Here is a 56,597-nt window from a genome sequence, read left to right as displayed (position 1 = left end):
CGGGCGGCGCGCGCCGGACCGTGTGCGCCGGACGGCGCGCGTCAGGCCGGGCGCGTCAGACGGCGAGCGCCTGGGCGCGGCGCTTCACCTCCGTGCCGCGGTTCTCGCCGAGCGCCTGCGCGGGCGTGCCCGGCAGGCTCTCGTCCGGAGTGAAGAGCCACTCCAGCATCTCCTCGTCGGTGAAGCCGTCGTCCCGCAGCAGGGTCAGGGTCCCGGAGAGGCCCTTGACGACCTTGTCGCCCTGGATGAAGGCGGCCGGCACCTGCAGCGCGTTGTTCTCTCCGCGGCGCACGGCGATGAGCTGGCCGTCCTTGACCAGCTGCCGCACGCGCGTCACCTCGACATCGAGCATCTCCGCGATGTCGGGCAGGTAGAGCCAGGCGGGGACGAGAGCATCGATCTTTGCGTCAATCTCGGTCACGGGACAAGCCTGCCATCCCGGACCGACAGCCGGTAGTCGGGCCTACTCCACCGCCGCCTTCAGGGGTACCGAGGGATCCGCCGCGCGGGTCGGGTCGAGCCGGGTCGCCGTCTCGATCAGTTTGCGGCCCTGGGCCAGGTCGCGGGGGCGGCCGACGGTGAGGAGGGCCACCGGCGCGCCGGAGCGCAGCCAGAGGACCGACCAGGTCTCGTCCGCCGGGGTGCCGCGCCACAGCAGCTCGTCCGCGCCCGCGTGGTGCCCCGCGTACTGGACGAAGTGCCCGAACTGCTCGGACCAGAAGTACGGCACGGGGTCGTACGGCCCGGGGTCGGCGCCGACGATCGCGGCGGCGACCGTGCGCGGGCCCTGGAGGGCGTTGTCCCAGTGGTGGACGAGGAGGCGCTCGCCGTAGCGGGCGGAGGGGAAGGAGGCGCAGTCCCCGACCGCGTACACGTCGGGCAGGGAGGTGCGCAGCCGGTCGTCGGCGGTGACGGCGCCGCTCGGGTCGAGGGCGATGCCGGAGCCGGCGAGCCAGGCGGTGGCGGGGCGGGCGCCGATGCCGACGACGACGGCCTCGGCGGGCAGTGCGCGGCCGTCGGCGAGGAGGACCCGGCCGGGTTCGACCGCGTCCACGCGCGCGCGGGTGAGGAGTTCGGCGCCGTTCGCCCCGTACCACTCGGCCAGGGGGGCGGCGACCTCGACGGGCAGGACCCCGGCGAGCGGGAGGTCCGCGGCCTCGACGACGGTGACGGCGCAGCCCGCGCCGAGCGCGGCGGTGGCGAACTCGGCACCGATCCAGCCGGCGCCGACGACCACGACGGTGTGGCGGCGCTCCAGGACGGGCCCGAGGCGCACGGCGTCGTCGAGGGTGCGCAGCAGGTGGACGCCGGGGACGCCGTCGGAGCCGGGCAGGGTGAGCGGGTGGGCGCCGGTGGCGATCACCAGGGTGTCGTACGCGACGGGCCCGGCCTCGGTGTCGACCTCGTGGTCGGCGGCGCGCAGTCCGGTGACGTCCACGCCGAGCCGGAGTTCGATGCCGAGGTCCTCGAAGTCGACGTCGAAGGCGGAGTCCTCGGCCTTTCCGAGGAGGACCGCCTTGGAGAGCGGGGGCCGGTCGTAGGGCTGGTGGGGTTCGGCCCCGATGAGGGTGACGGGGCCGGTGAAGCCCTGCTCGCGCAGGGCGACGGCGGTCTGGACGCCCGCCATCCCGGCGCCGACGACCACGACGCGCCGCTGGGTCTGCTTCTGCTCGCTCACACGGTCACCTTACGTACCTGACTTCCCGTCAGGAAGGGCGGGGGGCCGGGCCCCCTCGTGGCACGCGCCCGGCGGAAGCTAGTCTGGCGGGCGTAAAGCACTCGCGGGAGCCCGGACGCACCGGGCTGAGAGGGAGGCTGGACGGCCTCCGACCGTACGAACCTGATCCGGGTCATGCCGGCGAAGGGAGGGGCTGGACGCCCATGCGTTCTTCCGAAGCGCGAAGGGCTCCCGACGTCCGGGGGACCGACGTCCTCGTGGTCGGGGGCGGGATCATCGGCCTGGTCACGGCCTGGCGGGCCGCGCGGCGCGGGCTGGAAGTCGCCGTCGTCGACCCGGAGCCGGGCGGCGGGGCCGCGCGGGTCGCGGCCGGGATGCTCGCCGCCGTCACCGAACTGCACTACGGCGAGGAGACCCTGCTCGGGCTCAACCTCGCCTCCGCCGCCCGCTATCCGGCCTTCGTCGCCGAACTGGAGGAGGCCACGGGCCTCGACGTCGGCCACCGCGCCTGCGGCACCCTCGCCGTCGCCCTGGACGCCGACGACCGGGCGCACCTGCGCGAGCTGCACGCCCTCCAGACCCGCTGCGGGCTCTCCTCGGAGTGGCTGAGCGGCCGCGAGTGCCGCCGCCTGGAGCCGATGCTGGCGCCGGGGGTGCGCGGCGGCCTGCGGGTCGACGGCGACCACCAGGTGGATCCGCGCCGGCTCGCCGCCGCGCTCCTGGTCGCCTGCGAGCGGGCCGGGGTGGTCTTCCACCGGGTCCTCGCGGAGCGGCTGAGCGTGGTGCGGGACCGGGCGCGCGGCGTGGTCCTGGCCGGGGGCGGGGAGCTGGAGGCCGGACAGACCGTCCTCGCGGCGGGCAGCCTGAGCGGGCGGCTGGCGGGGGTGCCGGACGAGGTGCTCCCGCCGGTGCGCCCGGTGAAGGGCCAGGTCCTGCGGCTCCGGGTGCCGGCCGCGTACGCCCCCTTCCTCTCGCGGACCGTGCGGGCCGTCGTCCGGGGCAGCCACGTCTATCTGGTGCCCCGCGAGAACGGCGAGCTGGTCGTCGGCGCCACCAGCGAGGAACTGGGCTGGGACACGACGGTGACGGCGGGCGGGGTGTACGAGCTGCTGCGCGACGCCCACGAGCTGGTGCCCGGGATCACCGAGCTGCCGCTCACCGAGACCCTGGCCGGGCTGCGCCCCGCGTCCCCGGACAACGCGCCGCTGCTCGGCCCGACCGCCCTGCCCGGTCTGCTGCTCGCCACCGGCCACTACCGCAACGGGGTGCTGCTCACCCCGGTCACCGGCGACGTCATGGCCGAGGTGCTGGCCACGGGCGTCCTGCCCGACGAGGCGCGCCCCTTCACCCCCCGCCGTTTCTCCCCCGTCCCTCCCGTACGTCAGGAGCAGCCCGCATGAGCGCGAACCCGCCCACCAGCGACGCGTCCGTGAACGCGTCCGCGCCCGTGACCGTGTTCGTGAACGGGGAGGCGCGTGAGCTCTCCGGCCCCGTCTCCCTCGACGCCCTCGTCGCGGCCCTGACCACGGCCCGCTCCGGGGTGGCCGCCGCCCTGAACGAGACGGTGGTGCCGCGCGGCGAGTGGGCGTCGACGCCGCTCGGCGACGGGGACCGGGTGGAGGTCCTCACCGCGGTGCAGGGGGGCTGAGCGCGATGTCCGACGACGTGTTCGTCCTCGGCGGTACGGAGTTCTCCTCCCGCCTGATCATGGGCACCGGCGGGGCGCCCAGCCTCGACGTCCTGGAGCGGTCCCTGGTCGCCAGCGGCACGGAGCTGACCACGGTCGCCATGCGGCGCCTGGACCCGACCGTCCAGGGCTCGGTCCTCTCCGTCCTGGACCGGCTCGGCATCCGGGTCCTGCCCAACACGGCGGGCTGCTTCACGGCCGGCGAGGCGGTCCTGACCGCCCGGCTCGCCCGGGAGGCGCTCGGCACCGACTGGATCAAGCTGGAGGTCGTGGCCGACGAGCGGACCCTGCTGCCGGACGGGGAGGAGCTCCTGAGCGCGGCGGAGACCCTGGTCGACGACGGCTTCACCGTCCTGCCGTACACCAACGACGACCCGGTCCTCGCCCGGAAGCTGGAGGACGCCGGGTGCGCGGCGATCATGCCGCTGGGCTCCCCCATCGGCTCCGGGCTCGGCATCCGCAACCCGCACAACTTCCGGCTGATCACGGAGCGGGCCGGGGTGCCGGTGATCCTGGACGCGGGGGCCGGCACGGCGTCGGACGCGGCGCTCGCGATGGAGCTGGGGTGCGCGGCGGTGATGCTGGCGTCGGCCGTCACCCGGGCGCAGGAACCGGTCCTGATGGCCTCGGCGATGCGGCACGCGGTCGCGGCGGGGCGGCTCGCGCACCGGGCCGGCCGCATCCCGCGCCGCCACTTCGCGGAGGCGTCGTCGCCGGTGGAGGGCCTGGCGCGGCTGGACCCGGAGCGCCCGGCGTTCTGAGGCCGGGGCGCTCGTCACAGGTCTGCTGCGGTGCGGGGCGGGCGCACCGGACGCGTGTGCGCGGCTCGTAGACTCGTCGCCGTGGACACGACCCTTCAGGACCCCCTCGTCGGGCGGCTGCTCGACGGCCGCTACCGCGTCGACGCGCGCATCGCCGTCGGCGGGATGGCCACGGTCTACCGGGCCGTCGACACCCGGCTCGACCGCGTCCTCGCGCTCAAGGTGATGCACCCGCAGCTGGCGACCGACGCCGCCTTCGTCGAGCGGTTCATCCGCGAGGCGAAGTCCGTCGCCCGGCTGGCGCACCCCAACGTCGTGGGCGTCTTCGACCAGGGCGCCGAGGGCGCGTACGTCTACCTGGCGATGGAGTACGTCCCCGGCTGCACCCTCCGCGACGTGCTGCGCGAGCGGGGCGCCCTGGCGCCCCGGGCCGCGCTCGACATCCTGGAGCCGGTGCTCGCCGCGCTCGGCGCCGCGCACCGGGCCGGGTTCGTGCACCGGGACATGAAGCCGGAGAACGTCCTGATAGGGGACGACGGCCGGGTGAAGGTCGCGGACTTCGGTCTCGTCCGGGCCGTGGGCTCGGCGACCGCCACCACCGGCTCGGTCCTCGGCACGGTCTCGTACCTGGCGCCGGAGCAGATCGAGCACGGCACCGCCGACACCCGCGCCGACGTGTACGCCTGCGGCGTCGTCCTGTACGAGATGCTGACCGGCGGCAAGCCGCACGCGGGCGACACGCCCGCCCAGGTGCTCTACCAGCACCTGAACACGGACGTGCCCGCGCCCTCGGCCGCCGTGCCGGGGCTGGCCCCGGGGCTCGACGGCCTCGTCGCGGCCGCCGCGGCCCGCTCCCCCGAGGCCCGTCCGCACGACGCCGTCGCCCTGCTCGGCCTGGTCCTGGAGACCCGGGCCGCGCTCACCGACGGGCAGCTGGACGCGGTGCCGCCGCAGGCGCGGTCCGGTGCCCGGGACACCGCCGACGACCGGACGAGCGTGATCGCCCGCGCCGTGCCGGCCGAGGAGCGCACCAGCGTGATCGACCTCCCGCTGCCGGCGGAGGCCGACGTCCTGGAGGTGCGGCACACCGGCCGGATGCCGGCGCCCGAGCCGCCCCCGGCCCCCGGCGCCCGCCGGCTGCCGCCGCGCGGCCCGCTGCTGGTGATCGCCGCCGTCCTGCTCGTCCTCGGTCTGGGCGGCGGGGTCTGGTACATCAACTCCGGCCAGTTCACCCGCGTCCCGGCCGTCCTCGGCCAGACCGAGGCCGCCGCGACGGAGCGGATCACCGGCGCCGGCCTGGAGGTCGGCACCACGAAGCGCGCCTTCAGCGACGTGTACGAGCGCGGCACCGTCATGGCCGTCGACCCGGCCCCCGGCGAGCGCCTGCGGGGCAACGGCACGGTCGTCCTCACCCTCTCCCGGGGCCCGGAGATCGTGAAGGTGCCCCACCTCAGGAACAAGCCGCTCGCGGAGGCCAGGAAGGCCCTGGAGAAGGAGGGCCTGGTCGCGGGGGTGGTCACCCGCGAGTTCAGCGACTCCGTCGCCCGGGGGGCCGTGATCGGCTCCGACCCCGAGCCCGGCACCGAGCGCGCCCCCGACTCGGCGATCGCCCTGGTCGTCAGCAAGGGCTCCCCGATCGACGTGCCCGACGTGACCGGCGAGGCCGTCGCCGACGCCACGGCCGCGCTCCAGGAGGCCGGGCTCACCGTCCGGGTCGCCCCCGAGCGGATCAGCTCCCCCGAGGACGCCGGCTCGGTCGCCGCCCAGTCCCTCGCGGAGGGCAGCCGCGCCGCCGAGGGCGACACCATCACCCTCACCGTCTCCAAGGGCCCCGAGCTGATCGAGGTCCCCGACGTCACCGGCGAGCCGACCGAGGACGCCCGCGCGGCCCTGGAGGACGCGGGCTTCGAGGTGAAGGTCAAGAAGACCTTCCCGTACCTCGGCGACACGGTGGCGGGCCAGTCCGTGGAGGGCGGCTCCACCGCCCCCGAGGGCTCCGTGATCACCCTCACGATCAAGGGACTGTAGAAACCCATGCGCAACCCCGTCGGCGGCCACGTCCCCGTGGCCGGCGGTCTCGCCACGGTCGGCCTCGGCTACGCCCGCGAGCTGGGCGCCGAGACCGTGCAGGTCTTCGTCGCCAATCCGCGCGGCTGGGCCACCCCGGTCGGCAATCCGGCCCAGGACGAGCGGTTCCGCGCCGAGTGCGCGGAGCTGTCCCTGTCGGCCTGGGTGCACGCCCCGTACCTGATCAACTTCGGCTCGCACACCGAGGCCACCGCGGAGAGGTCGGTGGAGTCGCTGCGGCACTCGCTGCGCCGGGGCCGGGAGATCGGCGCGAAGGGCGTGGTGGTGCACACCGGCTCGGCGACCGGCGGCCGGCCGCGCGAGGTGGCGCTCGCCCAGGTGCGGGAGCGGCTGCTGCCGCTGCTCGACGAGCTGACGCACCCGGACGACCCGGACCTGCTCCTGGAGTCGACGGCCGGTCAGGGCTCCTCGCTCTGCTCGCGGACCTGGGACTTCGGCCCGTACTTCGACGTCCTCGACCGCCACCCCAAGCTGGGCGTCTGCCTGGACACCTGTCACGTGTTCGCCGCCGGGCACGACCTGACGGGCCCCTTCGGGGCGGCGCAGACCCTCGACCTGCTGGTGGAGACCGTCGGCGCGGGACGGCTGAAACTGATCCACGCCAACGACTCCAAGGACGTCGTGGGCGCCCACAAGGACCGGCACGCGAACATCGGCGCCGGTCACATCGGCGAGGACGCCTTCCGGGAACTGCTGCGCCACCCGGCGACGGAGGGGGTGCCGCTGGTCATCGAGACGCCGGGCGGCAAGGAGGGGCACAAGGCGGACGTGGAGCTCCTGAAGAAGCTGCGCCCGTAGGAGGGCGACGAGGTCAGAGCTCGGGCCCGTCCCCGGGCTCCTCCTGGTACGAGTAGCGCTGTTCCCGCCACGGGTCGCCGAGGTTGTGGTAGCCGCGCTCCTCCCAGAAGCCCCGCCGGTCGGCGGCCATGTACTCCACGCCCCGGACCCACTTCGGGCCCTTCCAGGCGTACAGGTGGGGGACGACGAGCCGCAGCGGGAAGCCGTGCTCGGCGGTGAGCAGCTCCCCGTCCTTGTGGGTGGCGAAGATCGTGCGGTCCGAGGCGAAGTCGGCGAGCCGCATGTTGGCGCTGTAGCCGTACTCGGCCCAGACCATCACGTGGGTGACCTGGGGGGCGGGCGGGGCGAGCTCCAGGACAGTCCGGGCGGGCACGCCGCCCCATTCGGCCCCGATCATGCTGAACTTCGTGACGCAGTGCAGATCGGCCGTGACCGTGGAGAACGGGAGGGCCGAGAACTCCTCGTGGTTCCAGCACCGCTTGTCGCCGTCGGCCGTCGCCCCGAAGACGCGGAACTCCCAGCGGTCCGGCTTGAACTTGGGTACGGGCCCGTAGTGGGTGACCGGCCAGCCGCGCTGGAGCCGCTGCCCCGGCGGGAGATCCGCCGGAAGGTCCGGCGAACGATCCGACCGATCCGCTTCCCGGTGTGCTCCGCTCTCCGGCTGACCCATGGCATCCATGGTGACAGACCGCAAGGGGTGGTCATGACCAGGCGACCACCCCGGCACCCCCCATCGGGGCAACTCCCACTAAGCCTGTACTTACTGGACGCCCCCCATTCGGGGTGCGAGGATGCGGCCATCCTGCCCAGTTACGGCACAGACACACAACGTGGAAGTGGAAGGAGTCTCTGCGATGCAGGGCGACCCCGAGGTCCTCGAGTTCCTGAACGAGCAGCTGACCGGCGAACTCACCGCCATCAACCAGTACTGGCTGCACTACCGCATCCAGGACAACAAGGGGTGGACGAAGCTCGCCAAGTACACCCGTGAAGAGTCCATCGACGAGATGAAGCACGCGGACAAGCTGACCGAGCGCATCCTGATGCTCGACGGCCTGCCCAACTACCAGCGGCTCTTCCACGTGCGGGTGGGTCAGACCATCACCGAGATGTTCCAGGCGGACCGGCAGGTCGAGGTGGAGGCGATCGACCGCCTCAAGCGCGGGATCGAGGTCATGCGCGCCAAGGGGGACATCACGTCCGCCAACCTCTTCGAGGAGATCCTCGCGGACGAGGAGCACCACATCGACTACCTGGACACGCAGCTGGAGCTGATCGAGTCCCTGGGCGAGGCGCTCTACATCTCGACGCTCATCGAGCAGCCGAGCTGACCCCGTCCCGGGGCCGGGTCCACGGGGTCAGGCGGCTTCGCCGAGGACGGTGACGGGAGCGACGGCGGTCTCGGCCGCCAGGGCGGGAACGCCCCGGTCGACCAGCTCGCGCCGGGGGCAGTTGCCGCGCCCGAGAATGGCCTGAATACGACGGACGCAGGAACCGCAGTCCGTTCCGGCCTTGCAGGCGGAGGCGATCTGGCGCGGCGTGTGGGCGCCCGCGTCCGCGTGCTCCTTCACCTGCTTCTCCGTGACACCGAAGCATGAGCAGACGTACACGCGGTTCACCTCCCGCCGAGATCGTTTAGGTTAACCTAACCTTACCCGGCGGGACGGGGCCGTAAAAGACCTGAAAACGAGGATGGGGCGCGGATCACAAGGATCCGCGCCCCGTCGTCGTAGGAAGCCACTTACTGATCGCGGTACATCTCCGCCACCAGGAACGCCAGGTCGAGCGACTGGCTGCGGTTCAGGCGCGGGTCGCAGGCCGTCTCGTAGCGCTGGTGCAGGTCGTCGACGAAGATCTCGTCGCCGCCGCCCACGCACTCGGTGACGTCGTCGCCGGTGAGCTCGACGTGGATGCCACCGGGGTGGGTGCCCAGCTCCTTGTGGACCTCGAAGAAGCCCTTGACCTCGTCGAGGACGTCGTCGAAGCGGCGCGTCTTGTGGCCGGAGGCGGCCTCGAAGGTGTTGCCGTGCATCGGGTCGGTGACCCAGGCGACGACCGCGCCGGAGGCGGTGACCTTCTCGACCAGCTCGGGGAGCTTGTCGCGGACCTTGTCGGCGCCCATGCGGACGATGAAGGTCAGCCGGCCCGCCTCGCGGTCCGGGTCGAGGCGGTCGATGTAGGTGAGCGCCTCGTCCACCGAGGTGGTCGGGCCCAGCTTGATGCCGATCGGGTTCGCGATCCGCGAGGCGAACTCGATGTGGGCGTGGTCGAGCTGGCGGGTGCGCTCGCCGATCCAGACCATGTGGCCGGAGGTGTCGTACAGCTTGCCGGTGCGCGAGTCCGTACGGGTCAGGGCGCCCTCGTAGTCGAGCAGCAGCGCCTCGTGGGAGGCGTAGAACTCGACGGCCTTGAACTCGGCCGGGTCGGTGCCGCAGGCCTTCATGAAGTTCAGGGCGTTGTCGATCTCGCGGGCGAGCGCCTCGTAGCGCTGGCCCGACGGGGACGACTTCACGAAGTCCTGGTTCCAGGCGTGCACCTGGCGCAGGTCGGCGTAGCCGCCGGTGGTGAAGGCGCGCACCAGGTTGAGCGTGGAGGCGGAGGCGTTGTACATCCGCTTCAGGCGCTCGGGGTCCGGGATGCGGGCGGCCTCGTTGAAGTCGAAGCCGTTGACCGAGTCGCCGCGGTACGTCGGCAGGGTCACGCCGTCGCGGGTCTCGGTCCCCTTGGAGCGGGGCTTGGAGTACTGCCCGGCGATGCGGCCGACCTTCACCACGGGCACGGAGGCCGCGTAGGTGAGGACGGCGCTCATCTGGAGCAGCGTCTTGAGCTTGGCCCTGATGTGGTCGGCGGACACGGCGTCGAAGGCCTCGGCGCAGTCGCCGCCCTGGAGCAGGAACGCCTCGCCACGGGCGACGGCTCCCATCCGGGCGCGCAGCTGGTCGCACTCGCCGGCGAAGACGAGCGGAGGATACGACTCGAGGTCCGCGATCACATCGCGCAGAGCCTCGGCATCGGGGTACTCGGGCTGCTGCGCCGCGGGCAGGTCTCGCCAGGTCGCCTTGGCGACGGCGTGGGAATCAGCGTTCACGGTCACACGGACAACATTACGGGGTTCTTCGTCCGGTCCTGTCCCACCGACCAGTGGCTGAGACGAGTGCCCGGAATGTCGGCCGCTGATCTTGATGACGGCGAGGAGTGTTACCCTCGGGCCCGTTTCTCGACAACCTCGACAACATTGTCGAACACAGCTGAACACAGGGGTGGGCGTGGCACAGGGACATCGCAGGGACCGCAAGAGGAAACGCCTCCTGTACGGAACCGTGGCCGCGGTCGCCGCCACGGCCGCGATCGGCACCCTCGCGGTCGCCTCCCCGAACCTCCTGGGCTCGGCGGGCGACGACAAGCCGGGCCGGGACGCCTCCCTCCAGGAGCAGTTCGCGAGCGCCGCGCGGGAGTTCGGCGTGCCGCAGAGCGTGCTGATGGCGGTGTCGTACCAGCAGACCCGCTGGGAGTCCCACGACGGCGAGCCGAGCACGACCGGCGCGTACAACGTGATGGGTCTCACGAAGGTCGAGCCCGGGGACGTGGCGCAGAAGGTCACCGACGAGCAGATCGACCACTTCAACGGCTCCGGCCGGCCGGAGATCGAGAAGAAGTTCGACCGCGCGGAGGTCCGGCGGATCCTGGAGAAGGCGCTCGTCGACACCGACGACCCCCGGCTCCACACCCTGGACGAGGCCGCCGGGCTGATCGGCAGCTCCACCGAGACCGTCCAGAACGACACGGGCGCCTCCGTCCGGGCCGGTGCGGCGCTGCTCGCCGAGTACCAGAAGCGGGCGGGTGCCGAGCTGTCCGACGAGCCGGGCGACTGGTACCCGGCCGTGGCGCGCTACAGCCAGTCCCCGAAGAAGAAGGGCGCCGACCTCTTCGCGAAGCGCGTCTTCGAGTCGATCAGGAAGGGCGAGCGGGCCCTCACCCTCGACGGCGAGTCCGTCGCCCTGCCGGCCGACCCGTCGGCCGAGCCGGTCAAGCCGTCGAACGTGCCGCTGGCGGCCAGCTTCGCGAGCACGGCGGCGGTCCCGACCCCCGAGTGCCCCTCGGGTCTGAACTGCGACTTCGTGCCGGTCCGCACGGACCCCGGCGGCGCGCGCAATTACACCCTCGGCGACCGCCCGAACCAGGGCCTGGACATCCGCCAGATCGTCATCCACGACACCGAGGGCCCCTACCAGGGCTCGCTCGACGCGCTCACCAACCCCAAGGGGGCGGGCAGCGCCCACTACCTGATCCGGGCCCAGGACGGCCAGGTCACCCAGATGCTGGAGAACAAGCAGCTGGCGTGGCACGCGGGCAACTGGACGCACAACATGCACTCCATCGGCGTGGAGCACGAGGGCTACGCCATCAAGGAGGGGAGCTGGTACACCGAGCCGCAGTACCGTTCCTCCGCGGAGCTGGTGAAGTTCCTGGCGCAGAAGTACGGCGTGCCGATCGACCGCGAGCACATCATCGGGCACGACGAGGTGGCGCTCCAGACGGACAACCGCCTCAGCAGCCTGCACTGGGACGCGGGCCCGTACTGGGACTGGAACTACTACATGTCCCTCCTGGGCGCCCCGCAGGGCGACAAGGGCGCGGGCGCTCCGCTCCGGGCCGGCCAGGTGGTCCGTGTGGTGCCGCCGTTCACCACGGCGAACCAGCCGAAGCTGTCCACGGGCGGCAAGGCCGTCCCGGACCGCCCGTCCAACTTCGGCTACCTGTACGCGTCGCCCTCGACGAGCGCGGCGACGCTGACCGACCCGTACTTCAGCTCCCTGTGGACCGAGGGCTCGAACTACGGCAACAAGGTCCGCGCCGGCGGCCTCTACGTCGTGGCCGAGGCCCAGGCCGACTGGACGGCGATCTGGTACGCGGGCAAGAAGGCCTGGTTCCAGAACCCCGGCGGCCAGTACACCGTGCCGGTGGCGGGTGCCACGACCGTGAAGGTCAAGGCGGGCCTGTCCTCGGTCAAGGTCTTCGGCCGCTCCTTCCCGGAGACCGCCGCCTACACCGCGGCGAACCTGAAGCCGCCGGGCGACGAGAACGACCCGCTGACGAAGTTCTCGTTCGCCGCCGGCCAGGCCTACGTCAAGGCCGGTCCCGCCGTCGTGGGCGACGACTGGTTCGGCACCGAGCAGAAGAACGTCGTCGGCTCCGTCGCGTACGTGCCGATCCGCTTCCACCACAAGATCGTCTGGGTGAAGCAGAGCGAGGTCGCCGAGGCCCCCGGCACGGCCCCCGTCGCCTCCGACAACCGCTACAACCTGCTCACCCGCGACGCCTCCGGCGTCCTCTGGCAGCACCAGGGCACCGGTGACGCCACCACCCCGTTCCTGACCCGGTACCGGGTCGGCGGCGGCTGGCAGGCCTACGACGCGATCACCCCGCTGACGGCCCTGCGGGCCGACGGCACCGGGGACGCCGTGGCCCGGGAGCCGGGCGGCGTGCTCTGGTACTACCAGGGCAGCGGCAACCCGTCGGCGCCGTTCAAGGCCCGGCTGCGGGTCGGCGGCGGCTGGCACGTCTACGACACCGTCGTCGGCATCCGCGACCTGACCGGGGACGGCAAGCCGGACCTGCTCGCCCGCGAGAAGTCCGGCGTCCTGTGGCTGTACAGGGGCACCGGCACCCCGGCGACGCCGTTCGCCCCCCGGGAGCGGATCGGCACGGGCTGGCAGATCTACAACGGCATCATCAGCACCGGCGACCTCAGCGGGGACGGCAAGCCCGACTTCATCGGCCGCGACACCGCAGGCGTGCTGTGGCTGTACCGGGGCACCGGCGACGCCGCCGCCCCGTACGCCGCGCGCCTCAAGGTCGGCACCGGCTGGCAGATCTACAACAGCGTCGTCGGGCCGAGCGACCTCACCGGGGACGGCAAGGTCGACTTCGTCGGCCGCGACGCCGCCGGCGACCTGTGGCTGTACCGGGGCACGGGCAACGCCACCTCGCCGTACACCGCGCGCGTCAGGATCAGCGGCGGCTGGCAGGCCTACAACACGGTCTTCTGACCGGACCGCGGGACCGCTCGGGGGCCCGGTCCGCACCGTCCGCGGTGTGGACCGGGCCCCTTTCCCGTTCCGGCTGGGCTACAGTGCTCGCATGTACGCGCCCCTGAACCAGGACTGGTGGTGGACCGCTCATCCGGCGGCCCACTGACTGCGCGTACACCGACACACGCGAAGGCCGCCCGAGGGGCGGCCTTTCCCGTATCCGGGGCCGTTCCTCTCCGCACCCCCACGGAAGGAACGACCGACCCCATGGACCTCTCCCGTCTGCTCGACGACTCCTGCCCTCCCTTCGCCCTGCTGCGCAGGCGCACCCCGGGCCGCGACCACGACACCGTCGAGGTGCTGATCGGCCGGGTCCACGAGGCCGGGCGCCTCGCGGAGCTGCCGGTGGGCCCGCTGCCGACGCTCGCGCTCGTGCCCTTCCGGCAGATCCGGGAGCGCGGCTTCGACGTGCGCGACGACGGCACCCCGCTCTCCGTGCTCGTCGCCGACGAGGCCCACGAACTGCCGCTCGCCGAGGTCCTGGAGCGGCTCCCCGCGCACGAGGTGCGGGTCGAGGGCGGCGGGTTCGACGTCTCCGACGAGGAGTACGCGGAGACCGTGCGGCGGGTGATCGACGAGGAGATCGGCTCCGGCGAGGGCGCGAACTTCGTGATCCGGCGCACCTACACCGGGGAGGTCCCGGGCTTCGGGCGCGCCGACGCGCTCGCCCTGTTCCGGCGGCTGCTGGCGGGCGAGCGGGGCGCGTACTGGACGTTCGTGGTGCACACCGGGGAGCGGACCCTGGTCGGGGCGAGCCCCGAGGCGCACGTCCGGATGGCGGGCGGGACGGTCGTGATGAACCCGATCAGCGGCACGTACCGCTACCCGGCCGGTGCCGCCCCCACCCCGGAGGACCTGCTCGCCTTCCTCGGCGACCGCAAGGAGACCGAGGAGCTGTCCATGGTGGTGGACGAGGAGCTGAAGATGATGTGCACGGTGGGCGACCGGGGCGGGGTGGTGATCGGCCCGCGTCTGAAGGAGATGGCGCACCTCGCGCACACCGAGTACGAGCTGCGCGGCCGGTCGTCCCTGGACGTGCGGGAGGTGCTGCGGGAGACGATGTTCGCGGCGACCGTCACCGGGTCGCCGGTGCAGAACGCCTGCCGGGTGATCGAGCGCCACGAGAGCGGCGGGCGCGGCTACTACGCGGGCGCCCTCGCCCTGCTCGGCACGGACGGGTCCGGCGCGCAGACGCTCGACTCCCCCATCCTGATCCGTACGGCCGACATCGCCGCCGACGGGCGGCTGCGGGTGCCGGTGGGCGCGACCCTGGTGCGGCACTCGGACCCGGCGGGCGAGGTGGCCGAGACCCACGCCAAGGCGGCCGGGATCCTGACCGCGCTCGGCGTGCGGGAGGGCCGGCCGGCGGCGGAGGGGCCCGTCGCTCCCCGGCTGGCCGACGATCCCCGCGTACGGGCCGCGCTCGACGCCCGCCGGGCGGACCTGGCGCCGTTCTGGCTGAAGATGCAGGTGCGGTCCGCCGAGCTGTCCGGGCACGCGCTCGTGGTCGACGCCGAGGACACCTTCACGGCGATGCTGGCGCACGTGCTGCGCTCCTCCGGCCTGGAGGTGTCGGTGCTGCGGTACGACGAGCCGGGGCTGCGGGAGCTGGCGCTCGCGCACGAGGGGCCGGTCGTACTCGGTCCCGGGCCCGGCGACCCCTCCGACGCGGCCGACGCGAAGATGCGGTTCCTGCGCGGTCTGACCGCCGAGCTGGTCCGGGACCACCGGCACGGCCTGCTCGGGGTGTGCCTGGGGCACGAGCTGATCGCCGCCGAGCTGGGCCTGGAGATCGTCCGCAAGCGGGTGCCGTTCCAGGGCGCCCAGGTGCGGATCGACCTCTTCGGGCAGGAGCGGACGGTCGGCTTCTACAACAGCTTCACCGCCCGCTGCGACGACCGGGCGGCCGAGGAGCTGGCGCTGCACCGGATCGAGGTGAGCCGCGACCCGGGGACGGGCGAGGTGCACGCCCTGCGCGGGCCCGGCTTCACCGGGGTGCAGTTCCACCCCGAGTCGGTCCTGACGACGGAGGGCGCGGCCCTGACGGCCTCGCTCCTCGCGGGCGTGCTGGTCTGAGGCCCTGGTCCCCGGGACCCGGCCGCCGGGTCATCCGGTCCTGGGGACCAGGACGTTCTCGCTGCGGCGGCCCGCGATGTGGTCCAGGACGTTGCGGAGGGTGGTGTCCACGATCTGGCCGACGGCGTCCTCGGTGTAGTACGCCTGGTGGGAGGTGACCACCACGTTCGGGAAGGTGACCAGGCGGGCCAGGGTGTCGTCCTCGACCACCTCCAGGGACTTGTCGAGGAAGAACAGCCCGGCCTCCGCCTCGTACACGTCCAGGCCGACGCCGGTGAAGCGGCCCGCGCGGAGCTCGGTGACCAGGGCGTCGGTGTCGACGAGGCCGCCGCGGCTGGAGTTCACCAGGATGGCGTCGTCCTTCATCGCCTTCAGGGCGGTGGCGTCGACGACGTGCCGGGTGGCGGGGAGCAGCGGCACGTGGAGGCTGATCAGGTCCGACTCCGCGAAGAGCCGCTCCTTCTCCACGTACCTCATGCCGAGGTCGACGCAGGCCGGGTTCTCGGCGACGTCCCAGCCGAGGAGCTTCATCCCGAAGCCGTGGGCGATCCGGGTGAAGGCCTCCCCGATCTTGCCGGTGCCGAGGACGCCGACGGTCCGTCCCCGCAGGTCGCGGCCCATCAGCCCGTCGAGCCGGAAGTCGAAGTCCCGGGTCCGGTTGGACGCGCGGACGATCCGGCGGTTGACGGCCATGGCGAGGGTCCAGGCGAACTCCGCGACCGAGTACGGCGAGTAGTACGACACCCGGGCGACGGTGAGGCCGAGGCGCTCGGCGACCTCCAGGTCGATGTTGTTGAAGCCGGTGGAGCGCTGGGCGATCATCTGCGTCCCGCCGGCGGCGAGGATCTGCAGGACGCGGTGGTCCAGGACGGCGTTGACGCTGGTGGAGACGATCTCGTAGCCGGCCGCGATGCGGGCGGTGTCCTCGGTGAGGAAGACGTCCAGGCAGTGGACGTCGTGGTACCCCTCGAAGGCCCGCTCGATGAGGGGCTTCTCGTCCGCCTGCACGCCGAATGCCAGGATTTCCACGCATACCCCTCGGTGCGGTGACGGGCCGGATGCCGGTGCCTGTGTCCTGTCAGCGCGAATATACGGCTTCGCCCCGGCCCCGGCCCGTCGGACGACGGGGGCTAGGCCTCGTCGAGGCCGCGCTCGATGGCGTACCGGACGAGTTCCACCCGGTTGTGCAGCTGGAGCTTGCCGAGGGTGTTCTGGACGTGGTTCTGCACCGTGCGGTGCGAGATGACCAGGCGCTCGGCGATCTGCTTGTAGCTGAGGCCCTTGGCGACGAGCCGCAGGACCTCGGTCTCGCGCTCGGTCAGCTGGGGGGCCTTCGGCTCGTCGGTGCCGCTGACCGGGGCGGGCTCGGAGGCCAGCCGGCGGTACTCGCCGAGGACCAGACCGGCAAGGCCGGGGGTGAAGACGGGGTCGCCGACGGCCGTGCGCCGGACCGCGTCGATCAGCTCCTCCGTACTGGCGGACTTGAGGAGGTAGCCGGTGGCGCCGGACTTGACCGCCTCCAGGACGTCGGCGTGCTCGCCGCTCGCCGAGAGGACGAGGACCCTCAGCTCGGGGCGGGCGCCGACGAGCTCCTTGCAGACCTGGACGCCGGGCTTGACCGGCAGGTTCAGGTCCAGGACGAGGACGTCGGGGGCGGCGGCCGCCGCGCGCCGGACGGCCTGCTCGCCGTCGCCCGCGGTGGCGACCACGTCGAAGCCCGCCTCGGCGAGGTCGCGGGCGACCGCGTCCCGCCACATCGGGTGGTCGTCGACGACCATGACTCTGATCGGCTGCTCGCTCACTGCTTCTCCGCCTTACCCCGTGGGACCTTCAACTCGACTTCCGTGCCCTGCCCGGGGACCGAGACGACCTCGGCGCTGCCGCCCAGGTCCCGCAGCCTCCCCCGGATGGAGAGCGCGACGCCCATCCTGCCCTCGCCCTCCGCCTGCGCGAGACGGCCCTCCGGGATGCCGGGTCCGTCGTCCCGGACGGTGACGATCACCTCGTCGGGCCAGTCCTCGATCAGGATCCAGGCGTGGGCGTCCTCGCCCGCGTGCACCCTCACATTGTCCAGGGCGGCGCCGACGGCCGCGGCCAGCTCGCGGGCGGCGGGCGGCGGGAGCAGGACGGGGGCGCCGGGCTCGGAGAGGGTGACCCGGGACCCGGCGCGCGGGGCGATCAGGACGCGCAGGTCGACGGGGGTGGAGGCGTCGGCCTCGTCGTCCACCTCCACGACCCGGACCACGGCCCCCTCGGACTCGTCCTCGGAGACCAGGCTGGGCCGGTTGAGCCCGCCCGCCACCAGGGTGCGCAGGGCCACCTCCTGCTCGCCCGCCATCCTGCCGAGGTCGGCGGCCTCGCCGCCGAGCGCGGTGCCGCGCCGCTGGACCATCGCGAGGACCTGGAGGACGCCGTCGTGGATGTCGCGGGCGAGCCGCTCCCGCTCCCGGGTGGCGGCCTCGATCTCCAGGGCGCGGGCGAGGGTGCGCTCGGAGGCGCGGGCGACCTCGACGACGTATCCGATGGCGATGGAGGCGACCCAGACGAGGATCACGTTGTGGATGGTGTCCCGGCTGGGGTGGCCGCGCTCGACGATGTTGGCGACGGCGACGAGGGAGGAGGCGATGCCGGCCCAGCGCCAGCCGCCCTTGATGGCGAACGCGAGGACGGAGCCGGCGGTCCATATGGACGGCAGGGTGGGGCCGTCGACCGACTGGGCGTGGGCGTCGGCGAGCGGGGTGAGGAGGATGCCGGTGAGGGCGACGGTGAGGTCGGCGACGAGGAAGCGCTTGGTGCAGCCGGCCGCGTTCGCCACCTTGGGGAGGGTGGCGAGGGTCCAGACGCACATCACCGCCAGGTAGACGACGCCGACCCAGGGCCGCTCGTACCGGTCCCGGCCGAAGACGAAGATCAGGACGGCGTAGACCATGGTCAAGACGCGGTAGCCGGTCAGCGCGCGCCACAGCGGCTGCTCGACCGACATCCGCACGACGCGTTCGCGCTTGGCCATCTCTCCCCCACCCCCACCGACACGGTTCCCTCCGCCCCGGCTGCTTCCCGGGACGATTCTCCCGCCCCGAATCCTGCACGAACGGTCCCCGCCCCCGCCTTCACGGCGGAACGATTCTCCCGCTCCGGCCCCCCGGCAAGGCGGCTCTCCCCGCCTCCGGACCTTCAGCGGGACGATTCTCCCCCGCTCCGGCCCCCCGGCGAGGCGGCTCTCCCCGCCTCCGGGCCTCCAGCGGGACGATTCTCCCCCGCCCCGAGCCCCTCACGGGTCGGCTTTCCCTGCCTCCGGCTCCTTCGCGGGGTGTACTCCCCGCTGGGGGCGGGCCCCCGCTCCGGCCCCTCGCGGAGCGACTTTTCCGCCGGGGCCCTTGGCGGGCGGCTTTCCCCTGTCTCCGGCTCCCCGGCGGGACGATTCTCCCCCGCCCCGGGCCCTCGCGGGCGGCTTTCCCCCGCCCTCGACCCTTCGTGGGGCGTACTCCCCACTCCCCCGCCCTCTCGGGGCGGCTCCCGCTCCGGCCCGAGTCTCCCGGCAAGCGGCTTCTCACGGCCCGGGCCCGGGACCTCGCGGGGCGGCCTCCGCTCCGGCCCGGCTCTCTCGGCGGGGGCTTCTCGCGGTCCTCGTCGGGGCGGGGCTTCGGCTTCGGGGCGGGGCCCGTCGTCGCCGTGGGGCCAGGGGGCTACGCCCCCGATTCCTCGCGGGCGGCGATCTCCGCCTTCACCGCCTCCTTGGCCGCCTTCTCCGCCTCCGCGATCTGCCGCTTGGCGGCGGTCGCGTAGATGTCGACGTACTCCTGGCCGGAGAGCTTCATGATCTCGTACATGACCTCGTCCGTCACCGAGCGGAGGATGAAGCGGTCCCCCTCCATGCCACGGTAGCGGGTGAAGTCCAGCGGCTTGCCGATCCGGATCCCCGGGCGCATCAGCTTGGGGACCAGCTTGCCGGGCGGCTGGATCTTCTCGGTGTCGATCATCGCGACCGGGATCACGGGCGCGCCGGTGGCCAGGGCGACCCGCGCCAGGCCGCCGGGCTTGCCCCGGTACAGGCGTCCGTCCGGCGAGCGCGTGCCCTCGGGGTAGATGCCGAAGAGGCCGCCGCCCTCGATGACCTCGATGCCCGCCTTGATGGCCGCCTCGCCGGCGCCCCGGGCACCCGAACGGTCCACCGGGAGCTGGCCGACGCCCTTGAAGAAGGCGGCGGTCAGCTTGCCCTTCACCCCCGGCGAGGTGAAGTACTCCGCCTTGGCGATGAAGGTGACCTTGCGGTCGAGCACGGCCGGCAGGAAGAAGGAGTCCGAGAAGGACAGGTGGTTGCTCGCCAGGATGGCGGGCCCGTCGGCGGGAACGTTCTCCAGACCCTCCACCCAGGGCCGGAAGGCGATCTTCAAAGAGCCGCCGAGGGAGAACTTCATTGCGCCGTAGATCAACTCGCCATGCCTTCCGTGTGCCGTCGGCCACGACTTTATCCCGTACCGGCGTACGCCCCCCCGCTACGGCCCTGGTCGGTGTCGGTCCGGTCGCGTACGGTGAAGGTCCTTCCCCATTTTCCGTCGCTTCGGCGCACCGGAGGCGCACGCGAGGGCGCCCCCGGGGACGCGTCCGGGGGCGAACGCGAAGCCGAGCGAACAGGAGACCCCGGTGCCGGTCCTTCCCGGAGCCGAGCCGTACCGCCATGAGGGCGGAGAGGTCGGCGTCCTTCTCTGTCACGGATTCACCGGTTCCCCGCAGTCGATGCGCCCGTGGGCCGAGTACCTGGCCGAGCGCGGTCTGTCGGTGTCGGTGCCGCTCCTGCCGGGGCACGGCACCCGCTGGCAGGACATGCGGCTCACCACCTGGCACGACTGGTACGCCGAGGTCGACCGGGCGCTGCGCGAGCTGCGGGAGCGGTGCTCGACCGTCTTCGTCTTCGGCCTCTCCATGGGCGGGGCCCTCGCGCTGCGGCTCGCCGCCCGGCACGGGGACGCGGTGCGGGGGCTCGTCCTGGTCAATCCGGGGAACAAGGTGCACGGCGTGGCCGCGCACGCGCTGCCGGTCGTCCGGCACCTGGTCCCCACCACGAAGGGCGTCGCCAACGACATCGCCAAGGAGGGCGTGACCGAGGTCGGCTACGACCGGGTGCCGCTGCACTCGGCGCACTCCCTGCGCCAGTTCTTCCGTACGGTCGACGGGGAGCTGCCGCAGGTCACGCAGCCGCTCGTACTGCTGCACAGCCCCCAGGACCACGTGGTGCCGCCGGCCGACTCGGCCAGGATCCTGAGCCGGGTCTCCTCGACGGACGTCCGTGAGGTCCTGCTGGAACAGAGCTACCACGTGGCGACGTTGGACCATGACGCGGAGCGCATCTTCGACGAGAGCCGGGCCTTCGTCGAGCGCCTCGCGCCGGAACCGGTCGGCGGGAAGGGGAGCAGGAGCGGTGGCTGATCAGCAGGACGGCGGAGACCGGGAGCCGCAGCCCATCGACGAGGAGGCGGCCTGGGCCGCGATCGTCGCCGGGTACGGCGAGGAGCCCGCGGACCCCCCGGGGACGAGGCCGTTCCGGCCGATCGAGAACCTGTCGCTGCCGGAGCCCGAGGACCCCGACGACGGGGACGGGACCGGGGGCCCGGCCGCCCCGAAGGCGAGCGGGAAGCCGGACGCGGTCTGGAAGCCGAGGACGACCGGGAGGCCGGGGCCGGACGACGGGCCCGGGACGGACGGGAAGCCGGAGGCGGGCGACGGGCCCGAGGCGGACGGGGACGGTCCGGAGAAGCCGGCGCTCGGCGGCTCGATCGTGTTCGCGCCCGGAGTGCGGCCCGCCGGCCCCCGGGACTTCTCCCCCGCCGAGCCCGAGGACGGCCCGGAGGGCTCCGAGGAGGGCCACTTCGTGCCGCCGGAGCCGCCCCCGCTGCCGGAGGCGGACGCGGCGGCCAAGTTCGCCTGGCTCGGCGTGATCGGCGGTCCGGTCCTGCTGCTCCTGGCCGTCCTGCTCCAGTGGGACATGACCTGGTGGCTGACGACGCTCTGCGTGGGCGGCTTCCTGGGCGGCTTCGCGACCCTGGTCGCGCGCATGAAGCACGACGACGACGAGGACGGCTTCGACGACCCGGGGCGCGGGGCGGTCGTGTAGTCGTGTAGGGGTCCCCTCCATGCGGGGGTCCCCTCCGTGCAGGGGGTCCCCTAGGGGACGGGTACGCGGACCGCCGCGAGGACCGGCAGGTGGTCCGTGGCGGCCCTCAGGTCGGCGGGGTCCAGGCCGGTCGGGACCCCGCAGCCGAGGAACTCGACGCCCGGGGTGGCCAGGACCGCGTCGATGCGCTGGTGGGGGTCCTCGGGGATCGAGGTGTACTCGCCGCCCCACGGGGCCGCGGCCCAGCCGTCCCTGAGCTCCCCGGTGAGCCGGGTGAAGGCGGGGCCGCCGGGCCGTTCGTTGAGGTCGCCGCCGACGAGGACGTGCGGGGTGCCGAGGGCGGCGACCCGGTCGAGGACCAGACCGGCCTGGGCGTACCGCTCGTCCTTCCGCAGGCTCAGGTGGCAGCTGATCAGCCCGACCCGGGCCCCGGCGAAGCGGACGACCGCCGTCGCCAGGCCCCGGCGGTGCAGCCCGGGGGTGAGCGGGAGCAGCACGCCCTCGGTGCGTTCCACGGTGGCCCGCAGGGAGCAGAGCAGCAGCGGTCCCGCAGCGGTGGCGCCGCCGCTCAGGACGACGAGGTCGCTCTTGGCGGCGAGCCGGGCGGCGTGCTTGCGCCAGCGGAAGAAGCGCGGGGCCTCCTGGACGAAGACGACGTCCGGTTCGCAGGCCCGGATGACCCGGGCGAGGGCGTCCTCGTCGTCGCGCATCGAGCGGACGTTGTAGCTCAGGACCCGGAGGACGGCCGAACCGTCGTCCTCGGTGCGGGAGTTGGGCAGTTCGGTGATCGCCATGGGGGTCAACATACGACGACCGCCCGCCGGGTCCGGGGGGACGCGGCGGGCGGTCGTCGTACGGCCTGCACAAGCCTTCGTACGGGCGAGTACGGGCGGGTGCAGGCGCTTCGTGCGGGTGTCAGCCCTGGCGGGCCAGGTCCGCCGCGCCGACCAGGCCGGCCTTGTTGCCGAGCTGGGCGGCGAGGACCTGGGCGTGCGGGCGCCACTGGCCGCCGATCAGCCAGCGCCGGAAGGACTTGCGGATCGGGTCGAGGACGAGGTCGCCCTCGTCCGAGACGCCGCCGCCGACGATGAACGCCGAGGGGTCGAAGAGCGAGGCCAGGTCGGCGAGGCCGGCGCCGGCCCAGCGGGCCAGCTCCCGGAAGGAGTCGACGGCGACCGGGTCGCCGGCGCGGGCGGCCTGGCTGACGTGACGGCCCTCGATGCCCTCGGGGGTGCCGTCGCCGAGGCTCAGCAGGACCTCGGCGTTCTCCGGGGTGGCGTTGGCGCGCTGCCGGGCGTACCGGACGAGGGCGCGCCCGGAGGCGTACTGCTCCCAGCAGCCCTGGCTGCCGCAGCCGCAGAGCAGGCCGTCGGGGACGACCCGGATGTGGCCGAATTCGGCGGCCACGCCGAAGCGGCCGCGGCGCAGCTTGTTGCCGATGATGATGCCGCCGCCGAGGCCGGTGCCGAGGGTGATGCAGATGACGTCCTCGTGGCCCTGGCCGGCGCCGAAGCGGTACTCGCCCCAGGCGGCGGCGTTGGCGTCGTTCTCGACGACGACGGGGAGGCCGACGCGCTGCTCGACCTTGTCCTTGAGCGGCTCGTGCCGCCAGTCGATGTTCGGCGCGAAGAGGACGGTGGCGCGCTTGTCGTCGACGTAGCCGGCGGCGCCGATGCCCACGGCCTCGATCGCGTGGCCCTTGCCGGCCTGGGAGACCGCCGTGCTGATCGCGTCGACGATGCCCTCGGGGGTCGGCGGGGTGGGCACCTTGTGCGTGTCGAGGATGTTGCCCTCCTCGTCGACCACGCCGGCCGCGATCTTCGTGCCGCCGATGTCGACGCCGATGGTGAGTCCCATGTGTCCCTCAGTTTTCGGTCGAGCCCCGCTAGGGCCCACCGTACCCGAGGGGGAGGCGCGTCCTGATCAATCCAGGTCGATGTGCTGGCCGGTTCCGGGCCCTTCGCCGTCCTCGCGGGGCGGCTTCGGGGGCTCTTGCGCGGGGGGCTCTCCCCGGGTCCAGCGGGTCTCGTGGCCCTCGACGGCGGAGCGGTAGGCGGCGAGGAGTTCACCGCCGGCGGCGGCGAGGTGGTCGAAGACCTGCGGATTGCGCTCGACGACGGGCTCGACGGCGGCCTTCGCCTGGTCGACGAGCTGCTGGACGGTCCGCGCGGCCTGGCCCGCGAGGAGCGGGTTCCCGAAGCCCTCGGAGACCTTGCCCGCGACGGCGTCGAAGAGCTTGCGGAACTCCTCGGCGGCCGATCCGGGCCCGGCCCCGCGCTCGGCCCTGCGACGGGCCTTCTCCGCCTCCAGGTCCTCGGCGCACGCCTTGGCCCAGGCGTCCGAATCGCTCATGGCGCACTCCTCAGTCGGCTGGTACTTCGACGGTACACGGGCACTAGGGAGTGCGGGGCCAGAGTCCCGGGTCGGGGGTGAAGCGGACGCGGAGGTCGCCGTCGACGAGGCCGGCGCCGGTGACGGTGCAGCGGCGCAGGGCGCCGGGGAGGGGGAGGTTGCGGCGGAAGGGTCCGGCGGTCAGGAGCAGCTCGTCGCCGCGCCGGACGAGGGAGAGCTCCTCCTTGACGGCGCCGGGCAGGGGGAGGTGCCAGACGAGGACGCCGTCCTCCTCTCGCCGGTCCTCGACGGTCCACCCGGGGACGGGCGCGGGCTCGCCCTCGGCGGGGGCGAGGAGGGCGAGGTCGTCGGCCCCGCGCGGGGCGCGGCCGAGGTGCGGGAGCTCGTGGAGCACGCCGGTGCCGGTACGGAGCTCCGCCAGGTGCCGGTGCTGTTCGGCGGTCAGTCCGGCGAGCCAGGGGTCCTCGGAGCCGACGGGGAGGAGCCGGTTGGCGACGACGGCGTCGAGGGCCAGGCGGTGGAGGGCGAGGCCGAGGCGGGCGGTGCGCAGGGCGCGGGTGGCGGCGGGTCCGGGTTCGAGGACGAGCCGGACGGTGGTGGCGGGGGCCTCCACGACGGCCTGGACGGCGGCGAGTTCGGCCTCCCAGCGGGCGGTGGTCTCGTACAGCCACTGCGCGGGCATGGGGACCCCGGCGAGCTGGGCGAGCATCGGGCGCAGGGCGCGGGCGGCCTGGCGCTCCTGGGGCAGGAGCCGGCTCAGGTAGCGGCGGAGCTGCTCGGGCAGCGCGAGGACGGCGAGGGCCTCGGGGAGTGGGGGCAGGTCGACGACGGCGAGCTCGTGGTCGCCGGAGGCGGCCTCGCGCAGGGCCCGCAGCAGGGCGAAGGAGCGGCTGCCGGGCAGCTCGGTCAGCTCGGCGTCCTCGAAGGGCGCGGCGCCGAGCAGGTCGAGGGCGACGCCGGAGCGGGCCTGGAGGGCGAGGAACTCGCGCCGGAAGTCGGCGGCGGGCTCGGGCCGCAGGACCCGCAGGTTCCCGTCCTCCGGCAGCCGCCCGGCGTCCTCGGAGACGAGCAGCACCCGCCGCCCGGCCCGCGCCCCGGCGAGAGCGGTCGCGGCGGCGACGGTGGTGCGCCCGGCGCCGCCGAGGCCGGTGACAAGGATGATCCGCATGTGGAGGACGCTACCCGCCTCCGGCGAAGCGGTTTCCGGTGGCCCGGGGCGGGACCCCTCCTACCGGCCTGGGGCCGGACCCGCCGGTCGCCGAAGGGGTGGCCCGGCATCGGGGACGGACTGCGCCCACTCCCGGACCCGGCGGGACGAAGGGAACGCCCGCCGCCGCGCCCCGGAAGGAGTTCGGGTCCGCCCGGAACCGGGAAGTCGTGCCCCCCGCCCGGGTCGCCCGGCGTCGAGAGCAGCGCCCACCGGTCGTCGTGGGCGACACACGGGTCCGGGCCCGTCCGGGGTGGAAGAAACACCCGTCGCCGCAGGCGCACGGGCCCCGGCCCGCCGGAGGCGGCACACGTCCCGGGGCAGGCCCCGCCCCAGGACACGCCCATCGCCGCAGACGGACGGACCCGAGGCCCGCCGGAGGCGGCACGCCTTCCGGACCCGCCCACCGCCACAGGCGGCACAGGCCCGAGGCCCGCCGCAGGCGGTACACCTCCGGGCCCGCCCGGCGTCAGGGACCGCACGTGGCCGGGGGACGTACTCCCAGCGCCGTACCCCGCCCCGCCGCGCAGCGACTACGCTCCGGATTCCACGCGCTTCTTCAGGCCCGCCAGGGCGCGGTCGATGATGACCTTCTCGGCCTTGCGCTTGATCATGCCGAGCATGGGGATCTTGACATCGACGGTGAGCTGGTAGGTGACCTCGGTGCGGCGGCCGCCGTCGAGCGGGGTCAGGCGGTAGGAGCCGTCGAGGGAGCGGAGCATCTGGGACTTGACCAGGGTCCAGCTGACCTCGTCGGCGCCGGTCCAGGTGTACGCGAGGGTGTGGTCGTCCTTGATCGCGCCCGCGTCGAGGAGCAGCCGGACCTTCTCCGCGCGGCCGGCGGCGTCCTCCTCCAGGACCTCGGCCTCCTTCACCTCGCCCGTCCACTCGGGGTAGCGGGCGAAGTCGGCGATCACGCCCATGACGTCGGCCGGCGCCGCCTCGACGGTGATGCTCGAGCTGGTGTGTTCGGCCATCGCGGTGGCTCCTCCACTGTGCGGTCCGGCGGAAGTCGGGGGGCACGGGCGTGCCGGTGGCAGGCTATCGCGCCCGGGGTCCCGGCCCCGCCACGGGAAGGCGCGGGATCACCACTCCAGGGCGAAGGGCCTGCCGGTCGAGGCGAAGTGGCCGACGTTGACGCACTCGGTCGCGCCCACCCGCATCCGCCGGGCCAGCGGCTGGTGGACGTGGCCGAAGAGCGCGTAGCGCGGCCGGGTGCGCCGGATCGCGTCGAGCAGGGCCCGGCTGCCGCGCTCGAAGCGGCGGGCCACCGTGTCGTAGGTGAGGTCCGGGACCTCCGGCGGGATGTGGGAGCAGAGGACGTCGACCTCGCCGAGCGCCTCGACCTTCGCCGCGTACTCCTCGTCGGAGATCTCGTACGGCGTGCGCATCGGGGTGCGCAGGCCGCCGCCGACGAAGCCGAAGACGAGTCCGCCGAGCTCGATCCGCTCGCCGTCGAGGACGGTGGTCCCGGGCCGGGCGAACTCGGGCCAGAAGCGGGGGATGTCCACGTTCCCGTAGGTGGCGTACGTCGGGGTGGGGAAGGCGGCGAAGAGTTCGGCGTACTGGCGGCGCACGGCGGCCTCGATGGCGGCGGTGCGGTCGATGCCGAGCTCGGCCCAGAGGCGTCGGCCCAGGTCGCGGGCCTCGTCGAAGCGGCGGGCGGTGCGCAGCTCGACGAGCCGGTCGGCGTTCTCGACGCCGAAGAGGTCGGGGAAGATGCCCCGGCTGTGGTCGGCGTAGTCGAGGAAGAGGACCAGGTCCCCGAGGCATATCAGGGCGTCGGCGCCCTCCCCGGCCCGGGCGAGGTCCCCGGCGTTGCCGTGCACGTCACTGACCACATGGACTCGCATGGAGCCACCTTAGGGGGCGCCCCGACGGCCGGTCCGGGAAACCGGTCGTGGACTGCCTCCCGGCCGCCCTACCTGCGGTTACTTCCGAGTCGGGAAACGGGTGGACTACTGTTCACGGAGCACCGTCATGCGTGTGTGACGCACGGAACATCTGGCCGGGACCCCCTATCGGGAACCATGTACTGATGGGTAACGTCCGGGCAGTCCAGTCGTGCTCACCCCCACTGAGCACCTGACCGAATATGGACTACACCGGTGCATCACACAGAGCCGTGGCGCCGGCGCCCGATGAGGAGCAGCAGTCTTGCGCGAGTTCAGCCTTCCGGCCCTGTACGAGGTCCCCACGGACGGCAACCTGACGGATCTCATCCGCCGCAACGCCTCCCAGCACCCAGACGTCGCCGTGATGGGGCGCAAGGTCGACGGCGTCTGGACGGACGTCACCGCCACCGCGTTCCTCGCCGAGGTCCGGGGGGTCGCCAAGGGTCTGATCGCGGCGGGGGTGGAGCCGGGCGACCGGGTCGCGCTGCTCTCCCGCACGCGGTACGAGTGGGTGCTCCTCGACTTCGCGATCTGGAGCGCGGGCGGCGTGACCGTGCCGGTGTACGAGACCAGCTCGCCGGAGCAGATCCAGTGGATCCTGGGCGACTCGGGCGCGAGCGCCGTCCTGGTGGAGAGCGCGGCGCACGAGGAGTCGGTGGCCTCGGTCCGGGCGGACCTGCCGGAGCTGAGGAACGTGTGGCGGATCGAGGACGACGCCGTCGCGCGCCTCACCGCCGAGGGGGCCGGGGTCTCCGACGAGCTGCTCGACGAGCGGATGTCGGCGGCGAACGCGGACGACCCGGCGACGATCGTCTACACCTCGGGCACCACGGGCCGCCCCAAGGGCTGCGTCCTGACCCACCGGGCGTTCTTCGCCGAGTGCGGCAACGTGGTCGAGCGGCTGAAGCCCCTCTTCCGCACGGGCGAGTGCTCGGTGCTGCTGTTCCTGCCGGCCGCGCACGTCTTCGGGCGGCTCGTCGAGGTGGCGTCCGTGATGGCGCCGATCCGGCTGGGCTGCGTCCCGGACATCAAGAACCTCACGGACGAGCTGGCCTCGTTCCGGCCGACGCTGATCCTGGGCGTGCCCCGGGTCTTCGAGAAGGTCTACAACTCGGCGCGGGCGAAGGCGCAGGCCGACGGCAAGGGCAAGATCTTCGACAGGGCCGCGCAGACGGCCATCGCGTACAGCCGGGCGCTCGGCACCCCGCAGGGCCCGTCCCTCGGTCTGAAGCTGAAGCACAAGGTCTTCGACAAGCTGGTCTTCGGCAAGCTGCGGGCGGTGCTCGGCGGGCGCGGCGAGTACGCGATCTCGGGCGGCGCGCCGCTGGGCGAGCGGCTCGGCCACTTCTTCCGGGGCATCGGCTTCACCGTCCTGGAGGGCTACGGCCTGACGGAGTCGTGCGCGGCGACCGCGTTCAACCCGTGGGACCGGCAGAAGATCGGCACGGTCGGGCAGCCGCTGCCGGGCTCGGTGGTGCGGATCGCCGACGACGGCGAGGTGCTGCTGCACGGCGAGCACGTCTTCTCGCGGTACTGGAACAACGAGGCGGCGACGGCCGAGGCGCTGGCCGACGGCTGGTTCCACACGGGCGACATCGGCACGCTCGACGAGGACGGCTACCTGGCGATCACCGGCCGGAAGAAGGAGATCCTGGTGACGGCGGGCGGCAAGAACGTCGCCCCGGCGGTCATCGAGGACCGGATCCGGGCGCACGCGCTGGTCGCCGAGTGCATGGTGGTCGGCGACGGGCGTCCGTTCGTGGGCGCGCTCGTCACCCTGGACGAGGAGTTCCTCGGCCGCTGGGCGGCCGAGCACGGCAAGCCGGCCGGGGCGACGGCGGCGTCCCTGCGCGACGACGCGGAGCTCCTGGCGGAGGTCCAGCGGGCGATCGACGACGGCAACGCGGCGGTGTCCAAGGCGGAGTCGGTCCGCAAGTTCCGTGTGCTTCCGGCCCAGTTCACGGAGGAGGCGGGGCACATCACCCCGTCCCTGAAGCTGAAGCGGAACGTGGTGGCGAAGGACTTCGCCGACGAGATCGAGGCGATCTACCGGGGCTGATCCCGGTACGCGCGCGAAGGAGGCCCCGGACGGTCCGTCCGGGGCCTCCTTCGTGCGCGCGGCTCAGAGCAGCTCGCGCAGCCGCTCCGCGAGCAGGTCCCAGCGCCACTTCTCCTCGACCCAGGCCCGGCCGCGTTCGCCCATGCGGGCGCGGAGTTCGGGGTCGAGGAGGAGGGTGGTGACGCGGTCGGCGGTCTCCTCCGGGGAGTCGCCGCGCACGACCCAGCCCGTCTCGCCGTCGAGGACGGCGTCGGGGGCGCCGCCGGAGTCGCCCGCGACGACGGGCAGGCCGGTGGCGGAGGCCTCCAGGTAGACGATGCCGAGGCCCTCGACGTCGAGGCCGCCGCGCCGGGTGCGGCAGGGCATGGCGAAGACGTCCCCGGCCCCGTAGTGGGCGGGCAGTTCGGCCCAGGGGACGGCGCCGGTGAAGCGTACGGATCCGGCCACGCCCGTCTCGGCGGCGAGGCGGTGCAGGTCCTTCTCGTACGGGCCGCCGCCGACGATCAGGAGGACGGCGTCCGGGACCCGGCGCAGGATGCCCGGCAGGGCCCTGATCAGGGTGTCCTGGCCCTTGCGGGGGACGAGCCGGGAGACGCAGACGACGACGGGCCGGTCGCTGAGCCCGAGGCGGGCGCGGACCCCGTCGCCGCCGGAGCCGGGGTGGAAGGTCTTCTCGTCGACGCCGGGCGGGAGCTGGACCATCCGGCCTGCGGCGGCGGGGGTGAGGGCCGAGGCGATCCGGGAGCGGGTGTACTCGCCGAGGTAGGTGATCGTGTCGGTGCCCTCGCCGATGCGGCGCAGCAGCTGCCGGGCGGCGGGCAGTTGGGCCCAGCCCGCCTCGTGGCCGTGGGTGGTGGCGACCAGGCGCCGGGCGCCGGCCCGGCGCAGGGCGGGGGCCATCAGGCCGAGCGGGGCGGCGGCGCCGAACCACACGGACGCGCAGCCGTGTTCGCGCAGCAGCGCGGTGGCGCGGGCGGTGACCCGGGGGGTGGGCAGCAGCATCGTGGTGCGGTCCCGGACGACGGTGAAGGGCTGTTCGGCGTCGAACGCGGCCGTCGCCTCGGCCCCTTCGCGGCCGCGCTTCCAGGTGGAGGCGTAGACCACGACTCGTTCGGGGTCCAGGCGGAGGGCCATGTTGTGCAGGAAGGCCTGGATTCCCCCGGGACGCGGCGGGAAGTCGTTGGTTACGATCAGGGTCTTGTGCATCGTGGCCGACAGTACGCGATCGCACCCGCAGCCCGGCACCACCACTCCCCCGCGCGAGCGGGCCGACCGGACGAGGACGAGTCAGTGACGACGGGCGCAGTGGGGAAGGGCCCGCGCACGGGCCTGTGGCTTCCCGTCGGCCTCTGGAGCCTCACCCGGGTCCTCCTCCTGCTCTGCGTGTTCGACGTCGTGGAGGTTCCGGGGCCGGACATCGCGTACGACGTCGAGAACATCTACCGGGGCTGGTACGAGGTGCTGCGGGACGGCACCTATCCGCTGGACGACGTCACCTGGCAGTACCCGCCGGCAGCGGCGTTCGTGATGCTGGCCCCCGACCTGCTGCCGTTCCTCGGCTACTCGGCCGCCTTCTTCGTCCTGGCCCTGCTCTGCGACGCGCTGGTCTTCGGGCTCCTCCTGTACACGGGCCGCCGGGCGGGCCGGACGTTCCGGGGCGCCTGGATCTGGCTGGCGGGCGTGGCGCTGCTCGGCCCGACCGCGTACGCCCGGTACGACGTGATGGTGACCGCCGTCGCGGTGGCGGGGCTCCTCGCGGCCGGCCGGAGCCCCCGGGTGCTGGGCGCGCTCGCCGGTTTCGGGACGGTCCTGAAGATGTGGCCGGCGCTGGTGCTCGTGGGCACCCCGAAGGGGCGGGCGACGCTCCGCTCCTGGTCGGCGGCGGCGGGCGCGGCGGCCGGGGTGCTGCTGCTCTGCGTGCTGTGGAAGCCGGGGGCGCTGTCCTTCCTCTCCTTCCAGCGGGACCGGGGCACCGAGGTGGAGTCCCTGGGCGCGACGGTCTTCCACGTGCTGCGGCACTTCGGCTGGGAGGGCGAGGTGCGGATGAACTACGGCTCGATGGAGTTCCTCGGCCCGTACGTCCCGGCGGTGTCGACGGCCGCGATGGCGGTGACGATCGGCGCCTTCGGCTGGCTGCTGCTCTGGCGGATCAGGGCGCGCCGGTTCGTCTCGTCGACGGTGGCGGACGCGGCCTTCGTGGCGGTGCTGCTCTTCACGCTGACGAGCCGGGTGCTCTCCCCGCAGTACATGCTGTGGCTGGTCGGTCTCGCGGCGGTGTGCCTGGTCTTCCGGTCGAGCCGGATGGAGCGGCCCGCGCACCTGGTGGTCTGGGCGACGGCGGTGACGCAGTTCGAGTTCCCGGTGTGGTTCTGGCACGTGACGCGGAGCGACGCGCTGGGCATGGCGGTGCTGTTCACCCGCAACGGCCTGCTGGTCGCCGCCGCCGTCCTGGCCTGCCGGATCCTGTGGCGGCAGACGGTCACGGAGCCGCGTCTCGCCGCCGCCGCGACCGTCCCCGCGCGGGCGGCGCGCCCGGAGCGCGAGAAGGCCCTGTCGGGCTCGCTCCGCTGAGCGGGGACGCCCCCGCGACGGCGGTGCGCCGGTGCAGCAGGCCCAGGGCCACGCACTGGACGGCCGTGGCGAGAGCCATGGCCAGGCAGATCCCGGGGAGTCCGGCGCCCGAGAGCGCGTGCGCGAGCGGGAGTTGGACGAGGACGCCCGCGAGGGTGATCCGGGCGAGGTAGGGGCTCGCGGGGGTGCCCTCGAAGACCCCGGCGAGCGCGATGTACCCGCCGAGCGGGATCAGGTACGGGCCGAGGCAGCGCAGGAAGAGCGTGCCCGCCTCCGCCACCCCGGGCCCGGCGCCGAGGAGCCGTACGACGGGTCCGGCGGTGAGCAGGAACACCCCGGCGGCGGCCGTGCCGAGGGCCGTGCCCAGGAGCAGCGCCTGCCGTCCGACGGCCCGCCGTTCGTCGCGGCCCGCGCCGAGCAGGTGGGCGCTGTGGATGGCGGCGGCCTGCCGGACGGCGTAGAAGGCCATGGTGGCGACGTACATGGCCTTGGTGGCGATGCCGTAGGCGGCGGTCTCGGTGACGCCGAGCCGGGCGACGACGGAGACGAGGGCGAGGGCGCCCGCCATCCGGACCGTGAAGTCGGCGGCCATGGGAAGGCCGGTGGCGGCGGTGCGGCGCAGCGCGGCGGGGACCGGCAGGGCGGGCCGTACCCTCCGCGCGGCCTTCAGGAGCGGCTCGCGGCGCAGGACGACCAGGCCGACGGCGAGGGCGGTGCTCCGGCCGATCACGGTGGCGAGGGCGGCGCCCGGCACTCCGTACGCGTGGATGAGCAGCGGGTCGAGGACGAGGATCAGGCCGTTGGCGAGGAAGGCGAGCCGCATGGGGGTGCGGGTGTCGCCGGCGCCCTTGAGGACCCCGTCGAGGACGTTCGTGGCGAAGAGGACGGCCGTGCCGGGGAGCGAGATCGCGAAGTAGGCGGCGGCCGGGGCGTGGGCGGGGTGGCCGGGGCCGCCGAGCAGGAGGGCGGCGAGCGGTTCGCGCAGCAGGTGTCCGCCGAGGGCGACGGGCGGCACGAGCAGGGCGCAGAGGGCGGCGCCGCCCCGGACGGCGGACCGGACGGCGGCGGGGCCGTCGGCGCCCCGGGCGCGGGCGACGAGGACGGTGGTGCCGGAGCCCGCCATGAGGACGACGCCGAGGAGCAGGTTCTCGACGTTGGTGGCGAGGGCGACGGCGGCGACGGCGGCCCCGCCGAGCCGGGCGACCCAGACGGTGTTGATGATCCCGGCGGCGACTCCGGAGAGGAGTTCGAAGTAGACCGGGCGGGCGAGCCGGACGAGCGCGCGCCGATGTGACGCCATGAGATCCCCCCTCGTTTCGATGTACCTCGGTTAGAGGCACCTCGAAAAGAGGTAGCATGGCGGCCGGTCCGACGACAAGCGAGAAGGGGGACCCGGTGCTGGAGCTGTCGATCCTGGGCTTCCTGTACGAGAGGCCGCTGCACGGCTACGAGCTGAAGGAGCGCATCCACGGCCTGAGCGGCCACGTCCGCCCGGTCAGCGACGGGGCCCTCTACCCGGCCATCACCCGCCTGGTGAGGAACGGCCTGGTCGACAGCCGTACGGAGCCGGGCGCGAGCGCCGCCCCGCGCCGGACCCTCTCGCTCACCCCGGAGGGCCGCCGGGAGCTGCTCGACCGGCTGCGCGCCCCCAAGGACGCCGAGATCACCGACGGCCAGCGCTTCTTCACCCTGCTCGCCTTCCTCGGCCACCTCCCCGACCCGGCGGACCAGGCGGCCGTCCTCCGCCGCCGCCAGGCGTTCCTGGACGTCCCGGCCAGCTTCTTCTACGAGGACGGGGCCCCGGTCGGCGCCGAGCGCGAGCCCGACCCCTTCCGCCGGGGGATGCTGCGGATCGCCCGCGCGACGGGCACGGCGGAGAAGGCCTGGCTGGCGGAGGCCCTGGAGGAGCTGGACCGCCGGGCCGGTCAGCCGAGCTGATCCGCCACGTAGGCGCGCCAGTCCTCGGTGAAGGCCTCCGGGGTGGTGTCCAGGACGTCGTGGAGCGCGTTCTCCACCGCGCCCTCCCGGCCCGGATGGGCGCCCACCGCCCGGTAGAAGGCGATGAGCTCCGCCTCGCCCCAGCGCTCCGCGATCAGCTCGCAGGCCAGCCAGCCGCCCTCGTAGGCCCGCGCCAGGGCCTCCGCGTCCCCGCCGAAGGCGAAGTCGGCGTCCTCGGGGAGCCGGGCGGGCGGCTCCCCGTCCCGGACCGCGCGGCGCAGCTCGGGGGCGGCCTGCGCGGGGGTGCGGTCCGCGTCCCGGTAGGCGATCCAGTCCGCGAAGCCCTCGGAGAGCCAGACCGGGGTCGACGGGGTGGTGTGGGCACGGGTGGCGACGTGGACGGTCTCGTGGGTGAGGACCAGCTGCCGGCCGAAGTCGCCGAGCATCCCGTACGCGTCGGGGTTGACGATCACCCGGTCGGCGGGGGCGTCCGCGCCCCCCTTGGTCTCGCCCGTGGTGACGGCCGCTATCCCCCGGTAGGAGTCCCCCGGCGCCCCGAGGAGCTCCCCCATGGCGTCCAGGGAGCCGGGGACGAGGACGACCACCCGGCGGGCCCAGTCCTCGGGCCAGGCGCCGGTGACGGCGGGGACCGCCCGGTCGGCCGCCGCCGCGACCTCCCGGAGTCGCGCCCCGTCCCGGCCGGTGCCGAGGACCAGCGAGCGGGCGCCCCGGACGACCGTGACGTCCCCCTGCTCCCACAGCTGCCGGGGCGCGCCCTCCGCGGGCCGCTCGCCGGTCACGTACCAGCGTCCGCCGCGCTCGGTGAGGTCCAGGATCCGGGCGGCGGTGACGGGCCGCCGGTCGTGGCCCCTGAGCCGGTGGCCGAGCTCGGCGCGGGCGGTGACCCGGTCGGGGGCGGTCCGCTCGACGCCGGTGACCTCGTACGACCAGCCGTCGAGCGGGACCACCGCGAGCCGCCGGTAGACGGTGAGGGCGGCCGGGGCGTAGGCGGGGTCGAGGGCGGCCCGGTAGCCGGGCTCGTCGCGGGCGAGGAGGGCCCTGGCGTGCGCGTCGAGGAGCGCCTGGATCTCCCGGGACTCGGCCCGGGCGGCGGGCCCGGTCCCCGCGCAGCCGACGAGGCCCGTCAGGGCGAGCAGCAGGGACAGCAGGCAGAAGACCGCCGGCCGTCGCGCTCCGTACCCCTGACCCGCCACGCCTCCGATCGTACGATCCGCACGGCGGACGCGGCTCCCGGGGCGGCCGCCTCAGACCCGGGTCACCGTCACGTGCGACATCATGCGCACCGGGTCGTAGCGGACCCGGGCGCCCGGGTAGGGGGCGTGGATGACCTGCCCGTTCCCGACGTAGATCGCCACGTGGCTGGCGTCGCCCCGGTAGGTGACGAGGTCCCCGGGCTGCGCCTGCGCGAGCGGCACCTGCCGGCCCGCGTACCGCTGGGCGGCCGAGGTGCGCGGCAGGGCGATCCCGGCCTGGCGGTAGGACCAGACCATCAGGCCCGAGCAGTCGAAGGCGGAGGGGCCGGTCGCCCCCCACACGTACGGCCTGCCGACCGCGCTCCGGGCGGCGGCCACGGCGGCGGCGACCCGCGAGGAGACCGGGCCGGAGCCGACGGCGGCGGTCGGCTCCCCGGCCGGGGAGCCGAAGGCCCCTTCGGCGCGGGCGTCCTCGCGGCCGCCGGTGCGGGAGGCCCGCTCGTCGAAGTCGGCACGCTCCTCGGCGGTGAGGGAGGCGAGCAGCCGGCGGGCCTCGGCGAGCTTGCGCTCGACGGTGCGCTTGTGGCGGGCGACCTCGGTCCGGCTGCGCTCCAGTTCGTCCAGGGCGGTGCGGGCCTCGCTGCGCTGCTGGCCCAGGCGGCGCTGCTCGCGCTGGAGTTCGCCGAGCGCGGCGCTCTGGCGGGCGGTGAGCCGGTCGAGGGCCGAGGCGCGTTCGAGGTAGCTGTCCGGGTCGGAGGAGAGCAGCAGGGCGAGGGCGGGGTCGATGCCGCCGGAGCGGTACTGGGCCCCGGCGACCGAGCCGAGGACGCCCCTCATGCGGTTGACGCGCTCCTGGCCGCGGGCCAGTCCGTCGCGGGCCCGGGAAACCGTGCGGCGCAGCGCGTCCGCCTTCTCGTCCGCCGCGTTGTAGCTCTCGGTGGCCCGCTCGGCCTCCTCGAAGAGGCGGTCGACCGTGGTCCGGGCGGCCCCGGTCCCGGCGCCGGGGTCGGCGCTCGCGGGGACGGCCCCGAGGGACGCGGCCGCGGTGGCCGCCGCGGCGGCGGTGAGGACGGTGACCCGGGCGGGTCGGCGGTGGGACGCCACGGATCGCGCTCCGTTCGGCTCGACGCAGACTGGCGCGGCAGACAGTAGCCGTTGCCACCCCCGCGTCCAACGAAGGCGCCGGGCACGCAAAGTGACGCCCCGCCGGAGAACACAGGTCACCGGCGGGGCGTCGGGTCAGCGCGGGTCGCGGGGAACCACCCGTTCGGGCGGCACGGCGCGGCGGGTCGCGGGGTCAGCCTCCGATGCGGACGCCGAACTGGAACGTGCCCATGTAGTCCATGGACTCGTAGCGGACGCTGGCGCCCGGCTTGGGGGCGTGCAGGATCGTGTTGTTGCCCGCGTAGAGGCCCACGTGCGACAGGCTGTTGAAGAAGACCAGGTCGCCCGGCTTGAGCTGGCTGCGGCCGATCTTCACACCGTCGTTCTGCTGGGTGTAGGTGACGCGGCTGAGGCCGGCGCCGGCCTGGCGGTAGGCCCACTGGGTCAGACCGGAGCAGTCGTACGCGTTGGGGCCCTCGGCACCGGAGACGTACGGCTTGCCGATCTGGGTGGCGGCGGCGCTGAGCGCGGCGGCGCCGAGGCCGCTCGCGGGGGCCTCGTTGCCGAGGTCGAGGCGCTCGCCGGCGGCGCGGCTGGCCCGCTGTTCCTTGGCCCGCTCCTCCTCCGCGATCCGGGCCTTCTCGGCCGCGGTGAGGGTGTTGAGGAGCTTCTGCGCCTCGGCCAGCTTGCCCTGGTACTTGCGCTTCTTGTCGCCGAGGGACTTGCGGACGCTCTCCAGGTCGCCGAGCTTCTCGGTGGCCTCGGCGCGCTGCTGGGAGAGGGTGCGCTGCTTGGCCTGGATGGCGGTGAGCACGTCGGCCTGCTGGGCGCTCAGCTGGTCGATCGCGGACGCCTTGTCGAGGTAGGTGTCCGGGTCGCCGGAGAGGAAGAGCTGGAGAGCCGGGTCGATGCCGCCGGAGCGGTACTGGGCGCTGGCGACCGAACCGATCTTGTCGCGCAGGGCGTTGAGCTCCTGCTGGCCGCGGGCCACCTTGTCCTGGAGCTGACCGATCTCCTTCTGCAGCTTGCCCCGGCGCTCGTCGGCCTGGTTGTACTGCTCCGTGGCCTCCTCGGCCTCGTGGTGCAGCGCGTCGACCTTCGACTTGACCTCGTCGATCTTGGGCTTGGCGGGGGCCGCCTGGGCGCCGGACTGGGCGGTGAGGGCGACGGCCGCGGCCGCGGTCACGGTGAGCACGGTCACGCGGGTGCGGCTCGGCTGCTTGGGTCGACGGTGGGACGCCACGAAGGCGATCTCCTTCTTCCTCGAGCCGCCAACCGGTCAGGGGCAGGCGGTTCCTCCGCCGTCACCCCGGATGGGTGATCAACCGCGCGAAGGTTCGAGCCCCGACCCTAGTGACCGAGTTGTGATCATTCAAATCCCACCGGAGAAAATCTCGCTCACGCACCACATTATTTACATACATCGCACGGGCAGTGAGGGGTGGTTGACGGTCCGCCGTCCACAATCCGGGCATAAGACCCAGGAGTTACGAGGGGTTACGAGAGCCGCGAAAGCCGCTTCAGCAACAAGGCGGACGCGACCGGACGCGCCCCCGCCTTCGCCACCCCGTCGGCCACCTCGCGGTCCGTGGAGACCACCACGACCGGCCGCCCCGGCGGCTCCGCCCGCACCAGCTGCCGGATCAACTCGTCGGCCGTGACGCCGGGCTTGGAGAACAGCACCCGCACCCCGCGCGGCGGCGCGAGCAGCACCGGGGCCGCCAGCTCCGCCCCGTCGAAGACGCAGGTCACCTCGGCGCCCGAGCGGGCCGCGAGGGCCGAGAGCCCGCCGAGCAGCCGCAGCCGCTGCTTCTCCAGCGGCATCGTCGGATAGCCGGTCTTGGTGACGTTGTAGCCGTCGACGACCAGATGGGTCTGCGGCAGCGACAGGAGCTGGTCCAGCAGCGCCGGATCGGTCTCGGAGAGCGCGCGCGTCGCGATGTCCTTCGGGGACATCCGCCCCGGCTCCACCGCGTCCACGGTGTCCGCCGGATGCGTCGAGACGGGCGGCAGCGCGAGTTCCCGGCGCAGCCCCTGGGCCGCGTCGAGGACCGTGTCGAGCAGCAGCCGCAGCCGCATGTCCTCCACCGAGCGCCCCTCGCGGGCGGTCCTGCGGCTGGCCTCCAGGGCCGCCTCGACCTCACCGAGCCGGGCCCGCAGCCGCCGGCTCTCGCTCTCGGCGGCCGACACCTGGGCCGCCGACTCGGCCCGCGCGGCCTCGATCTCGCCCTGGACCTTGCGCAGCGCGGCCTCGCCCCGCTTCACGTCGCTCTGCGCGCTGCGCAGCTTGCGGTGGAGCGACTCGGCCTCCTTGCGGGCCGCCTCCAGGTCGTGCCGCAACTGCTCGGTCTCGCCCCGGGAGCGGTCCCGGGCGGCGGCCAGCTCCTCGCGCAGCCGCTCCAGTTCGCGCCGGCCGGCCTCGTCGGCCCGCTCGGCGTCGGCCCGCAGGGCCTCCTCGCCCGCGGCGGCGACCAGCTTGACCCAGCCGGGCGGACGCAGCACGTAGGCGGCGGCCGCCACGTCGACGGGGTCGGCGGCCGCGGGCGGGGCGCCGCCCTCGACGGCTCCGGCCAGCTCGGGCTGACCCTGCTTGAACCGCTCGCCGATCCGCTGCCGGAAGAGCGGATCGCTCTCCAGGGCGGCCGCCATCGCGTTGCCGGCGAACTTGGCCCGCCGGCTCGCGGTGAAGCGGGCGTACTGCCGCAGGGGCGCGGGCAGCTCCGCGACGGTCAGCCCGCCGAAGGCGTCCGCGACCAGCGCGACGACCCGCCGCCGCACGCCCTCCGGCAGCGGGTGGTCGAGCGTCTCGGCAGCGTCACCTGCCGCGCCGGCCGGCTCTCCACCGTGCGCGGGCTGCTCCACGATCCGTCACCCCTATGTCGTCCGCGCCGTCCTCAGGAGGCGGCGCCCGGCCTGTCCACCAGTTCGATCCGGTCCACCGCGTTGCACCAGCGGCAGCGGACCGACTCGATGGTCTCACTGACCACCTGCCGCTCCTCGACCGTCGGCTCCCCCGCGAGGTCCAGATGGACGTACTCGACGACCTTGGACGAGCGGGTGACGTCGAAGCGGGTGAGGTTGCCGCAGAGCGTGCAGCGCCAGCGGGTCTCGGCGGTCGGCAGGGGAACCGTCGTCATCGAGCCGTCCTTCTTCCTGTTGCGTGGTACTCAGGTGCGGGAGCCGCGGTGCGCCGTCGAACTGCGGTCGTACTGCCCGCAACCCTACGGCCTCACGCGCGGGCGGGGGCACGGCGAGGCACTCTGTCCACTTCGTCCCGGGTGCGCCATCATCGGCCCATGATCGATTGGCGAAGCGCGGTGGCCGGGACCCGGCGGGGCGCCCGCGGCGGCCCCGCGGTGACGTACGGGCTCATCGCCGCCTGCTGCCTCCTCTTCGTGTGCGGCCCGGTCTCCGGAATGAACCCGGCGTATGGCACGGGGGACGCGCTCCTGGCGGCCCAGGGCTCGTACTTCCGCCGCTGGGGGGTCGTCCCCGCCGAGCTGATGGGCGGTGAGCCGCGCGCCCTGCTCACCCCGTTCACCGCGCTCTTCGTCCACGGCAGCTGGCTCCACCTGCTGGGGAACATGCTCTTCCTGTACGTCTTCGGCGCGATGGCCGAGGAGCGCATGGGCCGGGTCGCCTTCGCCCTCTTCTACCTGGCCACCGGCTACCTCGCCCTCGCCGGGTACGCGGCGGCGCACGCCCACAGCGAGCAGACCCTCGTCGGGGCGTCGGGGGCGATCTCCGGGGTGCTCGGCGCCTTCCTCTTCCTCTTCCCGCGCTCCCGGGTCACCAGCCTCTTCCCCTTCCTCCTCTTCCTGCCGCTGCGCTTCCCCGCCTGGATCGTGCTGATCTTCTGGTTCACGCTCCAGTGGATGGCCGCGCGGGCGGCGGGCGCGGGGCCCGGCGTCGCCTATCTGGCCCACGTGGTGGGCTTCGCGATCGGCTTCCTCTACGCCTGGGTGCGCTACCGGGGTGGGGATAGAGTGAAGGCCCCAGCCGCGGCGACCGAGGGAGAAAGCCAGCCGTGATCACCGCGATCGTGCTCATCAAGACCAGCGTGGACCGCATCCCCGAGATCGCCGAGTCGATCGCGGCGCTCGACAGCGTCAGCGAGGTCTTCTCGGTGACCGGCACGTACGACCTGATCGCCATGGTCCGGGTGCCGCGCCACGACGACCTCGCGGACGTGATCCCCGGCAGCATCAGCAAGATCCCGGGCGTCGAGGCCACGGACACGCACGTCGCGTTCCGCACGTACTCGCAGCACGACCTGGAGGCGGCCTTCGCCATCGGTCTGGAGTCCTGAGGCTCCGTACGCGCGCACAGGGTGAAGGGGCCTCCCGGTCGGGAGGCCCCTTCACCCGTACGAGTGAGTGATCAGCCGCGGTCCGGGACGCAGCGGCCGTCCTCGGTGCGGTACTTCCACTGGGCGCCGTTCCGGACGAGCTCCTTCACGGCGCCGACGAACCGCTCCACGTGCTCGTCGGGCGTACCGGCGCCGAAGCTGACCCGGATGGCGTTGAGGGACCGCTCGCCGGGCGCCGCCTCGGGGGCGCCGCACTCGCCCGGGTCCTGCGGGTCGCTGCCGAGCAGGGTGCGGACCAGCGGGTGGGCGCAGAAGAGGCCGTCGCGGACGCCGATGCCGTACTCGGCGGAGAGCGCGGCGGCGAAGTGGGAGCTGTTCCAGCCCTCCACGACGAAGGAGATGACGCCGACGCGGGGCGCGTCGTCGCCGAAGAGGGAGAGGACCCGGACCTCGGGGACCTCGGCCAGGCCCGCGCGGACCGTGGCGATCAGGTGGTTCTCGCGGGCGACGAGGGCGTCGAAGCCGGCCTCGGTGAGGGCCTTGCAGGCGGAGGCGATCGAGTAGACCCCGATGACGTTCGGGGAACCGGCCTCGTGCCGGGCCGCGGTGGTGTGCCACTCCACGTCCACACCACCGTCGGCCCGACGCGCCACCTTGCGGGAGGCGCCGCCGCCCGCGAGGTAGGGCTGGGAATCCTGGAGCCAGTCGGCGCGGCCCGCGAGGACGCCGGAGCCGAAGGGCGCGTACAGCTTGTGCCCGGAGAAGGCGACCCAGTCCACGTCGAGGTCGGTCACGGAGACCGGGTGGTGGGGCGCGAGCTGGGCGGCGTCGAGCACGATCCGGGCGCCGTGGGCGTGCGCGGCGGCGGCCAGCTCCCTGACCGGCCACAGCTCGCCGGTGACGTTGGAGGCGCCGGTGACGCAGACCAGGGCGGGGCCGTACGGGTCGCGGTCGGCGAGGGCCCGCTCCAGGGTCTCGACGGCCTGGGCCGGGGTCCGGGGCGCGTTGAGGTAGGTGACCCGGGCGTCCCGCCACGGCAGCAGCGAGGCGTGGTGCTCGGTCTCGAAGACGAAGACCTGGCAGCCGGCCGGGATCGCGGCGGCGAGCAGGTTGAGCGAGTCGGTGGTGGAGCGGGTGAAGACGACCTGGTCGCCGGGGCGGCAGTCGAGGAACTCGGCGACGGTGGCGCGGCTGTTCTCGAAGAGGTCGGTGGAGAGCTGGGAGAGGTAGCCGGCGCCGCGGTGGACGCTGCCGTAGTAGGGGGCGTACGCGGCGACGTCGTCCCAGACCCGCTGGAGGGCCGGGGCGCTGGCCGCGTAGTCGAGCGCCGCGTAGGTCACCTCGCCGCCGGTGACGAGCGGGACGGTCACGTCCCGGCCGAGGACGGGCAGCGGGGCGGCGCAGCAGGGGTCGGCGGACTCGGTGGCGACGGTCTCGGCGACGGTGGTCTCGACGGCGGCGACGGCGTGGGGGCGTGCGGACATGGCGGTATCTCCCGGCGGGCGGTGCGGAATGGCTTCGGTGATCCCGTACGCGGCCGGACACGGCGGGGTACGGGTGAGGCCTCGGAAGACGTGGGGGTACGCGGAAGGGACCCTGATCCGAGGGTGAAGAAGGGGCGGATTCGCCCTATCGCATTCGCTTGCTCACGGAAAAAGCTCCTCGAGAGACCAGGACCCCTGGTGTTCGAGGGGTCCGCGCTTGCCGTAGACCTCGCTGCCTACGGCCTGGTCATCACCCGGGGCACCCCGCCACGGACGGAGGGTTGCCGGACAGCAAGCCGGGGCCAAAACGCTGTCACTCGTGACCTGAAGAGCATCCTGCCACATGATCGCGGATGCGCAAGACCCCGGTCCGCATGGTGGACCGGGGCCGTACGGCGAAGGGGCCGGGAACTACGCGTTGCTGACGGCGATCCAGCGCTCCAGGGCCCGGCGGGCGGCGCCGGAGTCGATCGCCTCGGCGGCCTGCGCGATCCCGGCGCGGATCCGCTCCACCAGCGGGCCGTCCCCGGGTTCGAGGGCCGTGAGGGCCGCCGCCGAGTTGAGCAGCACCGCGTCCCGCACCGGACCGGTCTCCCCCGCGAGCAGCCGGCGGGCCACGTCGGCGTTGTACGAGGCGTCCGCGCCGCGCAGCGCCTCGACGGGCACCAGGTCGATGCCGGCGTCGCGCGGGTCGAAGGCCTCCTCGCGCACCGCGCCGTCGCGGACCACCCAGACCCGCGAGGTGGCCGTGGTGGTCAGCTCGTCGAGCCCGTCGTCGCCGCGGAAGACCAGGGCGGAGGAGCCGCGCTCGGCCAGCACCCCGGCCATGATCGGGGCCATCCGGGCGTCGGCGACCCCGGTCGCCTGGGCCCGGACGCGGGCCGGGTTGGTCAGCGGACCGAGGAAGTTGAAGGTGGTCCGGATGCCGAGTTCCTTGCGGGCCGCGGCGACGTGCCGCAGCGCCGGGTGGAACTTCACCGCGAAGCAGAAGGTGATGCCGGCCTCCTCGGCGACCTCGGCGACCCGGCGCGGGGTCAGCTCCAGGTTGACGCCGAGCTTCTCCAGGACGTCGGAGGCGCCCGAGGCGGAGGAGGCCGCCCGGTTGCCGTGCTTGACGACCTTGGCGCCGGTGCCGGCGACCACGATGGCGGACATGGTGGAGATGTTGACGGTCTTGGCGCCGTCGCCGCCGGTGCCGACGATGTCGACGGAGGGGCCGGGCACCTCGATCGTGTTGGCGTGCTCGTACATCGTCCGGACGAGCCCGGCGATCTCCTCGACGGTCTCGCCCTTGGCGCGCAGGGCGACCGCGAAGCCGGCGATCTGCGCGTCGGTGGCCTCGCCGCGGAGGATCCGGTCCATGGCCCAGGCGGTGTCCTCGGCGCTCTGGTCGCGGCCGGACAGCAGGCCGTCCAGGACGACGGGCCAGGAGCGGCCCGCCGTGGTAGGTCCTCCAGCGGGGGTCGCAGCGCTCATGGCAGCTCCTGGTCATCGCGACGTGACGGATACGGCCCCACCCTATCGACCCCCGGGGACGGCGAAGAGCCCCGTCCATCGGATGGACGGGGCTCTCGCCGTGGCGAACTTCAGGTGTTCAGGCGATCAGTGGTGGCCGTGGCCGCTCTGGATCTCCTTGTACTCCTCGACGGTGGGCTTGGCGATCTGGCTGTCCTCGCCGTAGTAGCCCTTGTTGAGCTTGACCCGCAGCTTCTCCAGGCGGCCGATCTTCCGCTCGACGCCGTTCTCGTCGACGGCCGGCGGCAGTTCGGCGGGCGCGTACTGCTCGTGCGCCGTGAGGCGGTGCAGCTCGCCCTGGCTGAGCGGCTCGTGGACCTCGACGAACTCGCCGTGCGGCAGGCGCTTGATGATGCCCGACTCGCGGCCGTGCAGCACCTTCTCCTTGTCCCGGCGCTGGAGGCCGAGGCAGATCCGCTTGGTGACGATGAACGCGATGACCGGACCGGCGAAGAAGAAGATCCGCACGAACCAGGTGATCGAGTTGATCGACAGGTGGAAGTGGGTCGCCCAGAGGTCGTTTCCACCACCCACGAGCATGATCATGTACGCGGTGATCCAGGCGACGCCGAAGGCGGTGCGCGTCGGAGCGTTGCGCGGGCGCTGCGCGATGTGGTGCTCGCGCTTGTCGCCGGTGATCCAGGACTCGATGAACGGGTAGACCGCGATCGCGCCGAGCACCGCCGGGAAGATCGCCAGCGGGATCATCACGCCCAGGACGAGCGTGTGGCCCCAGAGGTTGATCTCCCAGCCCGGCATCACACGGATCAGACCCTCGGCGAAGCCCATGTACCAGTCGGGCTGGGCGCCGGTGGACACCTGGTCCGGGCGGTACGGGCCGAGGGCCCAGATCGGGTTGATCGAGGCGATCGCCGCGATGACCGCGATGACGCCGAAGACCAGGAAGAAGAAGCCTCCGGCCTTCGCCATGTACACGGGCAGCAGCGGCATACCGACGACGTTCTTGTTCGTGCGGCCGGGGCCCTCGAACTGGGTGTGCTTGTGGACGAACACCAGGATGAGGTGGGCGACCATCAGGCCCAGCATGATGCCGGGCAGCAGCAGCACGTGCGCCGAGTAGAACCGGGCGACGAAGTCGCCGCCGGGGAACTCCCCGCCGAACAGGAACATCGAGAGGTACGTGCCGACGATCGGCACGGACAGGATCGCGCCCTGCATGAAGCGGACACCGGTGCCGGAGAGCAGGTCGTCCGGGAGCGAGTAACCGGTGAAGCCGGTGAACATGCCCAGGAAGAACAGCAGGAAGCCGAACAGCCAGTTGATCTCGCGCGGCTTGCGGAACGCGCCGGTGAAGAACACGCGCATCATGTGCACGAACATGCCGGCGAGGAAGATCAGCGCCGCCCAGTGGTGGATCTGCCGGATGAGCAGACCACCGCGCACCTCGAACGAGATGTGCATGGTCGAGTTGAACGCCTCGGACATCAGCTGTCCCTGGAGCGGGACGTAGGAGCCGGTGTACTCCACCTCGTTCATCGACGGGTGGAAGAACATCGTCAGATAGACGCCCGTCAGGATGATGATGATGAAGCTGTAGAGGCAGATCTCGCCCAGCATGAAGGACCAGTGGTCCGGGAAGATCTTCCGCATGTTGGCCTTGGCCAGCGTGTAGATCCCCAGGCGGCCGTCGGCCCAGTCGGCGACCCGCTCACCGGCGGGGGCCTTCTTCTTCGTATCGGTCACGGTGCTCATCCGCGCTCCCAGAAGGCAGGACCGACGGGCTCGTCGAAGTCGCCGAGCGCCTCCAGGAAGCCCTTCTCGTTCACGCCGATCCGCAGCTGCGGAAGGGCGTGACCGGCCGGGCCGAAGATGACGCGGGCGCCGTCGGAGAGGTCGAAGGTGGACTGGTGGCACGGGCAGAGGACGTGGTGCGTCTGCTGCTCGTACAGGGAGATCGGGCAGCCCACGTGGGTGCAGATCTTCGAGAACGCGACGATGCCCTCGTGCGACCACTCGAGCTCGCGCTTGTCCTTGATGTCCTCCGGCTGGATCCGGACGATCATCAGGGCGGCCTTGGCGATCTCGGTCTGGAAGTCGTGGTCGTGCTCCGAGAGGCCCTCGGGCATCGCGAAGGTCAGCGAACCGACCGCGACGTCCTCGGGACGCAGCGGCTCGTGCGTGTTCATGTTGATGAGCTGAAGACCCTTGGCCCACATCGTGGTCCGGAGCTTCTTCTCGGGCAGCGGGCCCATGTCGCGCAGCAGGACGATGCCGGAGAGCGGCACGAGCGACAGCGCGCCGAACATCGTGTTGCGGATGAGCTTGCGGCGGCCGATGCCGGACTCGGCGGCGCCGGCCGCGAAGTCCGCCATGACCTTCGCCTTGACCTCGGGCGACGCCGCGATCGGGTGGCGCTCGTCGGCGACCTCGACGTCGGACATCAGGGTGCGGGCCCAGTGGACCGCGCCCGCGCCGATGAAGAAGAGGGCCGCGCCGAGGGTCAGACCCAGGGCGAAGTTGAGCGCGGACACCCGGCCGAAGGGCCAGATGTACACGATCTTGTCGACCGGGAAGATCACGTACGAGGCGATGAAGCCGACGGTGGCCAGCATCGACAGCGTGAACATGAAGGCGACCGCGCGCTCGGACCGGCGGGCGGCCCGCTCGTCGATGTCCTGGATGCGGGGCTTGTGGGGCGGGAGGCCCGGGTCGGCGAACGGGTCGTCGGCGACCTTCACCGCGCCGTGCGCGGTGTCCTGCCCTGCCGGCAGGTTCTCTTCTGAAATCTCTTGGCTACTCATGACTTCTTGGCCTTAGCGGTGTGGGCCGCGACCCAGATGGCAACTGCGATCAGCGCACCCAGGCCGAAGACCCAGGCGAACAGGCCCTCGCTGACGGGGCCGAGGCCACCGAGCGAGAGACCGCCCGGGTTGTCGGCCTTCTCGCCGTTGACGGCCTGGACGTACGCGATGATGTCCTTCTTCTGCTGCTCCGGCATGGTCGTGTCCGGGAAGGAGGGCATGTTCTGCGGGCCGGTCTGCATGGCCTCGTAGAGGTGCTTCGGGCTCACGCCTTCGAGGCTCGGCGCGTACTTGCCGTGGGTCAGCGCGCCGCCCTCACCGGTGAAGTTGTGGCACTGGGCACAGTTGGTGCGGAACAGCTCGCCGCCCTTGGCGGCGTCGGCGCCCGCGGGGTTGTACTGCTTCTCGGTCGGCGTGATCGGACCGGCGCCCAGGGAGGCGATGTACGCCGCGAGCTGGTCGATCTCGGCCTGCGAGTAGATGACCTTCTTCTTCGGGACCTGGGCGCCCGGCTGCTGGGCCGGCATCCGGCCGGTGCCGACCTGGAAGTCGACGGAGGCCGAACCGACGCCCACGAGGGACGGGCCGTCAGTGGTGCCCTGACCGCCGGTTCCGTGGCAGCTGGCGCAGCCGACGGAGTAGAGCTTCTTGCCCTCCTCGATGGCGAGGGACTGGGCGGTTTCATCTGCCTTCGCGGTGCCCGCCGGCGCGAACGCGGCGTACAGCCCCCCAGTGGCCGCCAGCGCGAGGAGTAGGACGACGACCGCCGCCAGCGGATGGCGTCGTCGTGCGGAGAGCTTTTTCACGGATTACCCCGGTGTCAGGATCTTCTGCGTCGATGCTTGCTGGATGTCTCGGTCCGCCGGGTCGGCGGGACCGATTACTTGATCATGTAGATCGTGGCGAAGAGGCCGATCCAGACGACATCGACGAAGTGCCAGTAGTAGGACACGACGATGGCGGCGGTTGCCTGCTCGTGAGTGAACCTCTTGGCGGCGTACGTCCGGCCCAGGACCAGCAGGAAGGCGATGAGACCGCCCGTCACGTGCAGGCCGTGGAAGCCGGTGGTCAGGTAGAACACGGAGCCGTACGGGTCCGACGAGAGCGAGAGGCCCTCGTGCTTCACCAGCTCGGTGTACTCGAAGACCTGGCCGCCGATGAAGATCGCACCCATCACGAACGTGATGATGAACCACGTCCTGAGCTTCTTCACGTCGCCCCGCTCGGCGGCGAAGACGCCGAGCTGGCAGGTGAGGGAGGAGAGCACCAGGATCGTGGTGTTGGTCGCCGAGAACGGGAAGTTCAGGGCGTCTGCCTTTTCCGTCCAGAAGTCGGCACCCGTCACCGATCGCAGGGTGAAGTACATCGCGAAGAGGGCCGCGAAGAACATCAGCTCGGAGCTCAACCAGATGATGGTTCCGACGCTGGTGAGGTTCGGTCGATTGACCGACGGGTGTGCGTGCCCTGTTTCTACTGTCGTTACTGTCGCCACGACCGACATTATGTCGGTCGCTTATCCCGCCCTCACTCCGGGGGGTGCCGTTCGGAGTGTCAGGGGGGTGTGTCCAGCCCGAACGGCCCAGTGCGGAGCCCCCGGGACACCCTTCGAACAGGTGTTGAACGGGTGTTGACGGGCTGTGGACCGGAGTAGCATCCGCCGCGTCGGACGACGACCTTCCCACGGACTTCCCCACGGAGGAACGATGCAGTCGAGTGCCACGGTCCTGGTCTACAGCGACGACGCGAACACGCGCGCGCAGGTGCGGCTCGCGGCCGGACGCAGGCCCGCGGCCGACGTTCCCCCGGTCGAGTTCGTGGAGTGCGCCACACTTCCCGCGGTCCTGGAGCGGCTGGACGCGGGCGGGATCGACGTCTGCGTCCTGGACGGCGAGGCCGTGCCGGCGGGCGGCATGGGCGTCTGCCGGCAGATCAAGGACGAGATCTTCCTGTGCCCACCGGTGCTGCTGCTCATCGGGCGCCCGCAGGACGCCTGGCTGGCCACCTGGAGCCGGGCGGACGCCGCGGTCACCCTTCCGGTGGAACCGGTCGAGTTCGCGGCGTCCCTGGCCTCCCTGCTGCGCTCCCGCCTCTCGCTCGACGCCTGAGCCGCGTGAGCTGACCGGGCCGGTCAGAGGGAGGGCCGCAGCCGGGCCTGCTCGGTGGAGACCACCGGTTCTCCGGCGGCCTCCACCAGGGCGCTGCCCTCCCGCCACTTGTCCCAGGACAGGTTCCAGTCGCCGAAGCCGTTGCCGAACCCCTCCATCGTGTCCCCGGAGCTGTTGACGGTCTTCACGATGTCGCCGGCGCGGACGGTCTCGAAGAACCAGGCCGCGTTCCCGGTCGACATGCCGACGCAGCCGTGGCTGACGTTCGCCACGCCCTGGGAGCCGACCGACCAGGGCGCGGCGTGCACGTACTCGCCGCTCCAGGTCACCCGGGTGGCGTAGTACACCGGCAGGTCGTACGACTCCGAGCTGCCCTCCGCGATGCCGACGGTGGTGCCCCGCATCCGGACGTAGTACTCCTTGCCGAGCACCACCTTGACGCCGTTGCGGGTGTCGAAGCCGGGCTTGCCGGTGGTGACCGGAATGGTGTTGATCACTTCTCCGTTGCGCTTCACCGTCATGTGGTGGGTGTCGGCGTCGGCGATGGCCTCGATCCGGTCGCCGATGGTGAGCTTCAGCGGCTGGGACGCGCCGCCGTAGAGCTTGTCGCCGACCTTGAGGCCGTCCAGGTTGCCGCTGACCGTGACGCGCGCGCCGGCGGGCCAGTACTCCTTCGGGCGGAAGTGCAGCTTCTTGTCGTCCACCCAGTACCAGGAGCCCTCGACGGAGGGGGTGGAGCGGACCTTGAGGGCCCGCTCGACGATCGCGCGGGAGGCCCGGTCCTTGACGGGGAGGCTGAGCTCGGCGGTGATGGGCTGTCCGACGCCGTACGTGCCCGCCTCCGGTCCGAAGGCCGCGGTCAGGGCCCGCTCGGCCGGGGCCGTCTCGAAGGCGAACGTACGGGCGCCGGGGGCGCCGTCCTCGTCCTCCGTGGCCACCCGGACCGTGTAGCGGGCGCCGGCCGCCAGGGTGGCCGTGGAGCGCCAGCGCCGCCCGTCCGCGGTGAGCTCGCCCGCGAGGTGGCGCCCGGAGGCGTCGACCGCGGTGACGTCGGTGATCCGGCCCTCGTCGCCCTTGGCGGTGATCTCCAGGGGCTTCTCGGGGTCCGCCTTGGCTCCGTCGGCGGGGGCGCTGACGGCGAGCTGGTCCGCCGCGTCGTACGCCTTCACCGTCAGCGGGTGGTCGTCCGATCCGGCGCACGCGGTGGCGCCCGCGGTGACGGTCACGGCCAACAGGGTGCAGCTCAGAACAGTCCGAATGCGCGGCGTGTCGTTCATGACCTCACCGTAAGAACAACCCTCGGAGGGGGCGCGCCGAGTGCGGCAAAAGAGGGGCCCGGACACTTCGGTGACGAAGCGTCCGGGCCCCTCGGTGTGCTCCGGTGCGGAGCGGGGTACGGCTACTGGTTCTGGTTCTCGCCGCGGTAGAACTCGAAGACCCAGCCGAACAGGCCGACGAGGATCAGCGGGGCGGAGAAGTACAGGATCCACCAGCCCATCGCGACGGCGAGGAAGGCGAGCGCGCCGCCGATGCCGAGCGAGAGCGGCTGCCAGCTGTGCGGGGCGAAGAAGCCCAGCTCACCGGCCTCGTCCGCGACGTCGGCCTCCTTGTCGTCCTGGGCCATGGCGTCGACGCGCTTGGCCGTGAAGGCCAGGTAGTAGCCGATCATGATGGCCAGGCCGAAGGCCAGGAAGAGCGCCGTCGTGCCGACCGGCTCCTTGGACCAGACGCCGTACAGGATCGCCATGGCAAGGATGAAGACGCTCAGCCAGATGAACATCTTGCCCTGGATCTTCACTTGCCGGCCTCCTTGCTGCCCGTGAGGGCCTCGGCCTCGTGCGGCTTGTTCTCGAGCTGGTCGAGAGCGGCGATCTCAGGGTGGTGCAGGTCGAACGCCGGGGATTCGGAGCGGATCCGCGGCAGGGTGAGGAAGTTGTGCCGCGGCGGCGGGCAGGACGTCGCCCATTCGAGCGAACGGCCGTAGCCCCACGGGTCGTCGACCTCGATCTTCTTGCCGTACTTGGCGGTCTTCCAGACGTTGTAGAAGAACGGCAGGATCGACAGGCCCAGCAGGAAGGAGGAGATCGTCGAGATCGTGTTCAGCGCGGTGAAGCCGTCGGCGTCGAGGTAGTCCGCGTAACGACGCGGCATACCCTCGGCACCGAGCCAGTGCTGCACCAGGAAGGTGCCGTGGAAGCCGATGAACAGCGTCCAGAAGGTCATCTTGCCGAGGCGCTCGTCCAGCATCTTGCCGGTGAACTTCGGCCACCAGAAGTGGAAGCCGGCGAACATCGCGAAGACGACGGTGCCGAAGACGACGTAGTGGAAGTGCGCCACGACGAAGTACGAGTCGGAGACGTGGAAGTCCATCGGGGGCGAGGCCAGGATGACGCCGGTCAGACCACCGAAGGTGAAGGTGATCAGGAAGCCGATCGTCCAGAGCATCGGTGTCTCGAAGGACAACGAGCCCTTCCACATCGTGCCGATCCAGTTGAAGAACTTCACGCCGGTCGGTACGGCGATGAGGAACGTCATGAAGGAGAAGAACGGCAGGAGCACGCCGCCGGTGACGTACATGTGGTGGGCCCACACGGTCACGGACAGACCGGCGATGGCGATCGTCGCGGCCACCAGGCCGATGTAGCCGAACATCGGCTTGCGGCTGAAGACCGGGATGATCTCGGAGACGATGCCGAAGAACGGCAGGGCGATGATGTACACCTCTGGGTGTCCGAAGAACCAGAAGAGGTGTTGCCAGAGCAGGGCGCCGCCGTTGGCCGCGTCGAAGACGTGGGCACCGAACTTGCGGTCCGCCTCCAGGGCGAACAGCGCGGCCGCCAGGACCGGGAAGGCGAGCAGGACCAGGACACCGGTCAGCAGCACGTTCCAGGTGAAGATCGGCATACGGAACATCGTCATGCCCGGAGCGCGCATACAGATGATCGTGGTGATGAAGTTGACCGAGCCGAGGATCGTGCCGAAGCCGGAGAAGGCCAGACCCATGATCCACATGTCGGCGCCGACGCCCGGCGAGCGGACGGCGTCCGACAGCGGGGAGTAGGCGAACCAGCCGAAGTCGGCCGCACCCTGCGGGGTGAGGAAGCCGGCCACCGCGATGATCGAGCCGAAGAGGTAGAGCCAGTACGCGAACATGTTCAGCCGCGGGAACGCCACGTCGGGCGCGCCGATCTGCAGCGGCATGATCCAGTTCGCGAATCCGGCGAACAGCGGCGTCGCGAACATCAGCAGCATGATCGTGCCGTGCATCGTGAACGCCTGGTTGAACTGCTCGTTCGACATGATCTGCGTACCCGGACGGGCCAGCTCGGCGCGCATGAAGAGCGCCATCAGGCCGCCGATGCAGAAGAAGGCGAACGACGTGACCAGGTACATGGTCCCGATCGTCTTGTGGTCGGTGGTCGTCAGCCACTTCACCACGACATTGCCGGGCTGCTTGCGGCGGACGGGCAGCTCGTTCTCGTACGAGCCCTCGACCGCGGCGGCACCCTGGGTTTCGTTGTGGATGCTCACAGTTGGTTCTTCTCCGCATTCCTGGCCGGGTCCGTCTGCTCGATGCCAGACGGGATGTAGCCGGTCTGCCCCTTCTCGGCCAGCTCCTTCAGGTGCTGCTGGTAGCGCTCCGGGGAGACCACCTTGACGTTGAAGAGCATCCGGGAGTGGTCGACACCGCACAGCTCGGCGCACTTGCCGAGGAAGGTGCCCTCACGCGTCGGGGTCACCTCGAAGGAGTTGGTGTGACCCGGGATGACGTCCTGCTTCATCAGGAAGGGGACCACCCAGAAGGAGTGGATGACGTCGCGCGAGGTCAGGACGAACCGGACCTTCTCGCCCAGGGGCAGCCACAGGGTCGGGCCCGGGTTGCCGGTCTGCGGGTTCCGGTCGCCGGGGATGCCGGCGTCGTAGACGCCGCCGGCGTTCTCCGGGAAGTCCTCGATGAACTTGTCCGGAATCGACGCGAGGTTCTTGTCCGTCTTGGCGTCGCCCTTCACACCGGGCACGTTCTCGACGTAGTTGAAGCCCCAGCTCCACTGGTAGCCGACCACGTTGACGGTGTGGGCGGGCTTGTCGGAGAGCTCCAGGAGCTTCGACTCGTCGCGCGCGGTGAAGTAGAAGAGCACCGAGACGATGATGAGCGGGGTGACCGTGTACAGCGCCTCGATGGGCATGTTGTAACGGGTCTGCGGAGGTACCTCGACCTTGGAGCGGGTGCGCCGGTGGAAGACGACGGACCAGAGGATCAGGCCCCACACCAGTACACCGGTGACGAGGGCGGCCGCCCAGGAGCCCTGCCACAGGGAGAGGATCCGGGGAGCCTCTTCCGTGACGGGGGTGGGCATACCAAGGCGGGGGAAGTCTTCCCAGTTGTACGAGCAGCCGGTGGCTGTCGCCAGGATCAGGCCCGCAGTCAGCACCTGCGGCAGCTTCCGCCGCATCGGGCGCCGCGACGAGCGGTCGGAGCCGTTGGGACTCACGTAGCGCCTTCCCGAGAGTCTCGGCCCGCGTTGGTCGGCCACGGCCGTCCGTCTCGCTGGTCGGTCGCCGCCCCGTGCCGCGGGCAGGGGTTTGGATGTTTATGCGGACCAAACCCTACTGGACGCTATTTGGGGTCGCGCGGGGAGGGTGCCCAACGCGCCGTCCGACTCCCCGAAGGGGTGGAGTCCGGGGTTCCGCAGGGGGGTCGGGCACGCCCGTTCGGCGGCCCGGCGGCCGGTCGGGGGCGGTTCTGACGAGGGCTCACCGGGGGCCGGGGCGGGGCACGCTCTACGGTGGGTGGATGCCGTACTTCGACGCCGCGTCCGCCGCCCCGCTGCACCCCGTCGCCCGTCAGGCGCTGCTCGCCTCCCTGGACGAGGGGTGGGCGGATCCGGCCCGGCTGTACCGGGAGGGGCGGAAGGCCCGGCTGCTGCTCGACGCGGCGCGGGAGGCGGCGGCGGAGGCGGTGGGCTGTCGCCCCGACGAGCTCGTGTTCACTCCTTCGGGGACGCGCGCGGTTCACGCGGGGGTCGCCGGGGCGCTCGCGGGCCGCCGGCGCGTCGGGAACCGGCTCGTGGTGTCGGCGGTCGAACACTCCTCCGTCCTGCACGCGGCCGGGACGCACGCGGCGGCCGGCGGGACGGTGTCCGAGGTGCCGGTGGACCGGACAGGGGCGGTGGACGCGGCGGCCTTCGCGGCGGCGCTCGACGGGGGGACCGCCCTGGCGTGTCTCCAGTCGGCCAACCACGAGGTGGGGACCGCGCAGCCGGTGGCCGAGGTCGCCGAGGCCTGCCGGGGGATCGGCGTGCCGCTGCTCGTGGACGCGGCCCAGTCGCTCGGCTGGGGTCCGGTGGAGGGCGGCTGGTCGCTGCTCGCGGCGAGCGCGCACAAGTGGGGCGGCCCGGCGGGGGTGGGGCTGCTCGCCGTGCGGAAGGGGGTGCGGTTCGCCCCGCAAGGCCCGGCGGACGAGCGGGAGTCGGGCCGGGCGCCGGGCTTCGAGAACCTGCCGGCGATCGTGGCGGCGGCGGCCTCGCTGCGGGCGGTCCGGGCGGAGGCGGCGGCCGAGGGGGCCCGGCTGCGGGAGCTGGTGGACCGGATCCGGGCGCGGGTGCCGGAGCTGGTGCCGGACGTGGAGGTGGTGGGCGATCCGGTGCGCCGGCTCCCCCACCTCGTCACCTTCTCCTGTCTCTACGTCGACGGGGAGACGCTGCTGCACGAGCTGGACCGGGAGGGTTTCTCCGTTTCGTCCGGTTCCTCGTGCACGAGTTCGACGCTGACGCCCAGCCACGTGCTGCGCGCGATGGGGGTGCTGAGCGAGGGGAACGTCCGGGTGTCCCTGCCGGCCGGCACCTCGGCGGAGGACGTGGACCGCTTCCTCGGCGTGCTGCCGGGGGTGGTGGCGGGGGTACGGGAACGGCTCGGCGTCCCGGCCGCGCCCGCCGCGGCCCCGGCGGCCGGCCCCGGCTCCCTGGTCGTGGACGCGCTGGGGCGGCGCTGCCCGGTCCCGGTGATCGAGCTGGCGAAGGTGATCGGCGACGTCCCGGTGGGCGGCACGGTGACGGTCCTGGCGGACGACGAGGCGGCGCGCCTGGACATTCCGGCGTGGTGCGAGATGCGGGGCCAGGAGTACCTGGGCGAGGAGCCGTCCGAACGGGGCGGCGTCGCGTACCTGGTGCGCCGGACGTCCTGACCGCGCGGGCCCGGGGCGTCCCGGGCCCGGCGGGGGCGGGGTCAGGCCAGGTGGGCGTGGACCTCGGCGGCGGCCTCGTCGCCGTACGCCTTGGTGAAGCGCTCCATGAAGTTGGCCCGGCCCAGGGTGTACTCCTGGGTGCCCAGGGTCTCGATGACGAGCGTGGCCACCATGCAGCCGACCTGCGCGGCGCGCTCGTGGCCGACGCCCCAGGTCAGACCGGTGAGGAAGCCGGCCCGGAAGGCGTCGCCGACGCCGGTCGGGTCGACCTTGGCCGTCTCCTCGGGGCAGCCGACCTCGATCGGGTCCTCGCCGACCCGCTCGATGCGCACGCCGCGCGAGCCGAGCGTGGTGACGCGGTGGCCGACGCGGGAGAGGATCTCCGCCTCGGTCCAGCCGGTCTTGGACTCGATGAGGCCCTTCTCGTACTCGTTGGAGAAGAGGTAGGTGGCGCCGTCCAGGAGGGTGCGGATCTCCTGGCCGTCCATGCGCGCGATCTGCTGCGAGAAGTCCGCGGCGAAGGGGATGGCCCGGGTCCGGCACTCCTCGGTGTGGCGGAGCATCGCCTCGGGGTCGTCGGCGCCGATCAGGACCAGGTCGAGGCCGCCCACGCGGTCGGCGACGGCCTTGAGCTCGATCAGCCGGGCCTCGCTCATGGCGCCCGTGTAGAAGGAGCCGATCTGGTTGTGGTCCCGGTCCGTGGTGCAGACGAAGCGGGCGGTGTGCAGGACCTCGGAGATGCGGACCGAGGCGGTGTCGACGCCGTGCCGGTCGAGCCAGGCCCGGTACTCGTCGAAGTCGAAGCCCGCGGCGCCCACCAGGACCGGACGGCTGCCGAGCTGCCCCATGCCGAAGCAGATGTTCGCGGCGACGCCTCCCCGGCGCACGTCCAGGTTGTCCACGAGGAAGGAGAGGGAGACCGTGTGCAGCTGGTCGGCCACCAGCTGGTCGGCGAACCGGCCGGGGAAGGTCATGAGGTGGTCGGTGGCGATGGAGCCGGTGACTGCGATACGCACGGCGGGCGCTCCTGCGGGAAGGCGGTAATGACAGTTCACGCTACCCGCTGGGGGCGGCCCTGCCGAACAGTGGAAACTACCCCAGAGTAGGTCTTTTCTCCGTGGGCCGGTGGTGCGTACGGTGCGCCCATGAGTCTCTACCCCGCTCCCCGTGAGCGACACGAGTCCGAGCTGAGCCTCGCGCAGCTGCGCGGCGACGGCGCCCGGATGGCCCCGCACTGGGTGGCCCCGGTGGAGCCGGAGTCCGCCCCGGTCTCCCCCGCCCTGATCAACGGCGTGGTCGTGCCGGCCGCCTCGGCCCGGCTGATCGACGCCACCGCCGAGTACGGCGGCTGACGGAACCGTCCGGGCTCCCGCTCCGTCCCACCGGTGTCTTCGCACGGAGACGACCCAGGGCCGAAGGAGCTGAGCCGTGAGCGGTACGGAGAACGGTCGGAGGCGGCGGACGCTGCTCACCGCCTCGGTGGCGGCGGGCGTGCTGCTCGCCGGGGGCGGCGGGGTGTACCTCGCCACCGCGGCGTCCGGCGGCGGCACGGACGGCGCGAGCCGGTCCGCCGACGCGGCCGCGGCCCCGTCGCCCCCGCGCCCGGGGAGCGACGGCGGTACGGACGGCGGTGCCGGGATCGCGCCCGGCGAGCCCGACCCGGGCGGCGGTCCGCGCGGGACCGTCTACAAAGCCAAGGGCCCACTCCCCCAGGGGCCCTCCTCGGCCGCGGTCCACCGGCCGGAGGGCCTGGTCACCTCGGCGGAGGTGACCAGGCTGGCCGACGCGCTCGGCCTCTCCGGGCGCCCCGTCCTGACCGGCGACGTCTGGTCGATCGCGCCCGAGAAGGACGGCTCCGGGCCGCGCCTCGACGTGGCGCGGAAGGCGCCGGGGAACTGGACGTACTCCTGGTACGAGGGCGGTCCGGTCGGCGACACCTGTCTCAAGGGCAAGGCGTGTCCGCCGCCCGGGGAGACGAAGCCCTCGCGCGGCGGCTCGCCGGTGAGCGAGGCGGCGGCGAAGGCCGCAGCGGCACCTGTCCTGAAGGCGATCGGCCAGGACGACGCGAAGGTGACCGCCGCCCAGGTGATGAACGGGTCCGTCCGGGTGGTCAACGCCGAGCCGGTGGTGGGCGGCCTGCCGACCTACGGCTGGTCGACGGGGCTGCACGTCGAGCCGGACGGCCGGGTGTCCGGCGGGAGCGGGATGCTCAAGGAGCCGGCCGAGGGCGACTCGTACCCCGTGGTGGGGGCGGCGAAGGCGCTCGCGGAGCTGAACGAGGACTCCAGGGGGACGGGCCCGATCGGCATCGGCGGCTGCGCCACACCCGTCCCGCACGGAGAGCCGGGGGCGGACGTGCCGGGCGCCGGGAAGCCCGGGGTGGACGTGCCGAGCGCCGGGAAGCCGGAGACCGGCGGGGCCCCGGGGGCCGGGAAGCCCACGGGTGAGCCCGTTCCGCCCTGTCAGTCGCCCGCCGACCAGGGCCCGCCGGTCGAGGTGCCGGTGACGGGCGCGGTGTTCGGTCTGGCCGCGCGGGACGTGGACGGCGAGCGGCTGCTCGTACCGGCGTGGCTGTTCACGGCGGATCCGGTGGACGCGGCGCCGCA

The 56,597-nt window shown here is 72.8% G+C and carries 53 protein-coding genes and 2 riboswitches (1 of these 55 only partly in view); of the genes, 20 read left to right on the top strand and 33 right to left on the bottom strand.

Translation table 11 applies throughout. From position 1 onward, the window contains the following. Positions 1–55: 55 nt before the first annotated feature. Together ACIQVI_RS11330 and ACIQVI_RS11325 are read right to left on the bottom strand one after the other, a co-directional pair. Positions 56–421 carry an Rv2175c family DNA-binding protein gene (locus ACIQVI_RS11330; protein WP_121833853.1) on the bottom strand — a complete coding sequence of 122 codons (366 nt, stop codon included), beginning with the start codon at positions 419–421 and terminating at the stop codon, positions 56–58. Positions 422–463: 42 nt separating this feature from the next. Then, entirely contained in the window at positions 464–1,678 is a 1,215-nt protein-coding gene (locus tag ACIQVI_RS11325) for an NAD(P)/FAD-dependent oxidoreductase (RefSeq protein WP_403593954.1), read from the bottom strand. A gap of 93 nt (positions 1,679–1,771) precedes the next feature. After that, a riboswitch (TPP riboswitch) is annotated at positions 1,772–1,884 on the top strand. On the opposite strand from ACIQVI_RS11325, the gene thiO reads away from it, so the two are divergent. The 5 genes from thiO to ACIQVI_RS11300 all read left to right on the top strand — a co-directional run bounded on the left by thiO (position 1,882) and on the right by ACIQVI_RS11300 (position 7,012). After that, a complete protein-coding gene (gene thiO / locus ACIQVI_RS11320; RefSeq protein ID WP_403593951.1) occupies positions 1,882–3,078 on the top strand; it encodes a glycine oxidase ThiO in 1,197 nt (398 codons plus the stop codon). (Overlaps the previous riboswitch by 3 nt.) Continuing rightward, positions 3,075–3,326, top strand: coding sequence for a sulfur carrier protein ThiS (gene thiS, locus ACIQVI_RS11315; RefSeq protein ID WP_403593948.1), 252 nt, complete (start codon positions 3,075–3,077; stop codon positions 3,324–3,326). The genes thiO and thiS overlap by 4 nt, the downstream gene beginning before the upstream one ends. Before the next feature lie 5 nt (positions 3,327–3,331). Beyond that, complete coding sequence (locus ACIQVI_RS11310) at positions 3,332–4,126, top strand: thiazole synthase (protein ID WP_351970019.1); 795 nt, start codon at positions 3,332–3,334, stop codon at positions 4,124–4,126. 81 nt (positions 4,127–4,207) lie between these two features. Further along, the gene (gene pknB / locus ACIQVI_RS11305) at positions 4,208–6,154 is read left to right on the top strand and encodes a Stk1 family PASTA domain-containing Ser/Thr kinase (protein ID WP_403593944.1); all 1,947 of its coding nucleotides are present in this window, start codon (positions 4,208–4,210) and stop codon (positions 6,152–6,154) included. Positions 6,155–6,160: 6 nt separating this feature from the next. Next, positions 6,161–7,012 (top strand): deoxyribonuclease IV, encoded by an 852-nt coding sequence (locus ACIQVI_RS11300; RefSeq protein ID WP_403593941.1) that lies wholly within the window; start codon positions 6,161–6,163, stop codon positions 7,010–7,012. Between the two features lie 13 nt (positions 7,013–7,025). On the opposite strand, the gene ACIQVI_RS11295 is transcribed toward ACIQVI_RS11300, so the two are convergent. Beyond that, entirely contained in the window at positions 7,026–7,682 is a 657-nt protein-coding gene (locus tag ACIQVI_RS11295; protein ID WP_403593938.1) for a sulfite oxidase-like oxidoreductase, read from the bottom strand. Positions 7,683–7,866: 184 nt separating this feature from the next. Between ACIQVI_RS11295 and bfr the strand changes: the two genes are divergently transcribed. After that, positions 7,867–8,343, top strand: coding sequence for a bacterioferritin (gene bfr, locus ACIQVI_RS11290; RefSeq protein ID WP_015032978.1), 477 nt, complete (start codon positions 7,867–7,869; stop codon positions 8,341–8,343). A gap of 27 nt (positions 8,344–8,370) precedes the next feature. On the opposite strand, the gene ACIQVI_RS11285 is transcribed toward bfr, so the two are convergent. After that, on the bottom strand, positions 8,371–8,631 hold the full coding sequence (locus ACIQVI_RS11285; RefSeq protein ID WP_121828491.1) for a bacterioferritin-associated ferredoxin: 261 nt from the start codon (positions 8,629–8,631) through the stop codon (positions 8,371–8,373). Between the two features lie 122 nt (positions 8,632–8,753). Continuing rightward, positions 8,754–10,106 (bottom strand): class II 3-deoxy-7-phosphoheptulonate synthase, encoded by a 1,353-nt coding sequence (locus ACIQVI_RS11280; protein ID WP_351970022.1) that lies wholly within the window; start codon positions 10,104–10,106, stop codon positions 8,754–8,756. A 172-nt stretch (positions 10,107–10,278) separates the two neighbouring features. Here ACIQVI_RS11280 and ACIQVI_RS11275 point away from each other — a divergent pair, with 172 nt between their 5' ends. The 3 genes from ACIQVI_RS11275 (at position 10,279) to ACIQVI_RS11265 (ending at position 15,180) form a co-directional block, all read left to right on the top strand. Further along, complete coding sequence (locus tag ACIQVI_RS11275) at positions 10,279–13,062, top strand: N-acetylmuramoyl-L-alanine amidase (RefSeq protein ID WP_403593933.1); 2,784 nt, start codon at positions 10,279–10,281, stop codon at positions 13,060–13,062. Positions 13,063–13,153: 91 nt separating this feature from the next. Beyond that, positions 13,154–13,210, top strand: a complete 57-nt coding sequence (locus ACIQVI_RS11270) for a trp operon leader peptide (protein WP_351970036.1) — start codon at positions 13,154–13,156, stop codon at positions 13,208–13,210. Between the two features lie 101 nt (positions 13,211–13,311). Continuing rightward, positions 13,312–15,180 carry an anthranilate synthase family protein gene (locus tag ACIQVI_RS11265; RefSeq protein ID WP_403593930.1) on the top strand — a complete coding sequence of 623 codons (1,869 nt, stop codon included), beginning with the start codon at positions 13,312–13,314 and terminating at the stop codon, positions 15,178–15,180. Positions 15,181–15,210: 30 nt separating this feature from the next. Here ACIQVI_RS11265 and ACIQVI_RS11260 read toward each other — a convergent pair whose 3' ends face one another. From ACIQVI_RS11260 to ACIQVI_RS11245, 4 genes are all read right to left on the bottom strand, one after another. Further along, entirely contained in the window at positions 15,211–16,209 is a 999-nt protein-coding gene (locus ACIQVI_RS11260) for a 2-hydroxyacid dehydrogenase (protein ID WP_403593927.1), read from the bottom strand. Between the two features lie 101 nt (positions 16,210–16,310). After that, a complete protein-coding gene (locus ACIQVI_RS11255; protein WP_240449841.1) occupies positions 16,311–16,982 on the bottom strand; it encodes a response regulator transcription factor in 672 nt (223 codons plus the stop codon). After that, positions 16,979–18,190 (bottom strand): MacS family sensor histidine kinase, encoded by a 1,212-nt coding sequence (gene macS, locus ACIQVI_RS11250; protein ID WP_403593924.1) that lies wholly within the window; start codon positions 18,188–18,190, stop codon positions 16,979–16,981. Before macS ends, ACIQVI_RS11255 begins: the two co-directional genes overlap by 4 nt. A 676-nt stretch (positions 18,191–18,866) precedes the next feature. After that, a complete protein-coding gene (locus ACIQVI_RS11245; RefSeq protein ID WP_403593921.1) occupies positions 18,867–19,613 on the bottom strand; it encodes a lysophospholipid acyltransferase family protein in 747 nt (248 codons plus the stop codon). A 211-nt stretch (positions 19,614–19,824) separates the two neighbouring features. Here ACIQVI_RS11245 and ACIQVI_RS11240 point away from each other — a divergent pair, with 211 nt between their 5' ends. Then, the gene (locus ACIQVI_RS11240) at positions 19,825–20,607 is read left to right on the top strand and encodes an alpha/beta fold hydrolase (RefSeq protein ID WP_351970028.1); all 783 of its coding nucleotides are present in this window, start codon (positions 19,825–19,827) and stop codon (positions 20,605–20,607) included. Then, complete coding sequence (locus ACIQVI_RS11235; RefSeq protein ID WP_403593917.1) at positions 20,600–21,292, top strand: hypothetical protein; 693 nt, start codon at positions 20,600–20,602, stop codon at positions 21,290–21,292. Before ACIQVI_RS11240 ends, ACIQVI_RS11235 begins: the two co-directional genes overlap by 8 nt. A 50-nt stretch (positions 21,293–21,342) precedes the next feature. On the opposite strand, the gene ACIQVI_RS11230 is transcribed toward ACIQVI_RS11235, so the two are convergent. From ACIQVI_RS11230 to ACIQVI_RS11205, 6 genes are all read right to left on the bottom strand, one after another. Further along, positions 21,343–22,086, bottom strand: a complete 744-nt coding sequence (locus ACIQVI_RS11230; protein ID WP_403593915.1) for an endonuclease/exonuclease/phosphatase family protein — start codon at positions 22,084–22,086, stop codon at positions 21,343–21,345. A 121-nt stretch (positions 22,087–22,207) separates the two neighbouring features. Beyond that, the gene (locus ACIQVI_RS11225; protein ID WP_351970031.1) at positions 22,208–23,149 is read right to left on the bottom strand and encodes an ROK family glucokinase; all 942 of its coding nucleotides are present in this window, start codon (positions 23,147–23,149) and stop codon (positions 22,208–22,210) included. Positions 23,150–23,215: 66 nt separating this feature from the next. After that, positions 23,216–23,644: a DUF5304 domain-containing protein gene (locus tag ACIQVI_RS11220; RefSeq protein ID WP_403593911.1), complete on the bottom strand. Its 429-nt coding sequence runs from the start codon at positions 23,642–23,644 to the stop codon at positions 23,216–23,218. A 43-nt stretch (positions 23,645–23,687) separates the two neighbouring features. Beyond that, complete coding sequence (locus ACIQVI_RS11215; protein ID WP_403593908.1) at positions 23,688–24,812, bottom strand: ArsA family ATPase; 1,125 nt, start codon at positions 24,810–24,812, stop codon at positions 23,688–23,690. Positions 24,813–25,384: 572 nt separating this feature from the next. After that, positions 25,385–25,828, bottom strand: a complete 444-nt coding sequence (locus ACIQVI_RS11210) for an SRPBCC family protein (protein ID WP_403593905.1) — start codon at positions 25,826–25,828, stop codon at positions 25,385–25,387. Positions 25,829–25,936: 108 nt separating this feature from the next. Further along, positions 25,937–26,692 carry a metallophosphoesterase gene (locus ACIQVI_RS11205; protein ID WP_403594536.1) on the bottom strand — a complete coding sequence of 252 codons (756 nt, stop codon included), beginning with the start codon at positions 26,690–26,692 and terminating at the stop codon, positions 25,937–25,939. Positions 26,693–27,008: 316 nt separating this feature from the next. Between ACIQVI_RS11205 and ACIQVI_RS11200 the strand changes: the two genes are divergently transcribed. Further along, a complete protein-coding gene (locus ACIQVI_RS11200) occupies positions 27,009–28,805 on the top strand; it encodes an AMP-dependent synthetase/ligase (protein WP_403593903.1) in 1,797 nt (598 codons plus the stop codon). A 63-nt stretch (positions 28,806–28,868) separates the two neighbouring features. Here the strand turns inward: ACIQVI_RS11200 and ACIQVI_RS11195 are convergent, their stop codons facing one another. Beyond that, complete coding sequence (locus ACIQVI_RS11195; RefSeq protein ID WP_403593900.1) at positions 28,869–30,011, bottom strand: glycosyltransferase family 4 protein; 1,143 nt, start codon at positions 30,009–30,011, stop codon at positions 28,869–28,871. 84 nt (positions 30,012–30,095) lie between these two features. On the opposite strand from ACIQVI_RS11195, the gene ACIQVI_RS11190 reads away from it, so the two are divergent. Then, the gene (locus ACIQVI_RS11190; RefSeq protein ID WP_403593897.1) at positions 30,096–31,376 is read left to right on the top strand and encodes a glycosyltransferase 87 family protein; all 1,281 of its coding nucleotides are present in this window, start codon (positions 30,096–30,098) and stop codon (positions 31,374–31,376) included. On the opposite strand, the gene ACIQVI_RS11185 is transcribed toward ACIQVI_RS11190, so the two are convergent. Next, complete coding sequence (locus tag ACIQVI_RS11185; RefSeq protein WP_403593894.1) at positions 31,285–32,676, bottom strand: MATE family efflux transporter; 1,392 nt, start codon at positions 32,674–32,676, stop codon at positions 31,285–31,287. The genes ACIQVI_RS11190 and ACIQVI_RS11185 overlap by 92 nt on opposite strands. A 95-nt stretch (positions 32,677–32,771) precedes the next feature. Between ACIQVI_RS11185 and ACIQVI_RS11180 the strand changes: the two genes are divergently transcribed. After that, entirely contained in the window at positions 32,772–33,314 is a 543-nt protein-coding gene (locus ACIQVI_RS11180; RefSeq protein WP_403594533.1) for a PadR family transcriptional regulator, read from the top strand. On the opposite strand, the gene ACIQVI_RS11175 is transcribed toward ACIQVI_RS11180, so the two are convergent. From ACIQVI_RS11175 to ACIQVI_RS11155, 5 genes are all read right to left on the bottom strand, one after another. Then, entirely contained in the window at positions 33,302–34,528 is a 1,227-nt protein-coding gene (locus ACIQVI_RS11175; protein WP_403593891.1) for a hypothetical protein, read from the bottom strand. The two genes, ACIQVI_RS11180 and ACIQVI_RS11175, sit on opposite strands and share 13 nt — an antisense overlap. Positions 34,529–34,579: 51 nt before the next feature. Continuing rightward, positions 34,580–35,632 carry an NlpC/P60 family protein gene (locus ACIQVI_RS11170; RefSeq protein WP_403593888.1) on the bottom strand — a complete coding sequence of 351 codons (1,053 nt, stop codon included), beginning with the start codon at positions 35,630–35,632 and terminating at the stop codon, positions 34,580–34,582. 193 nt (positions 35,633–35,825) lie between these two features. Next, on the bottom strand, positions 35,826–36,875 hold the full coding sequence (locus ACIQVI_RS11165; protein ID WP_351971125.1) for an NlpC/P60 family protein: 1,050 nt from the start codon (positions 36,873–36,875) through the stop codon (positions 35,826–35,828). A 254-nt stretch (positions 36,876–37,129) separates the two neighbouring features. Further along, entirely contained in the window at positions 37,130–38,494 is a 1,365-nt protein-coding gene (locus ACIQVI_RS11160; RefSeq protein WP_351971126.1) for an NYN domain-containing protein, read from the bottom strand. Positions 38,495–38,526: 32 nt separating this feature from the next. Then, positions 38,527–38,769, bottom strand: a complete 243-nt coding sequence (locus tag ACIQVI_RS11155) for a hypothetical protein (protein WP_030205668.1) — start codon at positions 38,767–38,769, stop codon at positions 38,527–38,529. 159 nt (positions 38,770–38,928) lie between these two features. On the opposite strand from ACIQVI_RS11155, the gene ACIQVI_RS11150 reads away from it, so the two are divergent. Together ACIQVI_RS11150 and ACIQVI_RS11145 are read left to right on the top strand one after the other, a co-directional pair. After that, positions 38,929–39,663, top strand: coding sequence for a rhomboid family intramembrane serine protease (locus tag ACIQVI_RS11150; protein WP_351971127.1), 735 nt, complete (start codon positions 38,929–38,931; stop codon positions 39,661–39,663). Further along, positions 39,660–39,941 carry an Lrp/AsnC family transcriptional regulator gene (locus ACIQVI_RS11145; protein WP_030205672.1) on the top strand — a complete coding sequence of 94 codons (282 nt, stop codon included), beginning with the start codon at positions 39,660–39,662 and terminating at the stop codon, positions 39,939–39,941. The genes ACIQVI_RS11150 and ACIQVI_RS11145 overlap by 4 nt, the downstream gene beginning before the upstream one ends. Positions 39,942–40,012: 71 nt before the next feature. Here ACIQVI_RS11145 and ACIQVI_RS11140 read toward each other — a convergent pair whose 3' ends face one another. The 6 genes from ACIQVI_RS11140 to ACIQVI_RS11115 all read right to left on the bottom strand — a co-directional run bounded on the left by ACIQVI_RS11140 (position 40,013) and on the right by ACIQVI_RS11115 (position 47,203). Continuing rightward, positions 40,013–41,425, bottom strand: coding sequence for an aminotransferase class V-fold PLP-dependent enzyme (locus tag ACIQVI_RS11140; RefSeq protein ID WP_403593881.1), 1,413 nt, complete (start codon positions 41,423–41,425; stop codon positions 40,013–40,015). Between the two features lie 208 nt (positions 41,426–41,633). Beyond that, a riboswitch (SAM riboswitch) is annotated at positions 41,634–41,750 on the bottom strand. Positions 41,751–41,836: 86 nt separating this feature from the next. After that, positions 41,837–42,901 (bottom strand): anthranilate phosphoribosyltransferase, encoded by a 1,065-nt coding sequence (gene trpD / locus ACIQVI_RS11135; protein WP_351971129.1) that lies wholly within the window; start codon positions 42,899–42,901, stop codon positions 41,837–41,839. A gap of 126 nt (positions 42,902–43,027) precedes the next feature. Then, complete coding sequence (locus ACIQVI_RS11130) at positions 43,028–44,653, bottom strand: cytochrome bc complex cytochrome b subunit (protein WP_351971130.1); 1,626 nt, start codon at positions 44,651–44,653, stop codon at positions 43,028–43,030. Beyond that, on the bottom strand, positions 44,650–45,702 hold the full coding sequence (locus ACIQVI_RS11125; protein WP_351971131.1) for a Rieske 2Fe-2S domain-containing protein: 1,053 nt from the start codon (positions 45,700–45,702) through the stop codon (positions 44,650–44,652). Before ACIQVI_RS11125 ends, ACIQVI_RS11130 begins: the two co-directional genes overlap by 4 nt. Beyond that, positions 45,699–46,508: a c-type cytochrome gene (locus ACIQVI_RS11120; RefSeq protein ID WP_351971132.1), complete on the bottom strand. Its 810-nt coding sequence runs from the start codon at positions 46,506–46,508 to the stop codon at positions 45,699–45,701. The genes ACIQVI_RS11125 and ACIQVI_RS11120 overlap by 4 nt, the downstream gene beginning before the upstream one ends. Before the next feature lie 74 nt (positions 46,509–46,582). Then, positions 46,583–47,203, bottom strand: a complete 621-nt coding sequence (locus ACIQVI_RS11115) for a heme-copper oxidase subunit III (RefSeq protein WP_121828461.1) — start codon at positions 47,201–47,203, stop codon at positions 46,583–46,585. Positions 47,204–47,405: 202 nt separating this feature from the next. Here ACIQVI_RS11115 and ACIQVI_RS11110 point away from each other — a divergent pair, with 202 nt between their 5' ends. Further along, complete coding sequence (locus ACIQVI_RS11110; RefSeq protein ID WP_403593876.1) at positions 47,406–47,807, top strand: hypothetical protein; 402 nt, start codon at positions 47,406–47,408, stop codon at positions 47,805–47,807. Positions 47,808–47,830: 23 nt separating this feature from the next. Here the strand turns inward: ACIQVI_RS11110 and ACIQVI_RS11105 are convergent, their stop codons facing one another. The 4 genes from ACIQVI_RS11105 to coxB all read right to left on the bottom strand — a co-directional run bounded on the left by ACIQVI_RS11105 (position 47,831) and on the right by coxB (position 52,300). After that, on the bottom strand, positions 47,831–49,084 hold the full coding sequence (locus ACIQVI_RS11105; protein WP_403593873.1) for an Ig-like domain-containing protein: 1,254 nt from the start codon (positions 49,082–49,084) through the stop codon (positions 47,831–47,833). A gap of 122 nt (positions 49,085–49,206) precedes the next feature. Further along, the gene (locus tag ACIQVI_RS11100) at positions 49,207–49,605 is read right to left on the bottom strand and encodes a cytochrome c oxidase subunit 4 (protein ID WP_121828458.1); all 399 of its coding nucleotides are present in this window, start codon (positions 49,603–49,605) and stop codon (positions 49,207–49,209) included. Further along, positions 49,602–51,338 (bottom strand): cytochrome c oxidase subunit I, encoded by a 1,737-nt coding sequence (ctaD, locus tag ACIQVI_RS11095; RefSeq protein ID WP_121828457.1) that lies wholly within the window; start codon positions 51,336–51,338, stop codon positions 49,602–49,604. Before ctaD ends, ACIQVI_RS11100 begins: the two co-directional genes overlap by 4 nt. Further along, a complete protein-coding gene (gene coxB / locus ACIQVI_RS11090) occupies positions 51,335–52,300 on the bottom strand; it encodes a cytochrome c oxidase subunit II (RefSeq protein ID WP_389666126.1) in 966 nt (321 codons plus the stop codon). The genes ctaD and coxB overlap by 4 nt, the downstream gene beginning before the upstream one ends. A 302-nt stretch (positions 52,301–52,602) precedes the next feature. Here coxB and ACIQVI_RS11085 point away from each other — a divergent pair, with 302 nt between their 5' ends. Beyond that, positions 52,603–53,991, top strand: a complete 1,389-nt coding sequence (locus ACIQVI_RS11085) for a cysteine desulfurase/sulfurtransferase TusA family protein (RefSeq protein WP_403593867.1) — start codon at positions 52,603–52,605, stop codon at positions 53,989–53,991. A gap of 41 nt (positions 53,992–54,032) precedes the next feature. Here ACIQVI_RS11085 and ACIQVI_RS11080 read toward each other — a convergent pair whose 3' ends face one another. Continuing rightward, positions 54,033–55,007, bottom strand: coding sequence for a carbohydrate kinase family protein (locus ACIQVI_RS11080; protein WP_351971137.1), 975 nt, complete (start codon positions 55,005–55,007; stop codon positions 54,033–54,035). Positions 55,008–55,136: 129 nt separating this feature from the next. Between ACIQVI_RS11080 and ACIQVI_RS11075 the strand changes: the two genes are divergently transcribed. Then, positions 55,137–55,343 carry a hypothetical protein gene (locus tag ACIQVI_RS11075; protein ID WP_351971138.1) on the top strand — a complete coding sequence of 69 codons (207 nt, stop codon included), beginning with the start codon at positions 55,137–55,139 and terminating at the stop codon, positions 55,341–55,343. Between the two features lie 76 nt (positions 55,344–55,419). Then, positions 55,420–56,597: the 5' portion of a hypothetical protein gene (locus tag ACIQVI_RS11070; protein WP_403593863.1), read on the top strand. It continues 352 nt past the right edge of the window; 1,178 of the gene's 1,530 nt are visible here — the first part of the coding sequence; it begins with the start codon at positions 55,420–55,422; its stop codon lies off the right edge, out of view.

Source organism: Streptomyces sp. NPDC098101, from assembly GCF_044760185.1.
Taxonomy (GTDB): Bacteria; Actinomycetota; Actinomycetes; order Streptomycetales; family Streptomycetaceae; genus Streptomyces.
The sequence above is the reverse complement of the archived record's forward strand: the minus strand, read 5'-3'. Positions and strand labels throughout refer to the sequence as shown.

Coding starts and splice junctions, on each gene's coding strand:
- ACIQVI_RS11310 (WP_351970019.1), top strand. CDS start 3,332: ATGTCCGACGACGTGTTCGTCCTCGGCGGTACGGAGTTCTCCTCCCGC.
- ACIQVI_RS11220 (WP_403593911.1), bottom strand. CDS start 23,644: ATGAGCGATTCGGACGCCTGGGCCAAGGCGTGCGCCGAGGACCTGGAG.
- ACIQVI_RS11215 (WP_403593908.1), bottom strand. CDS start 24,812: ATGCGGATCATCCTTGTCACCGGCCTCGGCGGCGCCGGGCGCACCACC.
- ACIQVI_RS11195 (WP_403593900.1), bottom strand. CDS start 30,011: ATGCACAAGACCCTGATCGTAACCAACGACTTCCCGCCGCGTCCCGGG.
- ACIQVI_RS11150 (WP_351971127.1), top strand. CDS start 38,929: ATGATCGATTGGCGAAGCGCGGTGGCCGGGACCCGGCGGGGCGCCCGC.
- trpD (WP_351971129.1), bottom strand. CDS start 42,901: ATGAGCGCTGCGACCCCCGCTGGAGGACCTACCACGGCGGGCCGCTCC.
- ACIQVI_RS11075 (WP_351971138.1), top strand. CDS start 55,137: ATGAGTCTCTACCCCGCTCCCCGTGAGCGACACGAGTCCGAGCTGAGC.
- ACIQVI_RS11210 (WP_403593905.1), bottom strand. CDS start 25,828: ATGGCCGAACACACCAGCTCGAGCATCACCGTCGAGGCGGCGCCGGCC.
- ACIQVI_RS11105 (WP_403593873.1), bottom strand. CDS start 49,084: ATGAACGACACGCCGCGCATTCGGACTGTTCTGAGCTGCACCCTGTTG.
- thiO (WP_403593951.1), top strand. CDS start 1,882: ATGCGTTCTTCCGAAGCGCGAAGGGCTCCCGACGTCCGGGGGACCGAC.
- thiS (WP_403593948.1), top strand. CDS start 3,075: ATGAGCGCGAACCCGCCCACCAGCGACGCGTCCGTGAACGCGTCCGCG.
- ACIQVI_RS11300 (WP_403593941.1), top strand. CDS start 6,161: ATGCGCAACCCCGTCGGCGGCCACGTCCCCGTGGCCGGCGGTCTCGCC.
- bfr (WP_015032978.1), top strand. CDS start 7,867: ATGCAGGGCGACCCCGAGGTCCTCGAGTTCCTGAACGAGCAGCTGACC.
- ACIQVI_RS11140 (WP_403593881.1), bottom strand. CDS start 41,425: ATGTCCGCACGCCCCCACGCCGTCGCCGCCGTCGAGACCACCGTCGCC.
- ACIQVI_RS11085 (WP_403593867.1), top strand. CDS start 52,603: ATGCCGTACTTCGACGCCGCGTCCGCCGCCCCGCTGCACCCCGTCGCC.
- macS (WP_403593924.1), bottom strand. CDS start 18,190: ATGGCCAAGCGCGAACGCGTCGTGCGGATGTCGGTCGAGCAGCCGCTG.
- ACIQVI_RS11125 (WP_351971131.1), bottom strand. CDS start 45,702: ATGAGTAGCCAAGAGATTTCAGAAGAGAACCTGCCGGCAGGGCAGGAC.
- ACIQVI_RS11230 (WP_403593915.1), bottom strand. CDS start 22,086: ATGGCGATCACCGAACTGCCCAACTCCCGCACCGAGGACGACGGTTCG.
- ACIQVI_RS11155 (WP_030205668.1), bottom strand. CDS start 38,769: ATGACGACGGTTCCCCTGCCGACCGCCGAGACCCGCTGGCGCTGCACG.
- ACIQVI_RS11225 (WP_351970031.1), bottom strand. CDS start 23,149: ATGGGACTCACCATCGGCGTCGACATCGGCGGCACGAAGATCGCGGCC.
- ACIQVI_RS11110 (WP_403593876.1), top strand. CDS start 47,406: ATGCAGTCGAGTGCCACGGTCCTGGTCTACAGCGACGACGCGAACACG.
- ACIQVI_RS11185 (WP_403593894.1), bottom strand. CDS start 32,676: ATGGCGTCACATCGGCGCGCGCTCGTCCGGCTCGCCCGCCCGGTCTAC.
- ACIQVI_RS11265 (WP_403593930.1), top strand. CDS start 13,312: ATGGACCTCTCCCGTCTGCTCGACGACTCCTGCCCTCCCTTCGCCCTG.
- ACIQVI_RS11115 (WP_121828461.1), bottom strand. CDS start 47,203: ATGTCGGTCGTGGCGACAGTAACGACAGTAGAAACAGGGCACGCACAC.
- ACIQVI_RS11130 (WP_351971130.1), bottom strand. CDS start 44,653: ATGAGCACCGTGACCGATACGAAGAAGAAGGCCCCCGCCGGTGAGCGG.
- ACIQVI_RS11295 (WP_403593938.1), bottom strand. CDS start 7,682: ATGGGTCAGCCGGAGAGCGGAGCACACCGGGAAGCGGATCGGTCGGAT.